The 54,745-nt window shown below is 63.5% G+C and carries 56 protein-coding genes and 2 pseudogenes (1 of these 58 cut by a window edge); 28 read left to right on the top strand and 30 right to left on the bottom strand.

All coding sequences use genetic code 11. From position 1 onward, the window contains the following. The 3 genes from NR187_RS34195 to NR187_RS34185 form a co-directional block, all read right to left on the bottom strand. Positions 1–88, bottom strand: partial view of a hypothetical protein gene (locus tag NR187_RS34195; protein WP_211384876.1) — the 5' portion only. The gene continues 56 nt to the left of window position 1, outside the view; 88 of the gene's 144 nt are visible here — the first part of the coding sequence; the start codon lies at positions 86–88; its stop codon lies off the left edge, out of view. A gap of 400 nt (positions 89–488) precedes the next feature. Then, on the bottom strand, positions 489–662 hold the full coding sequence (locus NR187_RS34190) for a hypothetical protein (protein ID WP_256809417.1): 174 nt from the start codon (positions 660–662) through the stop codon (positions 489–491). Between the two features lie 154 nt (positions 663–816). Then, complete coding sequence (locus NR187_RS34185; protein ID WP_211384875.1) at positions 817–1,212, bottom strand: response regulator; 396 nt, start codon at positions 1,210–1,212, stop codon at positions 817–819. A gap of 301 nt (positions 1,213–1,513) precedes the next feature. Between NR187_RS34185 and NR187_RS34180 the strand changes: the two genes are divergently transcribed. Continuing rightward, positions 1,514–1,699, top strand: coding sequence for a hypothetical protein (locus NR187_RS34180; RefSeq protein WP_211384874.1), 186 nt, complete (start codon positions 1,514–1,516; stop codon positions 1,697–1,699). A 14-nt stretch (positions 1,700–1,713) separates the two neighbouring features. Here NR187_RS34180 and NR187_RS34175 read toward each other — a convergent pair whose 3' ends face one another. Both NR187_RS34175 and NR187_RS34170 read right to left on the bottom strand, forming a co-directional pair. Next, positions 1,714–2,427: a phytanoyl-CoA dioxygenase family protein gene (locus NR187_RS34175; RefSeq protein WP_256809415.1), complete on the bottom strand. Its 714-nt coding sequence runs from the start codon at positions 2,425–2,427 to the stop codon at positions 1,714–1,716. Between the two features lie 265 nt (positions 2,428–2,692). After that, positions 2,693–4,126, bottom strand: coding sequence for a sensor histidine kinase (locus NR187_RS34170; RefSeq protein WP_211384872.1), 1,434 nt, complete (start codon positions 4,124–4,126; stop codon positions 2,693–2,695). Between the two features lie 299 nt (positions 4,127–4,425). Here NR187_RS34170 and NR187_RS34165 point away from each other — a divergent pair, with 299 nt between their 5' ends. Further along, on the top strand, positions 4,426–5,715 hold the full coding sequence (locus NR187_RS34165; protein ID WP_256809414.1) for an NRAMP family divalent metal transporter: 1,290 nt from the start codon (positions 4,426–4,428) through the stop codon (positions 5,713–5,715). A gap of 43 nt (positions 5,716–5,758) precedes the next feature. Here NR187_RS34165 and NR187_RS34160 read toward each other — a convergent pair whose 3' ends face one another. After that, positions 5,759–6,028, bottom strand: a complete 270-nt coding sequence (locus NR187_RS34160; RefSeq protein ID WP_249129181.1) for a hypothetical protein — start codon at positions 6,026–6,028, stop codon at positions 5,759–5,761. A 91-nt stretch (positions 6,029–6,119) separates the two neighbouring features. On the opposite strand from NR187_RS34160, the gene NR187_RS34155 reads away from it, so the two are divergent. Next, positions 6,120–7,334 (top strand): mandelate racemase/muconate lactonizing enzyme family protein, encoded by a 1,215-nt coding sequence (locus NR187_RS34155; protein WP_211384870.1) that lies wholly within the window; start codon positions 6,120–6,122, stop codon positions 7,332–7,334. Positions 7,335–7,357: 23 nt separating this feature from the next. Here the strand turns inward: NR187_RS34155 and NR187_RS34150 are convergent, their stop codons facing one another. The 4 genes and pseudogenes from NR187_RS34150 to rocF form a co-directional block, all read right to left on the bottom strand. Beyond that, positions 7,358–7,642 carry a hypothetical protein gene (locus NR187_RS34150; RefSeq protein ID WP_256809411.1) on the bottom strand — a complete coding sequence of 95 codons (285 nt, stop codon included), beginning with the start codon at positions 7,640–7,642 and terminating at the stop codon, positions 7,358–7,360. A 115-nt stretch (positions 7,643–7,757) separates the two neighbouring features. Beyond that, positions 7,758–8,300 carry a c-type cytochrome gene (locus NR187_RS34145; RefSeq protein ID WP_256809409.1) on the bottom strand — a complete coding sequence of 181 codons (543 nt, stop codon included), beginning with the start codon at positions 8,298–8,300 and terminating at the stop codon, positions 7,758–7,760. Next, positions 8,287–9,282, bottom strand: a pseudogene (soxC, locus tag NR187_RS34140) (sulfite dehydrogenase); the annotation flags it as partial. The gene NR187_RS34145 and the pseudogene soxC, both read right to left, overlap by 14 nt. 72 nt (positions 9,283–9,354) lie before the next feature. After that, positions 9,355–10,332 carry an arginase gene (gene rocF / locus NR187_RS34135; RefSeq protein ID WP_211384869.1) on the bottom strand — a complete coding sequence of 326 codons (978 nt, stop codon included), beginning with the start codon at positions 10,330–10,332 and terminating at the stop codon, positions 9,355–9,357. A gap of 265 nt (positions 10,333–10,597) precedes the next feature. On the opposite strand from rocF, the gene NR187_RS34130 reads away from it, so the two are divergent. Then, entirely contained in the window at positions 10,598–10,858 is a 261-nt protein-coding gene (locus NR187_RS34130) for a hypothetical protein (protein WP_211384868.1), read from the top strand. Positions 10,859–10,956: 98 nt separating this feature from the next. Here NR187_RS34130 and NR187_RS34125 read toward each other — a convergent pair whose 3' ends face one another. Both NR187_RS34125 and NR187_RS34120 read right to left on the bottom strand, forming a co-directional pair. Further along, complete coding sequence (locus NR187_RS34125; protein ID WP_211384867.1) at positions 10,957–12,360, bottom strand: FAD/NAD(P)-binding protein; 1,404 nt, start codon at positions 12,358–12,360, stop codon at positions 10,957–10,959. A 219-nt stretch (positions 12,361–12,579) separates the two neighbouring features. Further along, positions 12,580–12,987 carry a GFA family protein gene (locus NR187_RS34120; protein ID WP_211384866.1) on the bottom strand — a complete coding sequence of 136 codons (408 nt, stop codon included), beginning with the start codon at positions 12,985–12,987 and terminating at the stop codon, positions 12,580–12,582. A 122-nt stretch (positions 12,988–13,109) separates the two neighbouring features. Here NR187_RS34120 and NR187_RS34115 point away from each other — a divergent pair. From NR187_RS34115 to NR187_RS34105, 3 genes and pseudogenes are all read left to right on the top strand, one after another. Beyond that, a pseudogene (locus tag NR187_RS34115) lies at positions 13,110–13,733 on the top strand (ShlB/FhaC/HecB family hemolysin secretion/activation protein); the annotation flags it as partial. 155 nt (positions 13,734–13,888) lie between these two features. Continuing rightward, positions 13,889–14,719, top strand: coding sequence for an alpha/beta hydrolase (locus NR187_RS34110; RefSeq protein WP_256809408.1), 831 nt, complete (start codon positions 13,889–13,891; stop codon positions 14,717–14,719). Between the two features lie 278 nt (positions 14,720–14,997). Beyond that, on the top strand, positions 14,998–15,318 hold the full coding sequence (locus NR187_RS34105) for a cytochrome c (RefSeq protein WP_256809407.1): 321 nt from the start codon (positions 14,998–15,000) through the stop codon (positions 15,316–15,318). 163 nt (positions 15,319–15,481) lie between these two features. On the opposite strand, the gene NR187_RS34100 is transcribed toward NR187_RS34105, so the two are convergent. From NR187_RS34100 to NR187_RS34090, 3 genes are all read right to left on the bottom strand, one after another. After that, a complete protein-coding gene (locus tag NR187_RS34100; RefSeq protein WP_094972645.1) occupies positions 15,482–15,823 on the bottom strand; it encodes a phasin in 342 nt (113 codons plus the stop codon). A 143-nt stretch (positions 15,824–15,966) separates the two neighbouring features. Further along, complete coding sequence (locus tag NR187_RS34095; RefSeq protein ID WP_211384863.1) at positions 15,967–16,152, bottom strand: hypothetical protein; 186 nt, start codon at positions 16,150–16,152, stop codon at positions 15,967–15,969. A gap of 392 nt (positions 16,153–16,544) precedes the next feature. After that, positions 16,545–17,009, bottom strand: a complete 465-nt coding sequence (locus NR187_RS34090; RefSeq protein WP_256809406.1) for a hypothetical protein — start codon at positions 17,007–17,009, stop codon at positions 16,545–16,547. A 195-nt stretch (positions 17,010–17,204) separates the two neighbouring features. Between NR187_RS34090 and NR187_RS34085 the strand changes: the two genes are divergently transcribed. Continuing rightward, positions 17,205–17,561, top strand: a complete 357-nt coding sequence (locus tag NR187_RS34085) for a hypothetical protein (RefSeq protein WP_211384861.1) — start codon at positions 17,205–17,207, stop codon at positions 17,559–17,561. A 46-nt stretch (positions 17,562–17,607) separates the two neighbouring features. On the opposite strand, the gene NR187_RS34080 is transcribed toward NR187_RS34085, so the two are convergent. Both NR187_RS34080 and NR187_RS34075 read right to left on the bottom strand, forming a co-directional pair. Next, on the bottom strand, positions 17,608–18,183 hold the full coding sequence (locus NR187_RS34080; protein ID WP_211384860.1) for a hypothetical protein: 576 nt from the start codon (positions 18,181–18,183) through the stop codon (positions 17,608–17,610). 46 nt (positions 18,184–18,229) lie between these two features. Beyond that, complete coding sequence (locus tag NR187_RS34075; RefSeq protein ID WP_256809401.1) at positions 18,230–18,760, bottom strand: GcrA family cell cycle regulator; 531 nt, start codon at positions 18,758–18,760, stop codon at positions 18,230–18,232. A gap of 167 nt (positions 18,761–18,927) precedes the next feature. On the opposite strand from NR187_RS34075, the gene NR187_RS34070 reads away from it, so the two are divergent. Beyond that, complete coding sequence (locus NR187_RS34070) at positions 18,928–19,536, top strand: S24 family peptidase (protein WP_211384858.1); 609 nt, start codon at positions 18,928–18,930, stop codon at positions 19,534–19,536. A gap of 107 nt (positions 19,537–19,643) precedes the next feature. Continuing rightward, on the top strand, positions 19,644–19,919 hold the full coding sequence (locus NR187_RS34065; protein WP_211384857.1) for a hypothetical protein: 276 nt from the start codon (positions 19,644–19,646) through the stop codon (positions 19,917–19,919). 40 nt (positions 19,920–19,959) lie between these two features. Here NR187_RS34065 and NR187_RS34060 read toward each other — a convergent pair whose 3' ends face one another. Beyond that, positions 19,960–20,934 (bottom strand): quinone oxidoreductase, encoded by a 975-nt coding sequence (locus NR187_RS34060; RefSeq protein ID WP_256809399.1) that lies wholly within the window; start codon positions 20,932–20,934, stop codon positions 19,960–19,962. Between the two features lie 203 nt (positions 20,935–21,137). Here NR187_RS34060 and NR187_RS34055 point away from each other — a divergent pair, with 203 nt between their 5' ends. The 3 genes from NR187_RS34055 to NR187_RS34045 all read left to right on the top strand — a co-directional run bounded on the left by NR187_RS34055 (position 21,138) and on the right by NR187_RS34045 (position 23,815). Beyond that, positions 21,138–21,338, top strand: coding sequence for a hypothetical protein (locus tag NR187_RS34055; protein WP_211384855.1), 201 nt, complete (start codon positions 21,138–21,140; stop codon positions 21,336–21,338). A 147-nt stretch (positions 21,339–21,485) separates the two neighbouring features. Continuing rightward, entirely contained in the window at positions 21,486–22,433 is a 948-nt protein-coding gene (locus tag NR187_RS34050; protein ID WP_211384854.1) for a MoxR family ATPase, read from the top strand. 5 nt (positions 22,434–22,438) lie between these two features. Next, positions 22,439–23,815 carry a VWA domain-containing protein gene (locus NR187_RS34045; protein WP_256809398.1) on the top strand — a complete coding sequence of 459 codons (1,377 nt, stop codon included), beginning with the start codon at positions 22,439–22,441 and terminating at the stop codon, positions 23,813–23,815. 21 nt (positions 23,816–23,836) lie between these two features. On the opposite strand, the gene NR187_RS34040 is transcribed toward NR187_RS34045, so the two are convergent. Beyond that, on the bottom strand, positions 23,837–24,019 hold the full coding sequence (locus NR187_RS34040) for a hypothetical protein (RefSeq protein ID WP_256809397.1): 183 nt from the start codon (positions 24,017–24,019) through the stop codon (positions 23,837–23,839). 351 nt (positions 24,020–24,370) lie between these two features. On the opposite strand from NR187_RS34040, the gene NR187_RS34035 reads away from it, so the two are divergent. Next, complete coding sequence (locus NR187_RS34035; protein WP_211384851.1) at positions 24,371–24,592, top strand: hypothetical protein; 222 nt, start codon at positions 24,371–24,373, stop codon at positions 24,590–24,592. A 21-nt stretch (positions 24,593–24,613) separates the two neighbouring features. On the opposite strand, the gene NR187_RS34030 is transcribed toward NR187_RS34035, so the two are convergent. Genes NR187_RS34030 through NR187_RS34020 form a run of 3 tightly spaced genes read right to left on the bottom strand, consistent with a single transcriptional unit; the run spans position 24,614 to position 28,560 of the window. Next, positions 24,614–26,005, bottom strand: coding sequence for an NCS2 family permease (locus tag NR187_RS34030; RefSeq protein ID WP_211384850.1), 1,392 nt, complete (start codon positions 26,003–26,005; stop codon positions 24,614–24,616). A gap of 13 nt (positions 26,006–26,018) precedes the next feature. Beyond that, positions 26,019–27,896, bottom strand: a complete 1,878-nt coding sequence (locus NR187_RS34025; RefSeq protein ID WP_256809396.1) for an adenine deaminase — start codon at positions 27,894–27,896, stop codon at positions 26,019–26,021. Between the two features lies 1 nt (position 27,897). Then, positions 27,898–28,560, bottom strand: coding sequence for a TetR/AcrR family transcriptional regulator (locus NR187_RS34020; protein ID WP_256809392.1), 663 nt, complete (start codon positions 28,558–28,560; stop codon positions 27,898–27,900). A gap of 225 nt (positions 28,561–28,785) precedes the next feature. Here NR187_RS34020 and NR187_RS34015 point away from each other — a divergent pair, with 225 nt between their 5' ends. Then, positions 28,786–29,799, top strand: coding sequence for a formamidase (locus NR187_RS34015; protein WP_256809391.1), 1,014 nt, complete (start codon positions 28,786–28,788; stop codon positions 29,797–29,799). An 84-nt stretch (positions 29,800–29,883) separates the two neighbouring features. After that, positions 29,884–31,203 (top strand): dicarboxylate/amino acid:cation symporter, encoded by a 1,320-nt coding sequence (locus NR187_RS34010; protein ID WP_256809390.1) that lies wholly within the window; start codon positions 29,884–29,886, stop codon positions 31,201–31,203. Between the two features lie 11 nt (positions 31,204–31,214). Here the strand turns inward: NR187_RS34010 and NR187_RS34005 are convergent, their stop codons facing one another. Together NR187_RS34005 and NR187_RS34000 are read right to left on the bottom strand one after the other, a co-directional pair. Continuing rightward, a complete protein-coding gene (locus tag NR187_RS34005; protein ID WP_256809389.1) occupies positions 31,215–32,588 on the bottom strand; it encodes a hypothetical protein in 1,374 nt (457 codons plus the stop codon). A 98-nt stretch (positions 32,589–32,686) separates the two neighbouring features. Further along, positions 32,687–33,946 (bottom strand): allantoate amidohydrolase, encoded by a 1,260-nt coding sequence (locus tag NR187_RS34000; RefSeq protein WP_211384844.1) that lies wholly within the window; start codon positions 33,944–33,946, stop codon positions 32,687–32,689. Positions 33,947–34,354: 408 nt separating this feature from the next. Between NR187_RS34000 and NR187_RS33995 the strand changes: the two genes are divergently transcribed. Genes NR187_RS33995 through NR187_RS33970 form a run of 6 tightly spaced genes read left to right on the top strand, consistent with a single transcriptional unit; the run spans position 34,355 to position 40,222 of the window. After that, the gene (locus NR187_RS33995) at positions 34,355–35,467 is read left to right on the top strand and encodes a BMP family ABC transporter substrate-binding protein (RefSeq protein WP_211384843.1); all 1,113 of its coding nucleotides are present in this window, start codon (positions 34,355–34,357) and stop codon (positions 35,465–35,467) included. Further along, entirely contained in the window at positions 35,464–36,576 is a 1,113-nt protein-coding gene (locus tag NR187_RS33990; RefSeq protein WP_256809388.1) for an ABC transporter permease, read from the top strand. The genes NR187_RS33995 and NR187_RS33990 overlap by 4 nt, the downstream gene beginning before the upstream one ends. Further along, positions 36,576–37,502 carry an ABC transporter permease gene (locus NR187_RS33985; RefSeq protein ID WP_256809382.1) on the top strand — a complete coding sequence of 309 codons (927 nt, stop codon included), beginning with the start codon at positions 36,576–36,578 and terminating at the stop codon, positions 37,500–37,502. Before NR187_RS33990 ends, NR187_RS33985 begins: the two co-directional genes overlap by 1 nt. An 11-nt stretch (positions 37,503–37,513) precedes the next feature. Next, positions 37,514–38,197: a cysteine hydrolase family protein gene (locus NR187_RS33980; protein WP_256809380.1), complete on the top strand. Its 684-nt coding sequence runs from the start codon at positions 37,514–37,516 to the stop codon at positions 38,195–38,197. Continuing rightward, a complete protein-coding gene (locus NR187_RS33975; protein ID WP_372703292.1) occupies positions 38,194–39,726 on the top strand; it encodes an ABC transporter ATP-binding protein in 1,533 nt (510 codons plus the stop codon). Before NR187_RS33980 ends, NR187_RS33975 begins: the two co-directional genes overlap by 4 nt. A gap of 10 nt (positions 39,727–39,736) precedes the next feature. Beyond that, on the top strand, positions 39,737–40,222 hold the full coding sequence (locus NR187_RS33970; protein WP_256809379.1) for a nucleoside deaminase: 486 nt from the start codon (positions 39,737–39,739) through the stop codon (positions 40,220–40,222). A 132-nt stretch (positions 40,223–40,354) separates the two neighbouring features. Here NR187_RS33970 and NR187_RS33965 read toward each other — a convergent pair whose 3' ends face one another. Continuing rightward, on the bottom strand, positions 40,355–41,464 hold the full coding sequence (locus NR187_RS33965) for a hypothetical protein (RefSeq protein ID WP_211384838.1): 1,110 nt from the start codon (positions 41,462–41,464) through the stop codon (positions 40,355–40,357). A 582-nt stretch (positions 41,465–42,046) separates the two neighbouring features. On the opposite strand from NR187_RS33965, the gene NR187_RS33960 reads away from it, so the two are divergent. The 4 genes from NR187_RS33960 to NR187_RS33945 all read left to right on the top strand — a co-directional run bounded on the left by NR187_RS33960 (position 42,047) and on the right by NR187_RS33945 (position 46,751). Next, positions 42,047–43,618 carry an ABC transporter ATP-binding protein gene (locus NR187_RS33960; RefSeq protein WP_256809378.1) on the top strand — a complete coding sequence of 524 codons (1,572 nt, stop codon included), beginning with the start codon at positions 42,047–42,049 and terminating at the stop codon, positions 43,616–43,618. Beyond that, complete coding sequence (locus tag NR187_RS33955; protein WP_256809377.1) at positions 43,602–44,693, top strand: ABC transporter permease; 1,092 nt, start codon at positions 43,602–43,604, stop codon at positions 44,691–44,693. The genes NR187_RS33960 and NR187_RS33955 overlap by 17 nt, the downstream gene beginning before the upstream one ends. Continuing rightward, positions 44,680–45,597, top strand: a complete 918-nt coding sequence (locus tag NR187_RS33950) for an ABC transporter permease (protein ID WP_211384835.1) — start codon at positions 44,680–44,682, stop codon at positions 45,595–45,597. Before NR187_RS33955 ends, NR187_RS33950 begins: the two co-directional genes overlap by 14 nt. 77 nt (positions 45,598–45,674) lie before the next feature. Continuing rightward, a complete protein-coding gene (locus tag NR187_RS33945) occupies positions 45,675–46,751 on the top strand; it encodes a BMP family ABC transporter substrate-binding protein (protein WP_256809375.1) in 1,077 nt (358 codons plus the stop codon). Positions 46,752–46,863: 112 nt separating this feature from the next. Here NR187_RS33945 and NR187_RS33940 read toward each other — a convergent pair whose 3' ends face one another. Beyond that, positions 46,864–48,213 carry an 8-oxoguanine deaminase gene (locus NR187_RS33940; RefSeq protein WP_211384833.1) on the bottom strand — a complete coding sequence of 450 codons (1,350 nt, stop codon included), beginning with the start codon at positions 48,211–48,213 and terminating at the stop codon, positions 46,864–46,866. Positions 48,214–48,362: 149 nt separating this feature from the next. Here NR187_RS33940 and NR187_RS33935 point away from each other — a divergent pair, with 149 nt between their 5' ends. After that, positions 48,363–49,190, top strand: a complete 828-nt coding sequence (locus tag NR187_RS33935) for an FAD binding domain-containing protein (RefSeq protein ID WP_211384832.1) — start codon at positions 48,363–48,365, stop codon at positions 49,188–49,190. Beyond that, complete coding sequence (locus NR187_RS33930; RefSeq protein ID WP_211384831.1) at positions 49,187–51,913, top strand: molybdopterin cofactor-binding domain-containing protein; 2,727 nt, start codon at positions 49,187–49,189, stop codon at positions 51,911–51,913. Before NR187_RS33935 ends, NR187_RS33930 begins: the two co-directional genes overlap by 4 nt. Here the strand turns inward: NR187_RS33930 and uraD are convergent. From uraD to NR187_RS33910, 4 genes are all read right to left on the bottom strand, one after another. Next, positions 51,910–52,797 (bottom strand): 2-oxo-4-hydroxy-4-carboxy-5-ureidoimidazoline decarboxylase, encoded by an 888-nt coding sequence (gene uraD / locus NR187_RS33925; RefSeq protein WP_256809374.1) that lies wholly within the window; start codon positions 52,795–52,797, stop codon positions 51,910–51,912. The two genes, NR187_RS33930 and uraD, sit on opposite strands and share 4 nt — an antisense overlap. Positions 52,798–52,803: 6 nt before the next feature. Next, positions 52,804–53,739 (bottom strand): allantoinase PuuE, encoded by a 936-nt coding sequence (gene puuE, locus NR187_RS33920; RefSeq protein WP_256809372.1) that lies wholly within the window; start codon positions 53,737–53,739, stop codon positions 52,804–52,806. Beyond that, a complete protein-coding gene (locus NR187_RS33915) occupies positions 53,740–54,153 on the bottom strand; it encodes a DUF3830 family protein (protein WP_211384828.1) in 414 nt (137 codons plus the stop codon). Between the two features lie 89 nt (positions 54,154–54,242). After that, positions 54,243–54,521, bottom strand: coding sequence for a hypothetical protein (locus NR187_RS33910; protein WP_372703294.1), 279 nt, complete (start codon positions 54,519–54,521; stop codon positions 54,243–54,245). Between the last annotated feature and the right edge of the window lie 224 nt (positions 54,522–54,745).

The following is a 54,745-nucleotide window of genomic DNA, read 5'->3' as shown; positions in this document are numbered from 1 at the left end:
CAAGTGTATCGTGCAGGATCTCGCTATGGGGCTCGGCGAGGCGCTTCCTGAACAGAGCCAGGTTCTCCTTGTGAATGTAGTTCTCCATAGCGTCCTCCTTTCAGGGGGTCGCCTAGCAGGTGCCAAAGGTCGAGACGGCAACGCAATCTACATGGAACAGTTTGAAGCTCAGCCGCTGCGCAAAATTGCTCACTTCCAAATCCGTGCCGCTCTGCGACAACTTGAAGTGGCCCCCACTGCCCAGTGGTATCCCGTTGGTCAATTTCCTTCTGAATGGCGATGGCGCTTCGTTCGGTCTCTTTTCCCATAGGGGGATCAGCGCGGCCGTCATTACTGCATCGGCCTCAATTGCCAGCCTTCTGCGAAGGCAGCCTAGCTTCTCCATGTTGACGGGGTGGTACAAATTGGAAGGCCGCCGCTCGACATGCAACCGCGCGCTCCGCCGGGGGCGTTGTCGCGGACCACGCACGATCCAATGTGCGGCGCTCTCAATTCCAGATTTCTTCCCGGCACCGGTCGCAGCGATAGATCTGCACCGGCCTGTCGTTCTTCAGGTCAAGGATCGAGGTCGTGAAGCGCGAGGGCGCCTGGCACTTCGGACAGGATGGTCCCCATTGCGAAGGCCGCGGCGACAACGGCTCAGCTTCCCTGGTCTCGGACATGACTCACCTCGCATGATGCGAGTTCCTAAGCGCCAAAGTGGACATAAGTTCCGCCGTCCTGTGTTGGCAAGATCCACGCTGCGCGAAGTGGGCCTATCTTGTGCGGGTCAAAACCGGCATCAGCCAACAACAAGGTCGTGCCGCCAGCGCCAGTCTATTCCGTCGCCGTGTTGGGCGGTGCCGCGTTGAGAAGATGCGATACGGCGGTGACGAGCTGCGCCGGCGCGAACGGCTTGTTGAGGAGGACGCTGTTGGGCACGCCCTTCGACGCCCATTCGTCGGCCGCAGCGCCGGTCATGTAGACGACGGGAATGTTGGCGTTGATCTCCCGCGCCGCGCGCGCAACGTCCCAGCCGTCGAGCTTGCCTCCCAGATGGATGTCGGTGACCAGCGCGCGAAACCGGTCGGCGTCGGCCGTCAAGAGTGCAATCGCTTCTTCGCCGGTCGTCGCCGTGGCCGTTTCGAAACCGCCCTCGGCCAACGCTTCCTCGACGATACCCTGCACGAGCTGGTCATCTTCCGTGACCAGGACCACCGGTAAACCCTGCACGCCCTGGCTCCCCTGTCATCGCCGCGCCGCTGCGAGCCGGGGACTACGCGGCAGGGGAACTTTGGTTCCAGGCGAATGTATAAAAGTGAACTGAAGAACGAGCCAGCCGGCGCACCCGCAGGCGCCAGTGGGATGCTTGCGATGACCCGTCGAGGTTTATCTAAAATGCAGCGGACCCGATTTGGCGGAATGAAAGTTCCTTGTGCCACGCTGGCCGCGTACCCCTTCGCCGGTGCTTCGGCCGCCCTGTGCGGCGGCGCCAGGCGAAGCCGTTTTTGGCAAATCCGAGGAGTGACCGTCGATGTATTACGTCGCCGCTGCATTGCTGGTGCTGTCGGGACTGTTCTATTCCGCGAGCAATCACGAGATCGGCTCGTTCGGTGTCACCATGTGCACCTATGGCGGGGCGTTCTGCGACAACCCGCTGATCGTCTTCTCCGGTGCGGCGCTGGCCGGCGCCTGGGGCATGTTCGTCAGCATCAAGTAGCGCCGAGCGCCCGCTCAGGGGATGAACCTTTCGCTGGTGTCCATGCGCACGTTGCGGATGGCGCGACAGGCGTCCATGGCTGCGCGATCACGCTCCGGCATGAAGCTCAGCAGCAGCGAACGGCGCAGCGCGCCGGAGCGGTTGCAGGTCGCCCCATGCGGCAGATCGGCGTCGAACACCAAAATGTCCCCCGCCTCGCCCGCGATCTTCAGGGCCAGGGTCTCGTCCGGCAGGGCCTGATTGGCGAGGCCTCGATCGACAAGGGGCTGGCCGACAAAGCCTGGATCGAGATGGCGCGGAACGAGCCGCGTCCCGCCATTGTCCGGCCCGTATGCGTCGAGGAAGACCAGGGCGGCAACGGCCTTCGTGCCTGCACCGTCGCGATGCAGGGGCTGATGGCCGCCGCCTTGCAGCGGCTCGCGGCCCTCGACCTGGGCAAGAAAGAAGGGACCGCCGAGCACCTGTGCTCCCGCAGCCAGCAGCAAAGGCAGGCGGCAAGTCTGCTGCACCACCGGATCCAGATCGACGAGAGCGTGGCGCCAGCCGGCGCCGCGCGGCGCGGACCATTGGTCGCCGGCGCCCACGCCGCACTCGAAGGCAGCGCGCAAGCCGTCGCGCCAGGCTTCGGGCACCGCACTGCGCAACAGCAGATAGCCGTCGCGGTCGAGGCCGGCAGCCTGCTCCGCGTCCAGCCGACCGACCTTCGTGGCCGTCAGACAATCGCTCATGCAATCGTTCATGCAATCGTTCATGGCGCTCCCTACAACCTCAACGCGAGGTGTGCAAGGGTCAGCCATCATCGCGCCGGGACTTGGAGGGAGCAGGACGCGGTCCAAGACAAACCGCGACGGGCGCCGCCATGAGCCTCGGACCTGTTGCGATGATGACCTTATACAGGTGTTTTGCCCGACGGGTCAAATTGATTTCATAAAATCCGAATCGTGAAATCGGATTGTCGGGGGTGGGCGAGCTCGGCAGACCTGCCGCGATGGCTCAGGCGGATGCCCGCAGTCCCTCCTCGCTTGGGGCGAGCGCGGCCGAAATCCAGCATCGAACGCCCGCCGGATCGAAATCCAGCCGGAAGCGCCCGGCGATGTCGCGGCTTGCGTGCTCGATGAGGCGGCTGCCGAACCCGCGGCGGCTCGGAGGCGCAACCGGAGGGCCGCCACTTTCGCGCCAGCTCAGGTTGACCTCGCCCTCCTGCACGGACCAGCAAATCTCGACCCGGCCTTCGGGACGGGACAGCGCGCCATACTTGGCCGCGTTGGTGGCAAGCTCGTGCAGGGCCAGCGAGAGCGCCAGGGCCTGTGTCGGCAAGACCACCAGCGAAGGTCCATCGAGCACCATCTGGCCCGCCGGGAACGGCGCAATTGTGCGCGCCACGAGGTCGGCAATGTCGGCGCCCGCCCAGGCCCGCGCGGTCAGCAGATCATGAGCTCCGGCCAGCGCAAGCAGACGCGCATTGACCGTCTTGCGCGCGGCGTCAACCTCCACAGCGCCCCGAAGCGTCTGGTTGACGATCGACTGCACGGTGGCAAGCGTGTTCTTGACCCGATGATTGAGCTCGTTGGTGAGCAGGCGCTGCAGCTCTTCAGACTGCTTCAGCTCGGAGAGATCGCGGCTGGCGCCGGCGATCGCGACCGGCTTGCGCCCGGCGCCTTCGCCCTCGAACTCCACGAGGCCCCAGGCGCTCAGCCACCGCCAGCTGCCGTCGCGTTGCCTGACGCGGTATTCGACCTCGTAGCGGCCATCGCCTTGCGGATCGAGCGCCCTGGCCACGCGGGCCCACATCAGATCCATGTCGGCGGGGTGGAATTTGGCTTCGACGCCGTCCTTGTCGTGGAGGAAGCGCGCCTCGGTCAGGCCATAGAGCCGCTGAGCGTTGTGATCATAGATGCAGATGTTGTCGGCCAAAGTGTAGCGCCACGTCCCCATATTGGAGGCGATCATTGCGAGGTCGAAGGTGCGCTGCTGCCGCTCCAGCGCAACCCGCATCTGGTGCTCGTGGGTCACATCCTGGAAACAATTGATGCCGCCCACGACCGCGCCGTCGTCGTCGCGCAGGGGTGCGACATTGACGCGCGCGACCCATCGTTTTCCATCGGGATTGTGGACGACCGCCTCCACGCCCTCAAAGCTCTTGCCGGTCAGCACGGCAAGCGCCATCGGCGTCTCGCCGGGCGGGATGAAATCGCCGTCAAGGCTTTCGACGCGGAACGAGCCGCAGAACTTCTGCTCGGGATCGCGCAGTTTCGGCGCCCGGCCCCAGAGCTCGACAGCGCGCTGGTTGACGCGAACGATCCGCCCCTCGACATCGCATGCGTAAACGCCGATCGGCAGCGCATCGAGGATGGCCTGGTCGAGCGCCAGAAAGGACGCGAACAGGGCCGGCGTCGGGACCGAACGGTCGAATTTCAGCAGGGACATTCGGCACGGTAACCGGAAACCGCGTATTCGACAACGCGGTCGCCCGCGAGTTTATTTTCGAAAAGCGACCGGAACTTTTTTCGCGATGCTGCATTCGCGCGGCTCGCAGCCGCGAGTCTTCGACCATCCGCGCCCAAGATCCGTCCGCAAGATCCGTGCCCATGGGGGACTCCAGAAAACGGCGCTTCACGGGCGCTTAGCATAATCGGAAATGGCAAGGAGCCAACCGCCTGTCAGGAACCTTTGTTCCCTCGCTGGCATTTGCTTTCAACCGCCGCACCGATCGAGGTTCTTCTTCCATGAGCGACAGCGCCCTCACGCCGACGAAATCCGCGCCGACGCTGTTGCAGAGACTGGGGCCGGGCCTCGTCACCGGGGCCGCCGACGACGATCCGTCGGGCATCGCCACCTATTCGCAGGCCGGCGCGCAATTCGGCTACGGACTGCTGTGGACGGTTTTTCTGACCACCCCGTTCATGATCGCCATTCAGCTCGTCAGCGCACAGATCGGCCGGGTCACCGGCAAGGGACTCGCCGCCAACGTCATGCGCATCGCGCCGCGCTGGGCGGTGCTGGCGCTCGTCGCCATGCTCGTGGCCGCGAACACCTTCAACATCGCCGCCGACATCGCGGCGATGGCCGAGGCGCTTTCGCTCGTGATCGGCGGCCTCAACCACGAGCACGCGCTGATCTTCGCGGCAGGATCGACCATCCTCCAGGTGTTCCTGCCCTATCGCCGCTATTCGCCGGTGCTGAAATTCCTCACCTTGGCGCTGTTCGCCTATGTCGCAACCGCCTTCACCGTGAAGATCCCCTGGAGCACGGCGCTGCTCGCGGCAGTGTGGCCGAAGGCGAATGTCAGCCCCGACTATTTCATGATGGTCGTCGCCGTGCTCGGCACCACGATCAGCCCGTATCTGTTCTTCTGGCAGGCCTCGCAGGAGGTCGAGGAGATGAACCAGGGCAAGCGTGACAAGCCGCTGCGCGAGGAAACGCAGCGCAAGGGCGATCCGGAGCTGGCGCGCATCCGGGCCGATACCATCGCCGGCATGCTGCTCTCCAACGGCATCGCCTTCTTCATCATCCTCACCACCGCCTCGGTACTGCACGCCAACGGCGTCACCAACATCGGTTCGGCGACGCAAGCCGCCGAAGCACTGCGCCCGCTCGCCGGCGACTTCACCTTCGCCCTGTTCGCGCTCGGCATCATCGGCACGGGCCTGCTGGCGATCCCGGTGCTGGCGGGCTCGGCCGCCTACGGCGTCGCGGAGATCTTCGGCTGGCGCGCGACGCTGGAGGCGAAGCCGGACGAGGCGGTCGGCTTCTACACCATCATCGCCGCGGCAACCATCATCGGCTTCGGACTCGGTTTCACCGGGATCGATTCGATACATATGCTGGTGTGGAGCGCCGTGCTCAACGGCATCGTCGCCGTTCCGATCATGGCGATGATGATGCTGATCGTCTCGAGCAAGGCAATCATGGGCCGCTTCAGGGCCCGGTCATGGTTGATCGCGCTGGGCTGGCTCGGCACCGCGCTGATGGCGCTGGCCGTGCTCGCGCTGCTGGCCTCGTCCGCGATCGGCTGATCAGCCTTGCCCCCAAGGACAAAATGAGCCTTGGCCCGCCGCGCTATTCCACCCCTTGCGCGACGTGCTGGTCGGCCGTCAGAAACTGATCGGAAATCGCGCCCCCGCCCATCGTGAGCAGCGCCAGAATCGAAATCACGGCCAAGAATTTCATGGCGGCAGGATCGGTCGCGATTGTGGCCAAATAAGCCTGAGCTTGGCGCAATTTCGGGACGACCCCGGAAAAGATCATGGCGATCCCCACCGGATTCCACAGAATTTTCCAGCTCAAAGGGCCGAATGGCGTGTCCTGACGCGACTTGGCGGGCTTCACGACGGCCGATCGTTAGCTTAACAATTGAGGCTGGGCTCGTGCTTGCAAAGTCACAAGAAAAACAAGGCCCGGCCGGGCGACAGGGAGCGACATGACCAAATCATCAAGAGCAACAAGTCTGGAAATTCTTGCCTGCGATGCCGGCTGGAGAAACTACCACTTCGTCAAGCTGACCACCGAAGACGGGATTGTCGGCTGGAGCGAGTTCGACGAGGGCTTTGGCTCGCCCGGCGTCGGCGCTGCGATCCAGCGCCTGTCCGCCCGTGTTATCGGGCAGAACGTTTTCCAGCACGAGCGCATCTACGCCGAGCTGTTCGCGGCCACACGTCCCGCCGCCGGCGGCGTGGTGGCGCAGGCACTTGGCGCGACCGAGAATGCGCTGCTCGACGCCAAGGCAAAGTGTCTCGGCGTGCCCTGCTACGAGCTGCTCGGCGGCAAGATCCGCGATCGTATCAGGGTCTACTGGTCGCATTGCGCCACATGGCGGATCAACCACCCCGCCTGGTACAAGCCTCCGATCGAGAACCTCGACGGCGTCAAGGCGATGGGCCGCGAGGTACGCGAGCAGAAATTCACCGCGCTCAAGACCAACATCTTTTCCTATGATGATGGCAAGCCGACCGGTTGGCGGCCCGGCTTCGGCTCTCCGTTCGCCCCAGAGATCAACGTCGACCGCAAGATCCTGCGCGACCTGCGCATGCATCTGGAAGCGATCCGCGACGGTGCAGGCCCCGACGTCGACATCCTGCTTGACTGCAACTTCAACGCCAAGACCGAGGGCTATCTGAAGATCCTGCGCACCATCGCGGACCTCGACATGTTCTGGATCGAGATCGACAGTTTCAATCCGGAAGCGCTCGGTTACATCCGCCGGCAAAGCCCGCATCCCATCTCGTCCTGCGAGACTCTTTTGGGCTTGCGGGAATTCCTGCCCTATTTCAAGGAGCAAGCCATGGACGTCGCGATCATCGACACGCCCTGGAACGGCGTCTGGCAGTCGATGAAAATCGCGGCCGCCGCGGAAGCGTTCGAAGTCAACGTAGCTCCCCACAATTTCTACGGCCATCTCTGTTCGATGATGAACGCGCATTTCTGCGCCGCGGTGCCGAACCTGCGCATCATGGAGATCGACATCGATCGCCTGGCGTGGGACCGCGAGCTATTCACGCATGAGCCCGAGATTGCGAACGGCCATCTGGTCATTCCGGACCGGCCCGGCTGGGGCACCGATCCGAACGAGGAAGCCCTTCGCGCGCATCCGCCCAAGGCCAGCGGCGGACTTCTCAACTACGGTCGCAAGAGCTGAGGCCTATCAAGAGTTGAGGCGTATCACGGCGTCACGGGATTGACGGTCGGGGACGTTTTCGGCCCCGGCCGTTCCGGCTCGACCGGCGATTTTGGTTGGGTCGGAAGCACCTTGGCGCCAGCAGCGTGCGCGGCCTCACCGGTGGTATGATACATCGCGACATGCGCCGGTTGCGTCTTGGCCCGGTTCCACGGCCCGTGGTCGACGATCAGCATCGCAGCAATCGTCAAGGCGGCCACGATCAACGCGATCACGCCGGGATGGCGCAGCGCCGAGGACATGGAGTTTGCGAAGCGATCAGTTGCCATCGAAGGACCCATACTGTTTTCCTCTCGCGGGTTAACGCAAGCGCGTCCCGCGAGTTCCGCCCTTCGCTTAAGCAAGTCCCGCGCCACCGCGCGGAACTCGCTCATCACGATACGTTCACTTTTTCACGTCGGGGCGTGCATCGCCGAGGAACCTGTCGCGGTTCGGCATTTTGACCGCTGCAAGCGATTTGGCATCGAGCGTCGCATTCGCTCCCACCAGTCCATTCAGGTTCAAGATGTACGCAGACACTGCATAAACGTCCTCCTCGCTCAGCGATTGCGGCGCGTTCTGCGGCATCGCACGGCGGATGTAATCGAACAGCGTCGGCGCATAGGGCCAATAGCTGCCGACGGTTCGAATGGGCTTTGGCGTTCCGATCGTGTCCTGCCCACCGACAAGCCGATCACCCAGCCCACCCTCGCCCTTGTCGCCATGGCATGATGCACATTGCTGGGCGAACACCTCGCGTTCATGGCTGACCGAGCCACTTCCCTTCGGCAGATTGCTGCCATCGCGCCCGATATCGATGTTCCAGCCCGCGATCTCAGCTGCCGTTGCAAGCCGCCCGATGCCGTAGGAAGTTTGCGCCCGCGCTTCACTTGCCCAAGTGCTGAACAGGATCGCGAAGGCAATGCCGAAAATCTCATGCCAGCGCATTGGTCACCTCGCCGCCGGCCGCAACGCGCCAGGGCCAGATCGCGTTGTTGTGGTAGAAATAGTTCTCGCCGCGAACCGCGAGCAGCTCGGCAAGCGTCGGCTGCACATAACCGGTCTCGTCGATCGCGCGGCTCTGGATCACGGCAGGCTTGCCGTCCCATCGCCAGGGCAATCGAAAGCGCGCGAGGGCCCGCGTCAGCACCGGATCCTGCAATTGCGCGTCCTGCCACCTCATGCCGTCATCGACGGACACCTCGACCCGCGCGATCTTGCCATGCCCGCTCCAGGCAATGCCGGTGATCTCGTGGAAGCCGGGCGCGTTCAGACGCTGGCCGCCGGACGAACGCGTGATGATCGACTTCGCCTCCATGTAAAACGAAAATTCGCGCGCCGTCCCGTCCGGCAGGAGGTCGGTGTATTTCGAGGTCTCCTCGCGCGAATAAACCGGCTCCGCAGTCACATGCAGGCGCCGCAGCCACTTCACGCTCATATTGCCTTCGAACCCCGGCAGGAAGAGCCGTAGCGGATAACCCTGCTGCGGGCGGAGCCGTTCGCCATTCTGGCTGTAGACCAGAACGGCGTCCTCGAGGCATTTCTCGATCGGGATGCTGAGGGTCAGCGCGGCCGCGTCGGCGCCCTCGGCGACGACCCATTTGGCCTCCGGCTTCAATCCAGCCTCCTGCAGCACCAGCTTGAGGCTCACCCCGGTCCATTCCGCACGACGCACCAGACCGACAAGGTCCGATGCCGTCTTGCCGTAAGGCTTGCTGTAGCCGGGATTCCCGGAACATTCGATAAAGTGGATGCGCGATTCCGATGGGAAACGCCTGAGATCGTCCATCGTGAAGATCAGGGGGCGCTCGACCAGCCCGTGCAGCATCAGCCGGTGCTGGGCCGGATCGATGGTCGGCACGCCGCCATGATGCCGCTCGTAGAAGAGTCCGTTCGGCGTGATGATGCCATCGAGCTCCTGCAATGGCGTCCATCTGGGCTGATCTAACTCCGCTGGCCGTGACAGCGGTTCTCTTCTTTGCACGCACAAAGGGCCCGCGTTTCATTCGCCCGGCGCGATCGCGTTGCTGGGGGTCGGCCGGTCGGCGATCTGCTGGCCGAACAGGCTGCCGATCAGTTCGACCGCGGTGCGCGCGGTGCGGCCGCGCTCGTCGAGGAACGGATTGAGCTCGACGATATCGACCGATCCCACCACGCCGGAATCGTGCAGAAGTTCCATGATCAGATGCGCCTCACGATAGGTCGCGCCGCCCGGCACCGTCGTGCCAACGCCTGGCGCGACGCAGGGATCGAGAAAATCGACGTCAAAGCTGACATGCAGCACGCCATCCCTCGCCTTGACGCGTTCGATGACGCGGCGGATCAGCACGGCGACGCCGAACTCGTCGATCTGGCGCATGTCGACAACCCGGATTCGGCGCGTGCGCATCAGCTCCTTTTCGAGCTTGTCGATCGAACGCGCGCCGAACAGGTCGAGCCTGTCCGGATCGATCGAGGCGCGCGGATCATTGCCGAGCAGTCCGTCGAGGCCGGGTTCGCCGCACAGGAACGCCGCCGACATGCCATGCATGTTGGCGGTAATCGTCGTCTCCGGCGTGTTGTAGTCGGCATGGGCATCCAGCCACAGCACGAACAGTTCGCGTCCGCGCTCCCGCGAGTGACGGGCCATGGCATTCACCGATCCCATCGACAACGTGTGGTCGCCGCCAAGAAAGATCGGCAGCGCACCGGTTTTCGCGATCTCGTAGCCTCTCAGGCTCAGCACGCGCGTCCAGCGCTGGATCTCACGGTAGTGATTGGCTTTTTCGGGGGGCGTGTCTGCGAGATCCCGAAGCTCGGCGACCGAGAGATCGCCGTAATCGACGACTTCGAAATCCAGGCTTTCGAGCAGTGTCGCAAGGCCCGCGGTGCGGAGCGCAGCAGGCCCCATCAGGGTGCCGCGTTGCGAAGCTCCCATGTCGATGGGGGCACCGAGCAAGGCGATGCGCCGGGCTCGATCCGTCGTGGTCCGATCGGTCACAGCAGCCTCCTGAGATCGGCAAGGTTAAGCCAGCCTAACAGAGATTCGCATCCGTCGTTTCACGGGGAAGGCCACGCTCGGGCGGATCATCCCGGAACAAAATCCCGCGCCCCGCATTGCTTATTCAAGGCCGGTACCCGCCGTAAGAAACACGGCGCCTGTCGCGGATAGCCAAAGGTCATGCGACCCGCTGTTCAAAACGAGCGCTCGCGCGGATAGCCAAAGGTACCGGCCTCCGTCACACGATCAGCCCGGAGTCGCACGCTTGAGCACCGAGATCCCGCAGTCCGATTCCAAACCCGGCATGGCCGAGCGCGCCATCGATGCAGCGACGGACGTCTCCCGCACGGTGGGTGAAGTCGCTGGTGGGCTGCATGCAGCTGTCGACCGCCTGGGCTCTGCAATCGAGGAAGCGCGAAAGCCCGGCCGGCCCCTCTCCACGGTTGCGGCGATCACGCGCGAAGCGCCGCTTGCCAGCCTGTTCGTCGCCTTCCTGTTCGGCGTCGCGGTTGCGCGTCGGCGCTAGGGCGTGTGCTCACCAAGCGGCAGGCCGCCTGATGTCCGGAGAGCGGAAGGCCTCCGAAGTCGCAGGTCGGCCAGAAGCTGACCTCGCGAGTGCACCGGTCACGAAGCCTGGTGCGTCGAATCGAGTTCGGCGATAATGCGCGCCAGGTTTGCCGCAGCTCGTGGACGCGCTTCTCGCAGACGCTCAAGAATGCGTGTCCCTTTAGGACTCGACGCTACGCCGGTGTCCGGGAAGCCGGTGCCAGATAGCCTGTGCTCGTCGATCCAACGACGCAGCTCCTTTTCGGTCGTCCATCGTCGCTCATTTCGCAAAGTCGCGATCATGGTGCTGAGAAAGTCTTCGGCGACCTCAACTGACGGAATTGGCGCACACAAATCGTTCTTGATCGCGTCATCGTTATAGGATGCTTCCACATGTGCAATGAAGGCCGCGCTAAAACTGAGACGTCCGGGACGTACTTGCTGTAGCGTGATCTGATCCGCATTGAAGATCGGAACCGCAGGGCGTTTTCTGAATCCTTTCGCGGTACAATCGACATAGAGATCGTCCGGCGCGGCATCGACATTGCCTCTGTCAAGGACAATGGAGTCGCGCTCGATCCGCCTAACACGCCCCTTGCGCACCACGTCCTTGATGGTGCCCAACGCTTCCGCTTCGAGTATCGAAAGCGTAGCTCCGCGAAAAGCCGTCGGCCAGATCGTCCGATCGATGCGCAGTATCTGACCTCGTTTTTCCAGACGCTCGAAGAGATCGGCGACCGAAGTGGCCTCGGCCGCTGCCTCAAACAGATCGGCCGTTCCGCCAACAGTACGCTCGAAAAATGCATCTCCGGGCTGCATCATATCGCGATTTCGTACCCAGGAATCTTGTGGCACGATCCATCGGATACTTTCTGGCCGGGCGCCCATCTGCTGTAACCAGATACAGACATCCATCGCTGTTTTGCCACCTCCGAGGATAACGCGTCGTTCGTGTCCGGGCGCATACATGGGCAGCAGGTTAGGCGTTGTAAGCTCGACACCTTCGGCAACTTGAAAAGATGGAGTGTGCGTCGAGGGCACCTGTGTGTCCTGGAACGTGGCGTTCACGAGCCTCTTGCCAAATGCGACCTGTTGCATTGTGCCTGAGAGGCGAGAAATAAACCGTCCGTGCCCCAGGTACTCACACATCGGAAAATACTGGACACGGCCGGATGGAAGAAATCTCTCTTGCATCAACTTGTCGAAATAACTGACGATCTCCGCACCCGAGGCCAATTCATAATAACCCCTGTTTAGGCCGGATACGTCGATGCAGTCGTTGCCGAGGCGTCGTGAGCCCACGCCATAAAATGCAGATGGCGCGTGCAGGCGGACAAACGAATAGGCGTCGTTCCAATGGCCACCAGGCAGGTGATGTCTATCAACGATGACAATGCTTGCATTGGTTTCGGTCAACAACTGATCTGCGAAGCTCATGCCCGCGGCACCGCTGCCGATGATCAAATAGTCGGTCGTCAGCATTTGCTAAATGCTCCTGGTGCCTACCCCAGACGCCGCATCTCGGCTTGCCGCCTCGGCGTGATGTCTGCCGTCGGCGAAAATATGTCTTAATTGTCAGAGAATGGAAACGGGCGCGAGCGAAAATCGCAGGCACTTTGGGCTGAATGTCCAGTTCAGGTCAATCGCAGACCGATCGCTGCGGCCAACGGCCATCAGGTCAAGATTGCCGGTCTGGTCGATCTAAGGCTGCTTCTCGAACGTTCGCATCGAATCGACATGTTTAAGCCAGGGCTGAGCGGAGCGAGACCACCACTGCGTATGGGGGACGATCTGGTCGCGTTGACGAATGGATCCCACGCGGATGGCGAAGACCTTGGGGCCTGCTCCGAGCGCCGTAGCGTAGATATGCGTTCCACATTCCGGGCAAAACGCCTGTGGCCTCTTGTTGCCGCTTTCGGCGGTCTTGACGTAAATTTTCGGTTCGCCCGAGAGCAACCTGAAATCGTCTTCCTCCGCGAAGGCATGCACGCGAAATGCCGAGCCGGAGAACGTCTGGCAGTCGGTGCAATTGCACAGCAGGGTCTTGTCCGGCTCGATCTTGGCTTCAAAGGTGATGTATCCACAGTGACAACGCCCGTCGATTTTCATCCCAATCCTCCGCAGCGCGTTTCATGCGAGAGCCCGTGCAAACGTGCGCATGAGGCTCAGCATGCATTTTTGCGCAGAGACTTTAGCATCAAATAAGCCAGCCAGCACGTCTGGTTTGGGTCGCCGACTACCGGCTCCAGGATCGTTTCGGCGGCATCAACTTCGCGACGTTGACCTACCGCCAGGGCCTCGACATCTTCGGTGCCTCCCATTTCGACGACGATCTGTTGTCGCGGGATGGCGCATCATCGAACTTCTCGGTGCTGAACCTCTGGTTCACGCGCTACCAGACACTCAACGACGCCTGGTCGCTCAAGCTCTCCGCGGCGAGCCACACGGCGTCGCGGCCGCTGTTCACCTCGCAGCAATTCTATCTCGGCGGCGCGGCCTTCGGCCGGGGCTACGGTGCAGTCGAGATCAGCGGCGACAACGGTCTTGCCGGCTCGCTCGAACCGCGCTTCGACCAGAAGCTCAATTTCCGCTACTGGACGGGCTATCAGCTCTACGCCTTCGGCGACGCCGGGGCAGTCTGGAACGACGGCTATCGCCCGAGCGACGGCCTCTCTCTGACATCGGCCGGAGCAGGCGTGCGCTTCTTCCTGCCAGACGATCTCCAGGCCGACCTCGCCGTGGCCGTCCCCCTAAGCTATCGGGCGCCCGACAACGAACGCCGCAGTCCGCGCTTGCTGTTTACGCTGTCGAGCGCGTTCCGGCTCTGCCCGGAACGCGGCAAGGGCGGCTGCCTTTTGTCCAACGTCCATCGCGCGGCCCCCCGGATGCAGCCCCTTTTGGGGCATTGCTCACAGACTTGCCTAAATTTAATCCCGTAACCTTCTCACGATCGCTCGACCCGGGCGGTCACAATGGCCATGTTCAGTCAAACGTGATTTGAGACGAGACCATGAAAAGGGTGTTTGCAATTCTGGCGCTTCTCTGCGTCCTCGGCGTCGGCCAGTATTTCGTCGTCAGCCGGTTCGCGATCCGCCATGAGCTTTTGACCCTGTTCGACGCCGCGCGCCAGCGGCCGATCTCGGTCGAAATTGCGGTGCGGCGTGACTACGAGACCAAGGCCAATCTCGGCCTCTGGAAGCTCCCGCTCGCCATCATCAGCAACGGCAACACCGTGAAGGCCACCGAGTATTCCTTCCTCGCCAACGTGCTCGCCGCACGCGGCTATCTCGTTGCCAGCATCCAGCAGGACTTGCCGAGCGATCCGCCGCTGATGACCCAGGTCGGCCAGCCATATGTCGGACGGCGCGAGGTCTATATCCGCTGCGAGGCCAACATCCTCTTTGCCCTGGGTGAGCTGAAGAGGCGGCAGGAGAACGCCGACTACGACCACATCACGCTCGTCGGGCATTCCAACGGCGGCGACGTTTCGATGTATGTCGCCCACCAGCACCCGGAGCTGGTGTCGAAAGTGATCACGCTCGACAATCTGCGGGTGCCTTTCGTGCTCAGCGACAACATGAAGATCCTGTCCTTCCGATCGAAGGATCCGCATTTCGTCACCGATCCCGGCGTGCTGCCAACGCCGGAAGAGGCCAAGGCGCGCGGCATCGACATTGTCCACACTGGCGCTCAGCATACCGAGATGAGCGATCGCGGGCCCGATGCGGTCAAGGAGAAGATCCAGGCGACGCTCGACCGATTCCTGCGCGACAGCGCCAGCAGCGCGCTCGCGCCGGCCGATACGAAGAGCCCGATGATCATGAACCCCGGCGACTATTAGCCGGGGGACGCCTTGCGGCAGATCAAGGCGCCTCCGGACCAGCCACGATACAGAGAGCCTCACAATCTCGGAGAGGCACGTGTCGCAGTCCATCGAAAGCCTTGATACGAAACGTTTGGGCTTGCGCGCGACAAGGACACCTGGATTCGCGCGGCATCTCTATCGTTCGGTCCGCAGGCTGCTGCGGTCGATCGTCGCCCGCATCGATCTCTCCCAGTTTCCGGGATCGTGCTGCGGATGAGCACAGTGGCCGCAAGCGAACGCATGAAGGTTGCCCGATGCACCAGCATTTGAGACGAATCTGCCTGTTGCTTGCCGTGGCCGCGGGCTTCAGCACGTCGACCGCTCTAGCCGCCGATGCCGGTCACGGTGCCGACCTGGCCAAGCGCTGGTGCGCAAGTTGCCATGTCGTGGCGGAGGGCCAGGCCCAGGCAAGCGCAGACGTCCCCTCCTTCGCGTCCGTTGCGCGCCGGCCGGACTTCAGTCCGGAGAAGCTCGCCTTCTTCCTGCTCGACCCACATCCGAAGATGCCGAGCTTTCCCTTGAGCAGGACCGAAGCCGGCGACATCGCGGCCTATATCGGATCGCTGCGTCCGTAGAGCGCCAGCCAAGCGCGACACCTGTCACAAAATGCAAATCCCTGCCGGAGGACCGGCAGGGATTAGCAGATAAGGATGATGGACGGCGCATGAGCTCGAGTCGGCGGCCCATCATGGAGTTGCGCCAGCATCGAGCTGCGGATTCCATGCCGCCCAGGATCAATCAGGACTTGCCCTTGCCAGGTTGCATGAGGCTGCCGGTCATCTGGCGCATGTGGTCTCCGGCGCTGGTGAACTGGCTGCGCAGGAAATCGGATTGGATTCGCATCGCTTCCTGCAGGTCGGTGGCATGAACGAGCTTGCGTGCATGCTCAAACGCCGACTTCATGTTCTGCTCGGTGAAAACGAGGGCCTGCTTCGACACTTCCGTCCCCGCGCCCGGAACGGACGACATCGATTTGGTGGCGGCTTCGAAAAACATGCCGAACGCCTTTTCGGCCTGGTCAATCGTCTTCTCGGCCAGGTCGCGCAGTTCGGCCGGAACTTCGAGCTTCGGTTCGATCATGATCGCACTCCTCCCTTTTTCTTAACTGAATACCACACTTGCCGGATTGCCTACCAGCGGCCAGCCGGGGGCAAACGTCGCCCTGCGGCCCGCTTCAGCGAGGAAAACGCGGGACAAGGCGTGAGGCCGGCGCGTGGCCTGGCTCAGGACAGGGGGTGCTCGGGGAGGGATTCGTCGGTGGCAAGGTCTTCAACGAGCTTGATGACCTCAAAACGCTGCCGGGGTGCGAGCTTCAAAAACGCGCGGAGCAGGCGCAGGCTTTCGACGGTGCTGCCCGCAGGCGCGCCGAGCTTGAGGTGCAGCTCAGCCGCGAAATTGAGGTTTTTCATCTCGCACCTATGACAAGCATCGGCCTTCGTGATCCGACGTCGAGGGTCCCACTCGATAACCGAACGCCATAACCGGATGGCATGGCGACGGCGAACTCTCGGCCGGGAAACCCGGCGGGTTAGCACGCTGAACGACAATATCCCGAACCGACGGGCTCGACCGAACAGGTTGCAATTATGCCAAGCAACAACCCTTCCGGCAAGTCCAACGGTCGGCATAGCGATGCTTTGTCTGCATCGCAGCACGGCAATTCCGGATAACAGGAATATGAAGCGCCGTCACCCACCTGCGTCAAGAAGCGTCATTCATACCGCACACGAACCCGCCTGCAGTCAAATCGGCGGTGCATTTCGCTCTGTTTCGGATGTGAATGGACATTGGCGAGTGCGAATTAGTGCTTCTTCAGCGTATACACGTAATTGTTGAGTCCGATCTCTGCGGTTGTATCGTCGACGAAATGAATGTCGATCTCACACCCGGTCTCCAGCGTCCGGATCCGCGCAGCGGTGAAGCCGAGCGAGGTGGCAAGCGCCTTGGGATCGACCTTCCTGTCGGCGCGCCGCATCTCGTCGAATGCCCCCTGGAAGACCATGTCGGGGCCGTAATACGTGACCTTGTATTGCGGATTTTCACAGGCAAAGGAACGGGGTCCTGATATCTCTCTCGCCTTGAAGACAACCGCTTTTCCGATCAGCCGCGCCTGCTCGGTGCCATCAGGCTTGTGTTGAGGATCGGCCCATGGCGCGACCACGGCGGCCGTGAATGTCCAGCTGCCGATGTAGAACGGATCGGCTGCCGCCGCAGAGCCTGCCGCACCAAGAGATGTGAGAAGGCAGACCATGCCGGTGAATTTCATCTGCTCCGTCGCCTTGCGCCGTTGGAATTGGACGCAACTCTTCGCATCGGGGTTCATCGGTCGCCGAATATGTTTCCGCCCGTGAACCGTTGTTGCAGAGAGCACGACAGAGCGGTTGCGGAACAGTCACTCAAATCAAGCGCGCCATGGCCGATGGACGAATCCATTCGGGCGCCGCCACCAAAGGACGACGGCATGCTTTCTCGCTGCGATCTCATCAAGGGCGCCGCAGTCGCGCTTCTCACCCTTTCGATACCAGGCACATGGGCGCAGGAGACCAAGATGAACCTGTTCAAGATCGTCACCATCAAGGACGAAATCGTCGTCGGATTGTCGGCGGAGGAGCTTCACGCGCTCGGCGGCATTGATGCTAGCGCGGTTGCACACGCTCTGGCGCAGAAGGGCGATCTCACCGTCTGGCAATACAACGTGCATCGCGGTCCGAACGGGGAATTGCAGCAGGCGCCGACTGCCAGGATCGGGCTTTTGGCGAACGCCTCGCTGCGCGTCGAGCCTTATACCACGCCCTACCAGATCCTGCCGCATCCCTGAGCAGCAGGTTGGCACGCCGGCGGTCGCCATGGCAGGCGTGCCGTTGTCATCTGCGCTGCCCTGCACGCTGTTTCCCCGCATCCGTCGCAAAGCCATAGATCAGTGCCAGCCGATCCAGGCATTCACGAAAACGCCTCGCAAAATAGTCGTTCCAGCGCTGCGTCCGGACGGCGCGACGCTGCCCGATCTGGTCCATGGTCAGGCCGAGCACCAGCACGTCATGCACCAGCGCAGCGCCGTCGGTGCCGAGTTCACGCTCGATCCGGTTGAGCCGGAGCACCGCCTGGCGCTGGCTTTCGGTGACAGGCTCGCGCGTGCGCGCGCCATCGACATATTCTCGGGTCGGGTCCATCGCCTGAGGGCCTCGCTCCGCCATCTCCCAATCGCTCTGGAAGGCACGTCCACTGCGGTATTGTGCCTCATCGATCTGATGGTGCGCGTGCAACCGGCCGAGCGGATCGCCGCGGATCGACCGCACGGCCACAATCTTCTCTCCGGGGTCGAGCGCCAGCGGATTGTCGATCTCGACCTCGGCCACTTCGGCATTGAACGGCACCTCGCGCGAGCGGCGGTCGTGGATATTCGCCAATTTGTAGGACTTGTTGCGTCGGACGCGAGCCACTTGGATACTCCTTGTGAAATTGACGATCGAGCGGGTGACTACGAGGTCAGGCAGCGGAGACCAGCCTCAGCATCACGGGACCGGCGATGCGGGCGGCCTCGGCTCCAGAACGGCACGTCAGGCGCGCATGCGGCGTGCAATAGCTCGAGCCCGGCTGGCGCGGGTGCCCGCAGAAGGCAATCTCCTCCCCCTCCCTGTCGCCGCCATAGGGATAGCGGCAATCGCCGCGCGCGAGTTCGACCAACGGGATCAGGCGCGGCTGGACCCCGACGCAGCGCAACTTGGCCCGCGCAGGCTTCATTGCGGATTTCGGCGGTAAGTTGAGGTTCGGCAACGCCGGACGGGGCGGCGCGATAGGGCGGGCTCCTGACGGCAAAGATGGCACGATCGATGGACCCCTCATCCGCGTCGGTGCGGCGAGCCCAAGCCGCTTGGCGCGGCCAGCCACCGCGTTGCGCGTGTAAGCCGTTCCAAACCTTGCATTAATCTGCCTTCCGATCTCCGCATAAGACATGCCCTTGAGAAAATAGTCGCGAAGCGCGTCGGAGTGCTCCGACGGCCAATGGCCCGGTTCCATGCTGCTGTCCTGTGATGCGCCTCCTCCGATCGCACGATCGCGAGGCGAAACGCACATTCCGGTATTCCGAAACCGAAGTCAAGCAATAATTCTGATATTCATAATTGCATCAATTCCGAATTTCGGATTACAAGAGGGTGAGACGGCGCGCAATCAAGGGAATCAGCATGTTGGACGTTGCAATGATCGAGCGGGGCCTGGAAAAGACAGGCAAGAGCAAGGGCGGCTTGGCGGCGGCCATGGGCGTGCGACCCGGCGCGGTTTCGGAGATCCTCGGCGGCGAACGCCTGGTAAAGGCGTCGGAAATCATTCCGATCATGGAATACCTCGAGCTCAACCTCGCGCCGATCATGGGCCGCGTCGGCGCCGGCGCTGTGATCGAGCCGGACTACGAACAGGTTCCCCCGGAAGGCCTCGGCGATATCGCGCTGCCCTTCCCGATCATGGAAGAGACCGTCGCATTCGAGATCGTGGGCGATTCGATGCTGCCAAAATACGAGAGCGGCGACGTGATCGTGGTCTACAAGGATCAGCGCCATCCGCTGTCGAGTTTCTACGGCGAAGAGGCTGTGGTCCGGCTCAAGACCGGCGAGCGCTACCTGAAGACCATCGAGCGGGGCAAAACCCCTTCCGTCGTCAATCTCAACAGCTTCAACGCTAAGCCGATCGTCGGCGTGAAACTCGAGTGGGTGGGAGAAATCTGCCTGTCGATGCCCAAGGGCCAGCTCGAGCGGCTGCGCGCCAAGTCTGCGCGCCCCCGCAAAAAGGGCAAGTAGGAGGCCAGTCAAGATTTCCGATTTTCGAAAATCACCCTTGACTTAATTCCGTTTTTCGGAAATACTCCTGCCGCGCTCCCGGTCACGGGGCGCGGCAGGATTGTTTCATGCAGTATTTCGTCGTGATGATCGACTATGGGCGACGCGGCCGCGAGGCGGTGGTCGATCCCGAGATCACAAGGCGCGAGGTCATCTCCCGCGTCACTTCGGGTGAATATCAGAACATCTCGTTCATCCACGAAATCGTGGAGAACTCGGTCGAGGACGTCACCGAGGCGATAATGAACGAGGCCGCCCTCCCCCAGATTCCTCCTGAAGATGTCGACCTTCAGGCGATCCGCCTCGATCACGCCCGCGACCTGCGCAAGCACGAACGGACGTGACGCAGGCCCGGGCGGCCTGCGTCAGCGCCCGTTCGGCAGATCACACGGTGAGAACGGTCGATCCCGTGGTCTTGCGCGCGGCAAGATCCGCATGCGCCTTGGCGGCATCCTTCAGCGGATAGGTCTGGTGCACCTCGATCTTGACCGCGCCGGACTTCACGACGTCGAACAGTTCGTTAGCCATCGCGACCAGGTTCTCGCGCTTGGCGGCGTAGGTGAATAGCGTCGGCCGGGTGACGTAGAGCGAGCCTTTCTGGGCGAGCAAACCGAGATTGAGCGGCTCGACGGCACCGGAGGACGCCCCGAACAACGCCGCGACGCCGAGCGGCGCGAGACAGTCCAGCGACTTCAGGAACGTATCCTTGCCAACGGAGTCATAAACAACCGGCACTTTCTTGCCCCCGGTGATCTCGTCGACGCGCTTCACGAAATCCTCGCGCGTGTAGATGATGACATGATCGCAACCATGCGCCTTGGCGAGCTTTGCCTTCTCGTCATTGCTGACGGTGCCGATCACGGTCGCGCCGAGATGCTTGGCCCACTGGCTCAGGATCAGTCCGACGCCGCCGGCGGCGGCATGCAGCAGGATGGTGTCGCCGGCCTTCACGCGATAGGTCTGCCGGATCAGATATTGGGTCGTGAGCCCTTTCAGCATCATCGCCGCTGCGGTCTTGTCGTCGACGCCATCCGGCAGCTTCAATAGCCGGTCGGCGGGAATCAGCCGCGCCTCGGAATAGGCGCCGAGCGGCGAGGCGCCATACGCGACGCGATCACCGGGCTTCAGGTCGGTGACACCGGGCCCGACTTCCTCCACGGTTCCGGCCGCTTCGCTGCCAAGACCGCTCGGCAATTCCACTGGATACACACCCGAGCGATTGTAGATGTCGACGAAGTTGAGACCGACAGCTGTGTGGCGAATTCGCGCCTCGCCCGGCCCAGGCTTGCCAACACTGACCTCCTCCCAGACCAGGACTTCCGGACCGCCGGTATTGCGAAAGCGAATGGCATGCGTCATGGGTTGCTCCCTTGGAAAGCGGATCACCCTGTGAAATAGGCATTTGGTCCGCCCCTTACAGTACAGCGACGTAACAAGAATGTCACAGCGAACGACAAACGCCCATCGTTCCGCCTCTGTTCGAAAGAGTTGATCTCAGGCTTGGGCCGACCGGCAGTAGCCTTTGTGCGGGGTTTGGTGGTCGCCTGCGAAGGAGAGCCGAGATGCCAGCTTATGTACAGCATCATCAGGATATCGAGATCGCGCCTGTGATTTGCCCGTCCTGCATGGGATTCCTGCCGATGTATGTGCGGGAGGTCGAACCGCATTGGAGCCTTGCCAAGATCGACTTCGTCTATGAATGCGCCGATTGCGGCGCCGAGGTCAGACAGACCATCCGCAAGCCGGAACTGCTGCGGCACTGATCGCGCGGCCGGTCGGTCGCCCCCGAATTTGCGTTGAGCGGAAAAAGCGCCGTCCGTGCGGGTCTGATGTCTCCCAAACGAGGCTTGTTCTTTGCCGGGAACGCAGGCAGAACAAGCCCCAAGCAAGACCTTTGGGAGCGCTCTTTCGTGGCTGAACAGAAGCCCTCGATCGCGATCGAGGCAGTCGAGAGCGGCCTCGCCGCGCAAGGCTATATCGCGAGCCGGCAGATCGCTACGGCCGTCTATTTGTCGCAACAGATCGAGAAGCCGATTCTGGTCGAGGGCCCCGCGGGCGTCGGCAAGACCGAGCTCGCCAAGGCGATCGCCGCCTGGCGCGGCATGAAAATGATCCGCCTGCAATGCTATGAGGGCCTCGACGAGGCCAAGGCGCTCTACGAGTGGAAGTACGCAAAACAGCTTCTCTACACGCAGATCCTCAAGGACAAGCTTGGCGAAGTTCTCGGCGGCGCGCAGACGCTGCACGCCGCACTGGCGCAGCTCCACGATTTCGGCGACGTGTTCTTCTCCAAGGAGTTCGTCGAACCACGACCGCTGCTCCAGGCCCTGGAACAGCCGGGCGGCTGCGTGCTCCTGATCGACGAGATCGACAAGTCGGATGCGGAATTCGAATCCCTCCTGCTGGAAATCCTCTCCGACTTCCAGGTCACGATCCCCGAGCTCGGCACCGTCTCGGCGATCACGCCGCCGACGGTGATCCTCACCTCCAACAGCGAACGGGATCTCGGCGACGCCCTGAAGCGGCGCTGCCTGCATCTGCATATCGGCTTCCCCGAGCAGCGGCTCGAAGAGCGCATCGTCGAGAGCCGCGTGCCCGGCATCTCGCAGACGCTAAGGCGGCAGATGGTCGGCTTCATCCACGAGATCCGCTCGCTCGACCTCAAGAAGCTGCCCTCGGTCAGTGAGACCATCGACTGGGCGCGCGTGCTGGTGCTGCTCCAGGCTTCCGAGCTCGACACGGACATCGTCAAGGACACGCTCAACGTGCTCCTGAAATACGAGGCCGACATAGAGGCGGCCCAGCCTCAGATTACGACCTTCATTGCCAAGGCAGCACGATCCAACGTCTTCGGTTGACGCCGATGCGCGAAAACATCCATCGTTTCTTCCGCGCGGCGCGGGGCGCCGGCGTCCATGTCTCGCCCGCCGAAAGCATCGATGCGATGCGCGCGGTTGCGCAGGTCGGCATGTCCGACCGCGCCATCCTGCGCGACACCCTTCTGTTGACCCTCGCCAAGTCGCAGGACGAGAAGCTCGCGCTCGGGGATTGTTTCGATCTGTTCTTCAGCCAGCCGGAGCCGCGGCAGGATCAGCCCGAGGCCGACAGCAACGCCGCCTCGCAGGATGCGGATCAGTCGCCCTCGTCCAGCTCGGCCAGCGAAGCGGGCGAAGGACAGCCTCCCGAAGGCTTGGGCCCGCTTGCCCGGATGCTGCTGTCGCAAGATCGCAATGCGGTCGCCGCCGCCATCGCCAGCGCTTCCGGGGCAGCCTCCCTGTCCGACATCCGCTACTCCACGCAGCGCGGCATCTTCTCCAGCCGCATCCTCGACGCCATGGGCCTCCAGCGCCTGCGCGACGATCTCGACGAGCTGACCGCGTCCAACCCGGCACTGGCCGAGCGGCTTCGGGCCGCGCTCGATGCCTTGCGGGAAGCCGTGCGCGATACCGTTGCGCAGGGGCTTGCACTCTATGCCCGCGAGGAGGCTGAAAACCTCCGCAACGAGATCCTGCGCAATGCACCGCTGGCCCGCATCGAGCGGCGCCAGATCGCCGAGATGCGTGCCCTGATCCGCCAGATCGCGCGGCGCCTGCGCGAGCGCTATTCGAAACCGCGCAAGCGTCAGCGCCGCGGCCATCTCGACGTTCGCCGCACACTGCGCCGCAACGCGGCCTGGGGCGGTGTGCCGTTCCTCACCGCCTGGAAGCGCAAGCACCGCGACCGGCCGAAGATCGTCGCGCTGTGCGACGTCTCCGGCTCGGTCGCGCAGGTCTCGGATTTCTTCCTGCTCCTGATCCACTCGCTGCACGAGGCGGTCGACGACGTCCACTCCTTCGCTTTCTCCTCGCATCTGATCGAGGTCAGCGAGATCCTGGAGAAGAAGTCGCCGGAAGAGGCGATGGCCGAGATCATGTCCAAGGTCGGCTTCGGATCGTCCGACTACGGATCCTCGCTGGTCGATTTCGAGAAGGACTTCATGAGCACGCTCACGCCGCAGACCACGGTGATCGTGCTCGGCGATGCCCGCAGCAACAATCTGGACCCGCGCGCCGACATCCTGCGCCGCGTCTCCGAACGCTCGAAGCGCCTGGTCTGGCTCAATCCCGAGGGGCGGCTCGCCTGGGGCTTTGGCGATTCGGAAATGCCGCGCTACGCGACCTTTTGCAGCATCGTCCGCCAATGCGCCACCGCGCAGCAGCTCGAGCGCGCGGTGTCCGATATCGTGGCGACCTATCAGTAAGTCTTCACGTCACTGCCGACGTCAGTTTCGCGCAAGCTCCGTCCGAGCCACATTGCACTCTCGGAAGTGATAGGCGATCTCGTCAAGCGCGCGCTGCTCCCATTCCTGGGCTTGCGCGAGCCAGAAGATCCGGCGCTCAGAATCGAGCGCGGCGCGCTCCCGGCACAGGGATTCCTGACTGCGAATTTCCACCAGCCTGTTCATGCACTCCACTCCTGCTGTGTGAAGCCATTCCCCGCGAATCAGCGTAACAGAGTCCCGCAACCTTCGTCTCATGGTTTCTGTGCGTATTGCGACGCGGAATGGGACAGCAGCGCTTCCCGTGCAGCGCGGTAGCTCGCGGCGCAATATCAAGTCTTCATCATCAATGTGTGATCGCGGCGCGGGACGAAATTCGCGCCCGACCGATCTTAACTGTTGTGGCGCAATGAAGTGCGGCAATTCGTGAAGAGGCGTTCTAGACAGATCACCGAATTCCCGACTCATTGTCGTCGCACGGTCTTCACGCAGCGCCGCTAACAGGGGCGCACGAACGGTACTATCGCTTGAGGCAACATGAGCAACGACGTCGACTTCGATCTTTCGCCGGAGCAATGGGAAGCCTTGCGCGCACTTCGCAAGCCGGCGTCAAGCAGTCGCCTCTCGAAGGCCTATCTCATCGAGAGCCTCGTCAAGCTTGGTCTTGTCGTCGTCAGCGACGGCGTACCTGCAATGACGCCGAATGGCCGCAAGGTGCTGGTACGCGGATCGTGTCGCCTACTGGATCTCGCGGCATAGGCTTCCGCGACGTCGATGCATCTAGAATATCTGCGCGATCACGATCGCGTAGGCAACGAACACCACACCAAGGCCCCAGACCATCGCGGGAATCTGCGATCTCCGGCCCATCGTGACCTCCAGCGCGATATGGCTCAACGTGCCCAGGGCCATGCCGTTGATCAGATTGTTGGTCAGTACGGTAACGAGCAACGTCAGCACGATCGGCACCGCATTGACGAGATCGGTCATGTCGATGCGGGCGAGCCCCTGCATCATCAAGACGCCGACGAGCACGAGTGCCGGCGCGGTGGCTTGCGGCGGGATGATGACGAAGACCGGCCAGAAGAACAGCGCGAAGCAGAAGAACGCTGCGACCGTCAGCGAGGTCAGGCCGGTGCGACCGCCGGCCTGCACGCCGGTGATGGATTCGATATAGGCCGTGACGACAGAGGTACCGAGCAGCGGCCCCACGATTGACGCCGTCGCATCCGTCGCAAATGCGGCGGTGGCGTTCGGGATCGAACCATCGGGCCGGCGCAGATTGGCGGCGCCCGTCACGCCGATCAGTGTGCCGAGGGTCGAGAAGAATTCGGCGCAAAGGAAGTAGAACAGGAGCGGCAACGCCACGATGAAATGGCTGAAGAGATAGCCGAAATCGAGCGCCATGAAGGTGCTCGTAGGCCAGCGCGGCCACGACATGATGGCCGAGGGCACTGACGTGACCATCTTGCCGTTCGCGCCGGGAACGAAAAGGCCGATCAGCGTCAGCACCGCAATCGACAGGATCAGCGCGGCTGGTACCCGGCGCACCACCAGTACCGGTGTGAGCAAGAGACCGAACAGGGTCAACAGCACCGATGGGCTGCGCAGCGATCCCATCGCAATATAGGTCGAGGGATTCTGCACCACGAAACCGGCGCCGCGAAGCGCGATGAAAACAATGAGCGTGCCAACGGCCGCCTGGATGCCGATCTTCAACGCCTCTGGAACATCCCTGGCAACGCGCTCGCGCAGCTTCGACAGGCTGAGGATCAGGAACAGGACGCCGGTGAAAGCAACCATGGCAAGTGCGCCTTGCCATGGCATGCCCATCTGCTTGACGATCACATAGGTGAAGATGACGTTCGAGCCCATGGCCGGGGCAACGGCGAGCGGCAGATTGGCCCAAAGTCCCATCATCGCCGAACCGAAGATGGCGGCAAGTGCGGTGGCGCTGACGAGATCGGCTCGATCCATTCCGGCGTTGGACATGATCGCAGGGTTCACCGCGATGATATAGGCCATCGCGGCGAACGTGGTCGCGCCCGCCATCACTTCCCGGCCAACGCTGGTGTCGCGCTCGGTAAGGCGGAAGATGCGGTCGAGCGAACCACGGGCCGGGTTCGACGTCGGCTCCGCGGAAGCCGGTTGCGGTTGCGTCATCTCGTTCATCGCAGTCGCTCCTCTACCAGACCACCGGGTGCGCTTCGCCGGTCTGCACGTTGATAAATCCGAGCGGCGCCTGCTCGCAGGGCGCGACCAGAACCCAGCTCCAGGGCGCGCAGGTCAGCGTCGCGAACATCAGGCGCTCGGGAAATCCGGGATACCAGCGCGGACGGAAGGTCGGCTCGTACATCCAGTCCACCTTGCGGCCCTCCGCGTAGAGTGCCTGCATCTCCGCATCGAGCGCCTGCGCCGAGCGACAGCTCATCAATCCGCCGACCTCGAACCGCACGGTGGCGACGAGCTCGCCTTCGCGCACCAGCGCCCATCCGCCTTGACGTTCGACCAGCGCGTTCACGGCCTTGGCCATCGCAGCGTCGGACGAGCCGACCACCCAGATGTTGTGCTTGTCGTGCGCGACCGAGCAGGCAACCGCGGTATCCGGCGTGCGCGGTCCGCAGCCGCGCCAGAACATTTTTGCAACCCGGCCGTCGCCGGAGAAGCGATCGACGATCGCAAACTTGGTGATGGCCTCGCTCTCATCGCGCTGCACGGCGCCGTCACGCACCGGCAAATCGAGGGTGTAGAACTCCGGATGCCAGTGGAACGGGCGGATCACGGCGGCTTTCATCGTGGCGCGGCCGGGTTCAGCCGGCAGCTCGAAGTCCTTCGGCTCAATCGTACGCTTGATATTCACCGTCCTGGTCGCCCAATCGGGCCAGGAGATTTCGGGGACCCTGCCCAGATAGCGCTTGCCTTCGGACACCTGCGCGCCGTCGGCCCAGACCTCGGTGATGGTCAGCTTGGCGACATCCGATAGCAGCACAACATCGCCAAATCGCCCCGGCGCGAGACTGCCGACGAACGGCGTGATGCGCATGTGACGCGCGGGATTGATGGTAAGACACTGGATCGCGACTTCCGGCGCGAGACCGGCCTCGATCGCCACCCGCGCGTTGTGATCGCTGGCGCCGAGCTCGAGCGTATGGCTGGCGCTGCGGTCGTCGGTGGTGAAGGCGATCTGCGACCAGTCCTGCAGACCCTTGGCGAGCAGCCAGGCGACGATCTCGGACATGGCGTAGACGCGCAACTCGATGAAGAGGCCGCGGGTGAGCTTGTCCCAGGTCTCCTCCGGCGTCTGCACTTCATGATCGGAGGCGAGGCCGGCCGCGGCGAAGGCGTTGATGGATGGCAGGTCCCGCAGACCGGAGGCGTGGCCTTCGACGACGCCGCGGGCCGCGAACGTGGCCTCGATCATGCCCCATAACCGTTTGTAGGACGGGTTTTCCGGATTCCAGACCGCGGGCCAGTCCATCACCTCGTCAAGTCCGGTGACCATCAGGCTCTCCGCCATGAAGCGCGCCTGCTCGTCGTGGCCATACCAGCCGCCGCCCCACTCATACGCCGTGGGCGGCACCGCCGATCCCGGTTGCGGAAAGATCTTCAGCGGCGATCCGCGACGACGTGCCTCGAACCAGAATTCGAGATTACGTGCGCCGTTGACATTGGAGAATTCATGGCTCGCCTCGCACGTCCAGGTGTTGCCATGGGGCAGCACCAGCGCCGCTTCCCATTCCGGCGTCAGATGCGAGCTTTCGATATGCTTATGGACTTCGCCGAAGCCGGGAACTGCTGCGAGGTCGGGACGATGCACGCGCTCCCGGACCTCGCCCGGATAACTGCCGGCCGGCCCGACCCATGCGATCCGTCGGCCCTTGAACACGATTTCCTGATCATCGCTCCAGGTGCGGCTGTGCACGTCGAGCAGCCGGCCGACCCGCAAGGAGCGATCTGCCGGACGGCGGCCGAGCGCCGTCAGCACCAGATCCTGGCGGATGCGAATCTCATCAGGCGCGTTGATCAGGAGGTCGTCGGGTATCGCATTCATGGCTCGCCTCATTCTACGCCGGCACCTTCGACGTTGCGGTTCGCTTGCGGGGCGATTTGCCGGCCTTGCCGCTCCGTGCCGCAGCGGCATCGCGCTGACGGACATCGTTCAACAGGGTCCTGAGCGCCCACTCGATCGCATCGGCGATCTCCGCGCTGGACATGCCAAAGTCCTCGCGCATCGCATTCCAGGCCAGCACGTTGTTGAGATAGGACGCGAGCGCCTCCGCCTTGCGGACCTCCTTCGCGGGGAGATGTCGCACCAGGGGCGCCATCGCCCTGCGATGCTGATCGATCAGGTGCCGCCGGAATCCGGCGCGCACGCGGCGGCCCGCCCGCGTCACCGCAATGGCGCGCGCCAGATGCGGATGACGATCGAACCGCTTGCAAAGCTTCCGGAAAATATCAGGCAGCTCGTCGGGCGAAGTGAAGGGAATGTAGCTGAAGACGTTGTCCTCGATCCATTCGCCGGCCGCTGCAAACAGCTCCGCGCGGGTCTTGAAGTGCCGATAGATGGTTCGCTCGGCCACCTTCGCGCGCTTGGCCACCGCGGCCATGGAGATGTCGTCAGCCGCCTCATCCTCCAGCGTCTCGACAAAAGCCGCAACGATGCGCTGCCGCGTCATCTCGGCATACTCGTCACGAAGGCTGGCGATGTGTCGCTTTGCTGTACTCATGTCATAAGTCTGACATTGAGCGGATTGGAGGGTCAAGCCGAGACTTGAGGCACGCCCCGCCGCAACAATGGGGCGTCAGCCGCCTGAGGGGAGCGCCCACGCGCCCTCGCGCGACCGACTTTCGCACGTCGCCTGAAAAATAGACTTTTGCGCCTCACCAAAATCGGATTTGCTCTGCCGAGAACTGCGCGCAGAGGCGCCGCGCGGACGGCAAGGGAGCTAAATATGAACGGGCTTGGCGGGCTGAACAAATCTCCCAACGGCGTCGTCATCGGGCTGGTGCAGTTGCAGTTGCCGAATGTCGTGACCCGCGCCGACCTGGCGAAGCAGACCGAGCGCATCGTCTGGATGGTCGGCAAGGCCCGCCGCAATCTCTCCACCATGGATCTGGTGGTCTTCCCCGAATATTCGCTGCACGGGCTCTCGATGGACATCAATCCCGAGATCATGTGCCGGCTCGACGGACCTGAGGTCGCGGCTTTCAAGAAGGCCTGCATCGACAACCGGATCTGGGGCTGCTTCTCCATCATGGAGTTCAACCCGCACGGCAACCCCTACAATTCCGGCCTGATCATCGATGACCACGGCGAGATCAAGCTCTATTATCGCAAGCTCCATCCCTGGATTCCAGTCGAGCCGTGGGAGCCCGGCGACGTCGGCATTCCCGTGATCGAGGGCCCCAACGGCGCAAAGATCGCACTGATCATTTGCCATGACGGCATGTTCCCGGAGATGGCGCGCGAATGCGCCTACAAGGGCGCGGAGATCATGATCCGCACCGCCGGCTATACCGCACCGATCCGCGAAGCCTGGCGCTTCACCAACCAGGCCAATTCTTTCCAGAACCTGATGGTCACAGCGAATGTCTGCATGTGTGGCTCCGACGGCTCGTTCGATTCCATGGGTGAAGGCATGATCGTGAATTTCGACGGCAGCGTGCTGGCGCATGGCACCACCGGGCGCGCCGACGAGATCATCACCGCCGAGATACGTCCCGATCTGGTGCGCGAGGCCCGCATCAATTGGGGCGTCGAGAACAACATCTACCAGCTCTGGCACCGCGGCTACGTCGCGGTGAAGGGCGGCGCGATGGACTGTCCCTACACCTTCATGCAGGACATGGTCGCGGGCACCTATCGCCTGCCCTGGGAGGATCAGGTCAAGGTCACCGACGGCAGCTCCTGCGGCTTCGCAGCGCCGACTCGGATGTTCGGCAAGGCCGCGAAGGCGGCCGAATAGGCATTTCCAGCCAAGACCGCGACAATCTGGCACGGTAGTTGCTCCTTTTGACGATCGAGACGTCGTCAAAACGGGGGAATCACCATGTCGACCATTGCTGCGGTCCCGACCGCCGAGCGCAAGCCGCTCTACACCTCGCTGTTCGTCCAGGTCCTCGCGGCGCTGGCGGTCGGCATCATCCTCGGCGTGGCCGCGCCGGAATTCGCCATCTCGCTCAAGATCCTCAGCGACGCTTTCCTCAAGCTGATCTCGATGATCGTGGCGCCGATCGTTTTCTGCGTCGTCGTGCACGGCATTGCCGGCGCCGGCGACCTCAAGAAAGTCGGCCGGGTCGGCGTCAAGGCACTGGTCTATTTCGAGGTGATGACCACTGTCGCCCTCGTGGTCGGGCTCATCCTGGCCTATCTGTTCGGCCCGGGCCATGGCATGAACATCGATCCCTCGACGCTGGATGCCAAGGCGCTCAACGCCTACGCCGACAACGCCCACAAGCTTCAGGGCGGCGGTATCGGCTCCTTCCTGCTCAACGTGATTCCGACCACCTCCTTCGACGCGTTGTCGCGCAACGACGTGCTCCAGGTACTGTTTTTCGCGGTGCTTTTCGGCGTCGGCCTGGCACTGGTCGGCGGCGAGAAAGGCAAACTCGTCACCTCGATGATCGACGCCGCCTCCACCGTGCTATTCCGCGTCATGGGGCTTATCGTCCGCGTTGCTCCACTTGGCGTGCTCGGCGCGGTCGCCTACACCGTCGGCAAATACGGCGTCGGTTCACTCAGGCAGCTCGTCTCCCTGGTGGCACTGTTCTACGTGTCGGTCGGCATCTTCGTGCTGGGCGTACTCGGCGGCGTGATGGCACTCGCCGGAAGCAACATCCTTAAATTCCTCGCTTACCTGCGCGAGGAACTGACCATCGTGCTCGCGACCGCCTCGTCCGATGCGGTGCTGCCGCAAATCATGAAGAAGCTGGAGCGGATGGGCGTGAAAGATTCCGTCGTCGGACTCGTGATCCCGACCGGCTATTCGTTCAACCTCGATGCCTTCTCGATCTACCTCACGCTCGCCGTCGTCTTCATCGCGCAGGCGACCAATACGCCGCTGTCCTTCGGCGATCTCCTGCTGGTGCTCGGCGTCTCACTGATCACGTCGAAAGGTGCTCATGGCGTGCCGGGCTCGGCGATCGTGATCCTGGCCGCAACACTCAACGCGGTGCCGAGCATCCCTGCCATCGGCCTCGTGCTGGTGTTGTCGGTGGACTGGTTCATCGGCATGGCCCGCGCGGTCGGCAACCTCATCGGCAATTGCGTGGCGACGGTCGTCGTCGCGGCCTGGGAAGGTGACCTCGACCGCGCCAAGGCGGCCAAGGTTCTCGACGGCGGCGAGTTGGTGGACGTGACGGCGGGATAGCGCCCGACGGATCAATCATTCCAATGGAGGAGCGGCGTTCCATATGCCCTCCTCCAGACGGACAGGAATCGCGGAAACCAGGAGTGAGCAACCGCGCCCTTGTAGGCCCAGGTGCGATATTTGAGACCCTGTTCCGAGATCAGCTCCTGATAACCGCCGTGGACCTCGGTTGCAGTCCGAATGTCCCTCAATATTCCCTGGGCGCAGGCACGGTAAGTGTCGCGACCTGAAAATTCGTCGTAGTCGAGCATGCGATCGGCAAATTCGACGTTGAACGTCGGCCAGGAGGAACGTCCCTGGTAGGCGGGAGCCGCGATCTTGTGGATCATCTTGTTCCGCGGATTATCCGCGGACACCAGGAAGTGGAACGTGCTGGGGATGCGAAAGCGCGGCTCCGCAATGATCAGATCCGCCGTGGCCGCGAACAACGCGCGCTCGCTCGCATCGTTCATATCCCAGAAGCCGCGATGCACACTGACGAAATCCAGGGCCACTGAAGAGACCGGCGAGCTTGCCGGGCCGTCAAGGGAATGCCTGATATAACCGCTCTTGCCGAAAAGCTGGAGCAGGTCCCTCTTGTACTGCGCGAGGTCGCGCCCGAGCAGCCGCTTCAACTCGTTCTCGTCGATGACTCCGAGCTGTACGCCCCACATGAATGTCGTGTAGACGCAGGCATTAGTGACAAACCGCCGGCGCTCCGCGCGGGTGTCGGTTGCCGCAGAGCGCGGGGCGCGTGCATCGCACAGCAAATACCGGATGCCGTCATGATCGAACGGCTCCAATTCGCTTGCGAGTTGGAGGATCGCGCGCTTCAGATCGCCGCCGTATTCGGCCAGCAGCAGGCGGCCGGCATGCGCACATTGCGACATCGCCAGATAGGGTGACGCCCTCCCCTCTGCGCTCATCATCTGCTGCAGGCCGGCAAGAACGCCGAGCAGCGTATCCGAGGGGCGCGAGAAATAGTTCACGCCGAGATACCGGGCGCGCCCCGCCGGGACGATGGTCGTCGTGACCACGTCGGCGCGAACCGCCTCCAGCAGCAGGCGGACGCTCTTGTCGAGCAGCCGAACCCGACGGACCGCGTCCTGCGAATCCATGATGGTTTCGGGGTCGAGAACATCAGGATAGAACCAGGCGAAGTCGCGTGGGTAGCAAGCGGAAGCGTGCGGCGCGCCGGTGACGAGAAACGACTCGGACACCGAAAAGGCGCTGTCCATCGAATGCCGGTAAAGGTCCTCGATGGCCGTGAACGAATGATGCGACCTCCTCAGGAATCGATCGCCCAGAAAATTCACCGCCTGAAGGGCGTTGGCGACGAAGGTCGCCGCCAGCCCCCGATAGAACCGGTTTTCGCGATGCGATGGAAAAGTGATGTCGCTGTTCATATGCGTCAATCGGCTGGTGTCTCGTGATCCCGGCAATGGCAGTCGCCATTCCAATGGTGCCTGATTCGTATCTCCATCCGGTGACTTGCGGGCTCGACTTAGCCTTCCCGCGGCCGAAAATTCTCGATCACCCGCAGCAGCACCCGCGCGCCGGCGTCGGCGTCGGCGAACTCCACATGCTCGTCCGGGTGATGGCTGATGCCGCCGCGGCAGCGGACGAAGATCATGCCGACATCGGCGATGTCGATCATCGCCATGCCGTCATGCCCCGCCCCGCTCGGCAGCTCGAACCCGGAAAAACCTTCCGCCTTGATCGCCTGCGCGATCTGCTCCTTGAGCCATGGCGCGCAAGGCGCGGTACGGTTTTCGTGGGTGACGTCGAGCTGAAGCGCCAGTTGACGGCGCTTTGCGATCGCCTCGATCTGCCTGACGACATCCGCGACCGCGCGCTTGCGATGCATGTCGGTCGGCGCGCGCATGTCGATGGTGAAGGACACCTCGCCCGGAATGACGTTGGTCGCGCCGGGCCTCGCCTGGATGTAACCAACGGTGCCGACGAGGCCGCTCGCGTCGGTCCGGCAGAACTGCTCGATCGCGCCGATGCATTCGGCCGCACCGGCGAGCGCATCACGGCGCAGCGCCATCGGCACCGTGCCGGCGTGACCGGCCATGCCGGTCAGCCGCGCGGCAAGGCGCGTGGCGCCTGCGATCGCGGTAACGACGCCGACGGGAAGATTCTGGGCTTCCAGCACAGGCCCCTGCTCGATGTGCAGCTCGAGGTAGGCGAGCAGCTCGCGCCGGGTCCGCGCGGCCGCGCCGATGTGATCGGGGTCGAGCCCGAACTGCACGAGCGCATCGCGCATGGACACGCCATCACGATCACGCGTGTTCAGAACGCTCTCGTCAAAAGTGCCGGCCAGCGCGCGGCTGCCCAGCAAGGTCGAGGCGAAGCGCACCCCCTCCTCATCCGCAAAACCGACGATTTCGATCGCGAACGGCAGGCGCTTGCCGCGGCGGTTGAGATCGGCGACGCAGGCAATGGCGGTCACCACGCCCAGCGGTCCGTCCCATTTACCGGCATCGCGCACGGTGTCGTAGTGCGAACCAAGCATCAGGCAAGGCGCCCCCGGCCGCTCGCCTTCGTAGCGCCCGCAGACATTGCCGATCGCGTCGAGATGCGCACTCATGCCGGCATCGCGCATCCAGCTCAGGATGAGGTCGGCAGCCGTGCGCAGCTCTCTTGTGAGATAGATGCGGGTGAGCTTGTCGCCTTCTTCCGAGATCGCACCAAGCTCGTTGATGCGACGCACGATCTCTTCGCCGAGCGATGCAGTCTGAACGGCGTTACCAGCACCCATCTCGGCGAGCTTCCCATCTCATGGGACCGCGGCAGCGGCGGTCCTGGCGGCAAATCGATACAAGTTCGGTGCCAGCGAAATCACGCTGCCGACGCCGTTCCGGTCAGCGCGTGGTTAGCATGAATGCGGGTCGGCGGCAGACCGCCCGGCTCTTGTCATGCACCCGTCCAGACCTGTTAACATTGCTTAACTCCCTTGCATACAATCATAAATTCCTGCCTAAAATTTCATCTGGTGATTTCCTGATCAGGGATCGGAGCAGAGACTATAATATATATATTTCAATTACTTGTATGATCTCGCTCACTTCCCGGCCTCTGGCACGAAGCTTGCGACAACCTATCCGGGCTCCGCCAGACCGGCGCAGCCGCGAGATTGGGGCGGTTCATCCGCCAAGGGGAGCGAGCAATGGATTTTGGCAGGATTTCACGACGTCATTTGTTGCAAGGTAGCGCGGCCCTCACCCTCGGGGCGGCGGCCGGCGCCCGCCCGGCCTTCGCGGCCGATACCACCATCGGCTTCATCTATGTCGGATCGCGCGATGACTACGGCTACAATCAGGCGCATGCGCAGGGCGCGGCAGCGCTGAAGAAAATTCCCGGTCTCAAGGTCGTGGAAGAAGAGAAAGTGCCGGAGACCGACGCGGTCGAGAAGACGATCGAGTCCATGATCAATCTCGACGGAGCCACCCTGCTCTTCCCGACCTCGTTCGGTTACTACAATCCTCACATGATCAAGATGGCCAACAAGTTTCCGAAGCTTCGCTTCGAGCACTGCGGCGGGCTCTGGTCGGACAAGGATCCTAAGAACGCCGGCAGCTATTTCGGTTATATCGACGAGGCCCAGTACATCTCCGGCATCGTCGCCGGCTACACTTCCAAGAGCGGCAAGCTCGGCTTCGTCGCGGCTAAGCCGATTCCGCAGGTGCTGCGCAACATCAACGCCTTCGCACTCGGCGCCCGGCTTGCCAATCCCAAGGCCACGACGCAGGTGATCTTCACCGGCGACTGGTCGATGCCGGTCAAGGAAGCCGAGGCCACGAACAGCCTGATCGACCAGGGCGTGGACGTGCTCACCTGCCACGTCGACGGCCCGAAGACGATGGTCGAGAACGCCGCGCGCCGCGGTGCCATGGTATGCGGCTATCACGTCAACCAGTCTCCGCTCGCGCCGAAGGCCTATCTCACCGGCGCCGAGTGGAATTGGGAAGCGCTCTATCCGAAGTTCGTCAAGATGATCGCCGCCGGCGAGAGCATCCCGAACTTTTACCGCGGCGGCCTCAAGGAAGAGATCGTCAAGACCTCGCCCTACGGCGAAGCGGTGTCTGCCGAGGCGCGCAAGCATGCGGACGAGGTCAAGGCCAAGTTCCTGTCCGCCGAAGGCTACGCCATCTTCAAGGGCGGGCTGGTCGATAACAAGGGCAAGACGGTGATCCCGGCCGGCACTGATCGCGGCCAAAAGGATCCTGAACTCGAGAAAATGGACTACCTGGTCGAGGGCGTGCTCGGAGCGACTTCGTGACGACGGAAGCGGTGGATTCCACTGAAGCGGTCGGGACTGTTGCCCCGGCCGCCGATGCAGGATTCCTCCAACGTCACGGCGGCACGATCGAATATGTCCTGATCCCGGGCGCGGCGCTTGCCGGCGCGCTCGTGGTCTTCGGCATCTTCGTCGCAATGTTCGGCAAGAACCCGCTCGACCTTTATTTCTACATGTATTACGGCGCCTTCGGCACCTGGTTCTCCTGGCAGAACACGCTGACGCGCGCGGCGCCGCTGATCCTTACCGCGCTCTGCACGGCGCTGCCCGCGCAGCTCGGCATGGTCATCATCGGCGGCGAAGGCGCGCTCCTGATCGGCGCGCTGTCGGCAACCAGCGCCGCGCTGGCGCTGCAAGGCCTGCCCCCGCTCATCGTGCAGATCGCCATGGTCGTTGCCGGCGTGATCGGCGGCGGCCTGTGGGTCATGCTCTCGGGCGCGCTGCGGCAATATCGCGGCGTCAACGAAACGATCTCGAGTCTGCTGCTCGTCTACATCGCGCTTGCGGTCCTCAATCATCTCGTCGAAGGCGCCATGCGCGATCCCGCCAGCCTCAACAAGCCTTCGACGCGCGAGATCGGCGCGGCCAACATGATCGGCACCATCCCCGGCACCGACGTGCATTGGGGCCTCGTGTTCGGACTGATCGCCGCCATCGCCGCCTACATCCTGATCTATCATACCGTATTCGGCTTCGCCGCGCGTGTTGCCGGCGGCAACATCCGCGCCGCAAAGATCGTCGGCCTCGGCGTCAGCAAGCTGATCCTGACCATCTGTTTCCTCGCCGGCGGCGCCGCGGGCCTTGCCGGCATGGTCGAGGTCGCGGCCGTGCAGGGGCGCACCAACGCCAACCTCGCGGCCGGCTACGGCTTCACCGGCATCCTCGTCGCGTTCCTGGCGCGGCAAAATCCGCTCGCCATCATCCCCGTCGCGATCCTGCTCGGAGGAATTAGCGCCAGCGGCGGCTTGCTCCAACGCCGCCTCGGATTGCCGGATGCATCCGTGCTGGTGCTGCAGGGCATCATCTTCGTCTTCGTGCTGGCCAGCGACGCGCTCTATGGCCGCATCGGATTCCTGAAAGGCAAGTCCTGATGGCAGATGGCTCGATCGGACTCTGGACCGTCCCGCTCGCCGTGCTCGGCGGCGCAATTCGCGTCTCCACGCCGTTCCTGTTCGTGAGCTTGGGCGAATGCATCACCGAGCGCTCCGGCCGCATCAATCTCGGCCTCGAAGGCACGCTGGTGATGGGCGCGATGAGCGCATACAGCATCTCCTATCTCTCGGGATCGCCATGGTTGGGCGTGCTCGCCGCCGGCATCACCGGAGCACTGTTGGGCGCCCTTCACGCCGGCATCTGCTCGTTGCCGCGCGTCAACGACGTCGCCGTCGGTATCGCGCTGATGCTGTTCGGCACCGGGCTTGCCTTCTACCTCGGCAAACCGCTGATCGAGCCCACCGCGCCGCGCCTGCCCGCGATCGATTTCGGCTGGTGGAGCGACATCCCGCAGGTCCGCGCCGCCTTGCGCGTCAATGTGCTCTTCCTGATCGGTGTCGCCCTCGCGCCGATCCTCCATTGGGCGTTCCGCACCACGCGCTGGGGCCTCCTGATCCGCACCGCCGGCGAGAGTTCGGACGCGGCCCGTGCGATGGGCCATTCCGTGCTGCTGATCCGCTTGCGCGCCACGATGGTGGGCGGCTTCCTCGCCGGCATCGGCGGCTCGTTCCTGTCGTTGTTCTATCCCGGAAGCTGGAACGAGGGCCTGTCGTCCGGCCAGGGCATCACGGCGGTGGCGCTCGTGATCTTCGCGCGCTGGGATCCGCTGCTGTGCCTGTGGGCCTCGCTCGCTTTCGGCGGCGCCGCGGCGCTTGGACCGGCGCTACAATCGGTCGGCGTCACGTCCGGCTATCATCTGTTCAACGCCGCGCCCTACATCCTGACGCTGGCGATCATGATCATCACCTGCTCGCCGAAACGCACGTTGACCGGAGCCCCGGCCGAATTGTCGATCACACGCTAGAGAGCGAAATCATGCCCGAGCGCACCATCAAGTCCGAGCCCTACGCCTGGCCTTATAACGGCGATCTGCGCCCCGAGAACACCGCGCTCATCATCATCGACATGCAGACCGATTTCTGCGGTGTCGGCGGCTATGTCGACAAGATGGGCTACGACCTCTCGCTGACGCGGGCACCGATCGAACCGATCAGGAAGCTGCTCGCGGCGATGCGTGCCCAAGGCTTTCACATCATCCATACGCGCGAAGGCCACCGCCCCGATCTGTCCGATCTCCCCGCCAACAAGCGCTGGCGTTCGCGGCAGATCGGCGCCGGCATTGGCGATCCCGGCCCGTGCGGGCGCATCCTGGTGCGCGGCGAGCCCGGCTGGGACATCATCCCGGAGCTGGCGCCGCTGCCGGGCGAACCTGTTATCGACAAGCCCGGCAAGGGCTCGTTCTGCGCCACCGATCTCGAACTGATCCTGCGCGTGCGTGGCATCGCGAACATCGTGCTGACGGGCATCACCACCGATGTCTGCGTCCACACCACCATGCGTGAGGCCAACGACCGCGGCTTCGAATGCGTGCTGTTGCACGATTGCTGCGGCGCGACCGACAAGAGCAACCATGAGCACGCGTTGAAGATGATCAAGATGCAGGGCGGCGTGTTCGGCGCGGTCTCGACCTCCGACGCGTTCATCGGAGCGATTTCGTGATCATCGGCGAAATGCCTCCGCCGTCGGGCGCCTTCGGCGTCGATGCCATCGCCATGACCATGCGCTTCGGCGACTTCGTGGCGCTCGACAATGTCGAGCTGAAGGTGCGGCCGGGCTCGTTCCATGCCCTGCTCGGCGAGAACGGCGCCGGCAAGTCGACCCTGGTCAAATGCATCATGGGCTACTACCACGCCACCGAGGGCGACATCCTGGTCGGCGGGCGCGAGCAGGCGATCGGCAATCCGAAGGACGCCCACGCACTCGGCCTCGGCATGGTCTACCAGCACTTTACGCTGGTGCCGGCCATGACGGTCGCTGAAAATCTCGTGCTGGCGCGCGACGACGTTCCGGCAGTGGTGAACTGGTCCAGCGAGATGAAGGACCTTGAGGCCTTTCTGGCGCGGATGCCGTTCAAGGTGCCGCTCTCGGCAAGGGTCTCCGACATCTCCGCCGGCGAGCGCCAGAAATGCGAGATCCTCAAGCAGCTCTATCTGAAGCGCCGCTTCCTGATCCTGGACGAGCCGACCTCGGTGCTGACGCCGGCGGAGGCCGACGAGGTGCTCGGCATGCTACGCGACATGGTGGTCAAGGGCGAGCTGACCATTTTGATGATCACGCACAAATTTCGCGAGGTCATGGCCTTCGCGGACGACGTCACGATCCTGCGCCGCGGCAAGCTCGCCGGAGCCGGCAGGGTCACCGAGCTGACGCCCGATGCGATGGCGCGCACCATGATCGGCGCCGAGGAATTGACGGTGCAGCCGCCGCGCACCGGCGAGGCCGGCACTGCCAGACTGGAACTCGAAAGGGTCCGTGCGCTTGACGATGCCGGCGCCATCGCCGTGCACAATGTCTCGCTCACGGTCCGCGCCGGCGAGATCGTCGGCATTGCCGGCGTCTCCGGCAACGGCCAGCGCCAGTTGGTCGAGGTTTTAGCCGGCCAGCGCGAGGCGGAGGGCGGAGAAATCCGCGTCGCCGGCGATCCCTACCATGCCAGCCGCGAGGAGATGCGACGGCACAAGATGTCGCTCCTTCCCGAGGAGCCGCTGAAGAATGCCTGCGTCGGCGGCATGAGCGTTGCCGACAACATCGCCTTCCGCGAGTTCGACCGCGCACCCTTTGCAAGTGGCGGCTGGTGGCTCAACCGTGGTGCCTTCCGCGACGACGCGAAGAAGAAGATCGCCCAGTACAAGATCAAGACCCGCACGCCCGATACGCCGATCTCGGCACTGTCTGGCGGCAACGTCCAGCGTGCCGTGCTCGCCCGCGAGCTCGGCGGCGACGTCGAGGTGCTGATTGCCGCCAATCCCTGCTTCGGCCTCGACTTCGCAGCCGTGGCGCAGATCCACGCCGAGATCATGGCGGCACGCAACCGCGGCGCCGCCGTGCTGCTCGTCAGCGAGGATCTCGACGAGCTGCTCGAACTCTCCGACCGGCTGGTGGTGATGTTCCACGGCGAATTCGTGTATGAAGCACGGACCAGCGAAGCCGACCTCACCGTCGTCGGCCGGCACATGGCGGGCCATTGAGCGCACCCTGATGGACGGCGGAACCGAACGCGACGAACACTTCCTTCGGCTGTCCTTCGCGGTCGCCCGCCGTTCCCTCACCCATGGCAACCACCCCTTCGGCTGCATCGTCGTCGACGCGGACGGCAAGGTGCTGATCGAGACCGAGAACGGTTACATGCCGGACCACGACGGCACCGCGCATGCCGAGCGCTTGGCGGCCACGCAAACCTGCCGCACATCGAGCCGCGAGGCGCTGGCGAAGGCTACGCTCTATTCCTCCGCCGAGCCCTGCGCGATGTGCGCCGGCGCGATCTACTGGGCCGGCATCGGTCGCGTCGTCTACGGCCTCAGCGAGGAGCGTCTGCGTGGGATCACCGGCAATCATCCCGAGAATCCGACGCTCGATCTGCCCTGCCGTGATGTTTTCGCCAGCGGGCAGCGACCGACCGAGGTCGTTGGGCCGCTGCTCGAAGACGAGGCCGAAGCGCTGCACGACGGCGTGTGGACGAAGTAGCCGCTTGCCGAGCGAGCCTTGCTCCCGCTCTCGCGGAAGGCCCGGGCGACGGCACCAGCGCATCCCACACATGAAGATGACGCCGCGGAGGTTGACGCGGCGTCATCGTCGTTCACCTGACGCGTCAGGTGGTTAGAACTTCACGGTGATACCGGAGTACAGCGAGGATTCGGTGCAGGAGCCGGTGCTCACCTTCGTGCCACCGACGAAAGTGGTGCAAGCAAAGGCGTTGTTGTGATCGAGGCCGAACTTGTTCTGCCAGTAGCGATAGGCGACCCAAACGTCGACGAAGTGCGAGTACTTCTCACCCCAGACCGCCTTCGAGGCATCGAGCGTCAGGCGGATCGGTTCCGAGTTGAACTCGACCTTGGTGGGATAGACGTTGTTGGCAACGCTGGCCGGAAGCGGCTCCGTGTCCGTTCCCTTCTTGCCGTACCAGCCGGCGCGGCCGCTGATCGAGAAGTACTGCATGTTCGCCGGCAGGAAACCGAGGTCCATATAGTAGTTGGTTTCGACCGCCCAGGTCGGCTTGAACGACGTGTTGCCGTCGGCGATGCACGGGGCCGACCAACCGGCGCCGCACTGCGAGAAGGAGTTGTGGTTGGCGAACTCCCAATACACCAGCGGCGCTACGTTGAAGTAGCCCTTGTAGGGAAGATCGAAGGCGAACTGCAGACCGGCGACGACGTCGCGCTTGGCGGCGCCGAAGTACCGGTTCTCCGTGTTGGCATCCATGCCAACCTCGAACGAGATGTTATGCAGCGGGCCTTGCGTGAAGGCCTTGGTGTTGAAGATCTCGTTCCAGCCGAAGGTCGAGCGGAACAGGCCATAGATTTCGGTTGCGCCGGCGCAGTTTGCGGGCGTCGCTGCGAAGCCTGCAGCCGGCGACACGATCACGCCGGTAGCGGTGCAGGGACCTGCCGGGTCGTTGTGGTCCGACTTGAACAGCGAGATGGTGAAGAAGTTGGTGCCGTAAGCCCAGGCGTCGAAATGGGTGAAGGAGTAGACCTGCTTCGTCGTCTTGGCGTTGATCACCCCGTTAGTGTTGGTGAACGCGCCCGGCTGCGAGGCGTCGAAGATGTAGGAGAAGGTGACGCGGTCGTCGATCACCAGGAAGAACGGGAGGTCGGCCGCCTTCTTGGCGGCCTTGACCGGCAAGTCCGCGGCCTGAGCAAGGCCACTTGTGGCGAGCGTGGCAAGTGACAGCGCCGCTGCTGCAATTGCCCTGAAACGAAACGACATCCTGAATACCCCCAAGTTTGGACACGTAAAAATGAACGTCCCTTGGGTGCGACACTTGCGCCGATCTCCCGGGGTGAGAAGCCCCAACTTCTTTCAAGCCATGCCGCACGTTTCAGCAGCAAGCGGCGCCTCTCAGCGAAATTCAGAAGATTTTTTTTGCTTCGCTGTCACGTGCGCCAGGTCGCGCGATGGCCGTCCTTGCCGGACATTCCCGATTGATTTCGTTTGTCTTTTGCGTCGAGCGGACGGTGTCGACAAAATTGGCCACGGCGATTGTCCTCACGATCGGGAATTGCATACGCGCACTGGCGGAGTTTTGCTCAACTTCGCATCAAGCCTGCACAGCAGGTTCCGATTTGGCTTGAACCGTCACAAATTTGCAACAGACGCCATAAGCAGGAGGCGGCAGCAACAGTTCTCCAGAGGCGGCCGGAGGCGACCATCCGCTGACGAGCGCCGCGACTTGCCGACGCGTCTGCCTGCCAAAGCGTTGAGCAAGGGATGACGCTTTTTCACACCTTACGCAGCCGTTTAAACTAGCCCACTATTGAGGCACTTCACCCCAAGCAAGCGCATCAGCGAATGTTGGATCCCACGGCTAACGGCCTGCATTCCGGCGAGTCTCCGCTCCTCAGGACGATCGGGCTCACCAAGCGCTATGGCGATTTGCTCGCCAACGATTCCATCGACATCGATATCTGGCCAACGGAAATCCACGCGCTGCTCGGTGAAAACGGCGCCGGCAAGTCGACGCTGGTCAAGGCGATCTACGGGCTGATCCAGCCCAGCGCCGGCCAGATTTGCTGGCAGGGCCTGCCGATCGTGTTGGCCGGTCCCTCGGAAGCGCGCGACCGCGGCATCGGCATGGTGTTCCAGCATTTCTCGCTGTTCGACAATCTCACCGTCGCCGAGAACGTCGCGCTCGGCCTTGACGGCAAGGAATCCTTCAAGGACATGTCGGCGCGACTGGAGCAGGTGTCGAAGACGTATGGACTGCCGCTCGATCCCAAACGCGAGGTCTGGCAATTGTCGGTCGGCGAGCGCCAGCGCATCGAGATCGTCCGCGCGCTGATGCAGAATCCGAAATTCCTGATCCTGGACGAGCCCACGGCGGTGCTGACGCCGCAGGAAGCCGACCAGCTCTTCATCGTGCTGGAGCGGCTGAAGGCCGAAGGCCGCGCCATCCTCTACATCAGCCACAAGCTGGAGGAGGTGAAGCGCCTCTGCGACACCGCAACGATCCTGCGCGGCGGCAAGAAGATCCAGACCTGCAATCCCGGGCTCGAGACCGCAGCTTCGCTCGCGCGCATGATGGTCGGTGGCGAAATCAAGCAAGTGAAGGCTGCCGCCGGCCGGACGACCACCGTACCTCGGCTCGTCGTCAACGATCTTTCGCTGGCCCCTAGCGAGGCGCACGGCGTGCGACTGGAGCACATCTCGTTCGAGTTGAAGGGCGGCGAAATCCTGGGCATCGCCGGCGTCGCCGGCAACGGCCAGGACGAGCTATTCGCCGCGCTGTCCGGCGAGCGCCTGTCCAAGGATCCCGGTACGGTGGTGATCGAAGGCATCGCCGCAGGCCATCTCTCGATCACGCAGCGGCGCAAGCTGGGTGCGGCTTTCGTTCCCGAAGAGCGGCTCGGCCACGGCACCGCGCCGCGCATGAGGCTGTCGGAGAACGCGCTGCTCACCGGCCATGCCGCGAGCGGTATGGTCAATCATGGCTTTATCGACACCGCGGCCACGCTCAAGACCGTCGACCGCGCAACCGAGACGTTCGACGTCCGCAAGGCCAAGCGCGATCCGGAAGCCGCATCCCTCTCCGGCGGCAATCTGCAAAAGTTCATCGTGGGACGCGAGATCCTGCGCAACCCCGCCGTGCTGGTGGTGAGCCAGCCGACCTGGGGCGTCGATGCCGGCGCGGCCGCCGTCATCCGCCAGGCGCTGCTTGATCTGGCAACCGCGGGCGCCGCCGTGCTCGTCACCAGCCAGGACCTCGACGAACTGGCGGAAATCGCCGACCGCATTGCCGTCATGTTCCATGGCCGACTGTCCGCGCCGCTCGCAACAAGCGAAGCCACTCGCGAAAAGCTCGGCCTCCTCATGGGCGGCAGCAGCCTGGAGCCGAAGGAGGCCGCGCATGCAGTTGGTGCTTGAGAAGCGCGCCGAGCGTTCCAACACGATCGCGCTGGTCTCGCCGCTGATCGCAATCGGCCTGACGATCGTCACCATGGTCATCCTGTTCGCGATCCTCGGCAAGAATCCGCTCCTTGCCCTGCACGCCTATTTCATCGCGCCTCTGACCGACAGTTATTCGCTGCAGGAGATCGCGGTGAAAGCGACACCGCTGGTGATGATCGCGATCGGGCTGTCGCTTTGCTATCTCGCCAATGCCTGGAACATCGGCGCCGAGGGGCAATTTCTGATCGGCGCTGTCGCCGGAAGCTGGATCGCCGTGAAGACGCAAGGCACCGACGCCGGCGCCTGGGTACTGCCGGTCATGTTCGTGCTCGCCGCCGCGGCAGGCGCGCTCTATGCGCTGATCCCGGCAATCTGCAAGGTGAGGTTCGGCGCCAGCGAAATCCTGACCAGCCTGATGCTGGTTTATGTCGCCGATCTCTTCCTCGACTATCTGGTGCGCGGCCCCTGGCGCGATCCGAACGGCTTCAACTTTCCGACCACGGCCGAATTCGATCCGGTCGCAACCGTTCCGCTGCTGATCGAAGGCGGCCGGCTGCATCTCGGCTCGATCATCGCCTTGCTTGTCGTCGCGGCGGTGGCGATCCTGCTCGGACGCACCATCAAGGGATTCGAGATCCGCGTGGTGGGCGCAGCCCCCCGCGCCGCGCGGTTCGGCGGATTCAATTCGAACCAGTTGATCCTCCTGACCTTCGCCGTCTCGGGTGCACTCGCGGGCCTTGCCGGCATCATCGAGGTCGCAGGTCCCGTCGGACACCTCCAGCCCGGCATCTCCCCCGGCTACGGCTTTACCGCGATCATCGTTGCCTTCCTCGGTCGGCTGAACCCGCTTGGAATTTTAATTGCAGGCCTTTTTCTCGCATTGACCTTTATCGGCGGCGAGCAGGCGCAGATCGCGATGAAGATCCCGTTAGACGTCACCAAGGTCTTTCAAGGCATCCTGCTGTTCTACGTGCTCGCCTGCGATTCCCTCATTCTCTACCGCTTCAAGCTGGTCTTCCCGAACCGACAGGTGGCTCGTGGAGCTAATTGAAGCCATCATCCTCGCAGTGCTCGCCGCCTCGACGCCGCTCCTGATCGCGGCGACCGGCGAGCTCGTGACCGAACGATCCGGCGTGCTCAATCTCGGCGTCGAGGGCATGATGATCGTCGGGGCGGCCTGCGGCTTTGCCGGCGCCTGGCTGACCGGTTCGATCTTCATCGGCGCGCTGTTCGGCATCGTTGCGGGCACATTGATGTCGCTGGTCTTCGCTCTGATGACGCTCGGGCTCGCGGTCAACCAGGTTGCGACAGGCCTTGCTCTGACCATTCTCGGCATCGGACTGTCCGGCCTGATCGGCGCCGGATTTGTCGGTGAGCGCATCACGCCGGCGGTTCATCTCCACATCCCCGGTCTCACGGACATTCCGCTGATCGGCCGCGTGCTGTTCGGCGAAGACGCCTTCGTCTATTTCTCGCTGGCGCTGATCGTCGGCGTCTGGTGGTTTCTATACCGTACCCGGCCGGGCCTGATCCTGCGCGCCTGCGGCGACAACCACGTCTCCGCCCATGCGCTCGGCTATCCCGTGCTGCGCATCCGAACCTTCGCCGTGATGTTCGGCGGCGCCTGCGCCGGACTTGCCGGCGCTTACTTGCCGCTCGCCTATACGCCGTTCTTCATTCCCGGCATGACCGCAGGCCGCGGCTGGATCGCGCTGGCGCTGGTCGTGTTCTCGTCCTGGCGACCCGGACGGCTCGTGGTCGGCGCCTACCTGTTCGGCGCGGTGACGATCCTGCAGCTGCACGCGCAGGGCTGGGGCGTCGGCGTTCCCTCGCAGCTCATGTCGGCGCTGCCTTACCTTGCGACCGTCATCGTCCTGGTCCTGCTCTCCCGCGCGCGCACGGGCGGATCGACCGCGCCGGCTGCGCTGGGCACCGTGTTCGTGCCTGACCGCTGAGTTTCATTTCCGCACCATGCGCGATGGGGCGCGCACGGTGCGGATCGTGGCTTTCCCCTGATGTTTGGAGATTGATGATGAGGAAAACACTTCTTGCGCTGGCTGCCGGGCTTTTGCTTGCCGGAAGCGTCAGTGCAGCCTCCGCCGCCGACAAGCTCAAGGTCGGCTTCATTTACCTCGGTCCGATCGGAGACCTTGGCTGGACCTACCAGCACGACCTCGCGCGCCAGGCGCTGGTGAAGGAACTGGGCGACAAGATCGAGACCACCTATCTGGAGAATGTGCCCGAAGGTCCCGATGCCGAACGCGCCATCGAGCAGCTCGTCCGCGCCGGCAACAAGCTGATCTTCACGACCTCGTTCGGCTACATGGATCCGACGCTGAAGGTCGCCAAGAAGTATCCGAACGTGCATTTCGAGCATTCGACCGGCTACAAGCGCGACAAGAACATGTCGACCTATTCGGCCAAATGGTACCAGGGCCGCTACATCCAGGGCCTGATCGCGGCCAAGATGTCGAAGTCCGGCGTGCTCGGCTATATCGGCTCGTTCCCGATTCCGGAGGTCGTCTCCGGCATCAACGCGACGATCCTGGCGGCGCAGACCATCAACCCGAACATCAAGGTCAAGATCATCTGGGCCAACACCTGGTTCGACCCGGGCAAGGAAGCCGACGCCGCCAAGGCGCTGATCGACCAGGGCGCCGACGTGATCATGCAGCACACGGACTCGCCGGCGGCGATGCAGATCGCCAGCGAACGCGGCAAGCTCGCCTTCGGCCAGGACTCCGAGATGATCAAGTTCGGGCCGAAGACCCAGCTCACCTCGATCCTGGACACCTGGGGCCCCTATTACATCGCCCGCGTCAAAGCCGAGCTCGACGGAACCTGGAAGTCCGAGGACACCTGGGGCGGCCTCGACAGCCACATGTTCGCGATGGCGCCCTACACCAACATGCCTGACGACGTGAAGAAGATGGCCGAAGATGCCCAGGCGGCGATCACCGCGGGCAAGCTGCATCCGTTCAAGTGCCCGGTCATTGGGCAGGACGGCAAGCCGGTCGAGTGTAAAGGCGGCGATCACCTCGACGACGGCCAGATCCTCGGCATGAATTTCTACGTCAAGGGCATCGACGACAAGCTGCCGGGCAAGTAGCACGCTTCTTGCATTGCCTAGATCACCTGCTCCTCCCGGAGGAGGTTCGGAGGGGGTGGCCAGAAGCACCCGGCACTTGTGGTCGCCCCCTCTTTCTATTTTCGCCGGGATATTATCCGGCCTGCATGGCCCGCGCCGCCGCACTATGGCGGCGGATGAGGTCTGCAACGTCGAGGCCCGGGATCGCGCCATCGACTACGGCCCATTTTCCAGCCACCATCACCCGATCAGCCCGATGCGCCCCGCACAGCACCACTGCGGCCAGAGGATCGCCATGGCCGGAGAAGCGCAGCTCATCGAGCCGGAACAGCGCAAGATCGGCTGCCTTGCCGACGGCGATCTCACCGAGTTCCGGCCGGCCGACGCAGGCTGCCGAACCCTTGGTGGCCCAGCGCAGCGCATCCTTGTGGCTGACCTTCGCCACCCCGTAGCGCGCCCGCTGCAGGAGGAACGCCGCCCGCACCTCCTGCATCAGGTTCGATCCATCATTCGAGGCCGAACCGTCCACCCCGATGCCGATGCCGACGCCGGCTTCCTCCAAATCGCACACGGGACAGCAGCCGGATGCCAGGAGCTGGTTGCTGCAGGCGCAATGGCTGATGCTCGTCCCGGCGCGACCCAACCGCTTCATCTCGTCGGCATCGAAGAAGATACCATGGGCGAGCCAAGTGCGCGCATTGAGCCAGCCGCATTGCTCGAGATAGTCGAGCGGACGGCAGCCGTACATCTGCTGGCAGAACCTGTTCTCGTCCTCGGTCTCGGCGAGATGGGTATGCAGGCGTACTTCGAGCTTGTCGGCGAGCTCGGCGGTGGCACGCATCAGGGACGTCGTCACCGAGAACGGCGAGCACGGCGCGAGCGCGATCTGCACCATCGCATCCGCACCTCGCTGATGATGCTTGGCAACCACGCGCGCGCTGTCGGCGAGGATGGTGTCTTCGTCCTGCACGACGCTATCGGGCGGCAGGCCGCCATCGCGCTGCGACAGGTTCATCGAGCCGCGCGTGAGCAGCACGCGCACGCCAAGACGTTTTGCGACGTCAACCTCGATGTCGACGGATTCCTCGAGCCCCGCAGGGAACACGTAATGGTGGTCGGTCGTGGTGGTGCAGCCCGACAGCAGCAGCTCGGACATCGCCACCGTGACGCCGAGCTGCAGCCGCTCCGGCGTCAGCTTCGCCCAGACCGGATAGAGCGCCTGGAGCCAGGGAAACAGTTCGCGATCCATCGCCGCCGGCAACGCCCGCGTCAGGGTCTGGTAGAAATGATGGTGGGTGTTGATGAGGCCGGGCAGCACGACGTGTTCGCCGGCATCGAACACTGCGACATCCGCAGTTGCGGGCGCAGCGCCGACCGGCACCAGCTCGACGATCCGGCCGTCCTTCACCACGACCCCGCACTCGGCCCCGTCGGCGAGGATGGCCAGCGGATCCTTGATCCAGATCGGCTTTGCGTCGCTCATGATCCTGCTCTCCTCACATCCGCTGACGGCAGGCCTGCAAGACAGACGCCAGCCCGAACGCCATCCTGCTGCGACTTGTTGTTGCGACTTGGCTCCGGTCTTGCAAGACTCATCTGCACGATTCACCGGGCGGAAGCGTTGGCGCGGCCATGGATTTGAATACCATCACAGCGGTCACCCATCCGCAAACGCGCGCGCAGCTGCCCGTTTGGACGCCAGGTGATGCTTGGCTCGCGGGCGGCACATGGCTGTTCTCGGAGCCGCAAGTCCACCTGGCTCGGCTCATCGATCTCACCGACCTGAAGTGGCCGGCGCTGACGGTCACCGACAGTCATCTCAGCATTGCCGCCACGTGCACCATCGCGCAGCTCGATGGGCTCGCCTGTCCGTTCGGCTGGTTCGCGTCGCCGCTGATCAACCAATGCTGCCGCGCCTTCCTTGCTTCGTTCAAGATCTGGAAGACGGCGACGGTCGGCGGCAATCTCTGCATGTCGTTGCCGGCAGGACCGATGATCTCGCTCACCGCGGCGCTCGATGGCGTCTGTACCATCTGGAAGGCCGGCGGCGGTGAACAGAAGATGCAAGTCGCGGACTTCGTCACCGGCAACCAGCGCAACCTTCTGATGCCGGGGGACCTGCTCCGGCAAATCGATATTCCGATCGCCGCGTTGAAGCGCCGCACGGCCTTTCGCCAGATCTCGCTGGCACCGGTCGGCCGCTCGGCGGCGCTCCTGATCGGCAGCCTGGATGCCGACGGCACGCTGACGATCACGGTCACCGCATCGACGGTGCGGCCGATCCGATTGTCCTTTCGCAAGGCCCCGGAGGCGAGCCCGCTTCGCGACGCTATTGCTCGGCAGATCACGGACGATCTGTACCACACCGACATCCACGGCAAGCCGCTCTGGCGCAAGCACATGACACTGCGGCTTGCCGAGGAAATCCGTGACGAACTTCTGGACGCGACGCCATCATGAGCTTCGAGATCAACGGCAAGCCGTTTTCGCAGAGCCCGCGCGCCGGCCAGTGCCTGCGCACGTTTCTGCGCGAGCTCGGCCATTTCGGCGTGAAGAAGGGCTGCGACGCCGGCGATTGCGGCGCCTGCACCGTGTTGCTCGACGGCGAGCCGGTACATAGCTGCCTGATCCCGGCTTTCCGCGCCGAAGGCCGTGCCGTCACCACGATCGAAGGTCTCGGCGACGACCACGGCGCGCATCCGATGCAGCAGGCCTTCCTCGATGCGCAAGGCTTTCAATGCGGCTTCTGCACCGCCGGCATGATCCTGACCTGCGCGTCGCTGAATCAGGCGCAGCGCACCGATCTCGGCGTCGCGCTGAAGGGCAACATCTGTCGCTGCACCGGCTATCGTTCGATCGAGGATGCGCTTCTCGGCAAGATCAATGTCGAGGAGAGCGTCGAGCCCGGCGCTGCATTCGGCCGCAGCCTGCCGGCTCCGGCTGGACCCGACGTCGTGCGCGGCAAGGCGCGCTACACATTCGACACGCAGATCGACGGCCTGCTGCATATCAAGCTGCTCCGCTCGCCGCACGCGCACGCGAAGATCGTCGCGATCGACAAATCGGACGCCCTTCGCGTTCCCGGCGTGCACGCGGTGCTGACGCATGAGGATGCTCCAACGATCCTGATCTCGACCGCGCGGCATGAGAAGGACTGGATGGATCCGGAGGATACCCGAATCCTCGACGACGTCGTCCGCTTCATCGGCCAGAAGGTCGCCGCCGTCGTCGCCGAAAGCGAGGCCGCCGCCGAGGAGGCCTGCCGCCGGCTGCAGGTCAGTTACGAGCTTCTGCCTGCGCTGATCGACCCTGAGAAGGCGATGGCGCCGGGCGCGCCGATCATTCATCCCGATCGGACCAGCGAAAATCGCGTTGCCGACGCCCAGCGTAACCTCGTCGCGGAGACGCACGGCGAATTCGGCGACGTTGCGGCCGCGCTCGCGACATCCGCCGTCACCTACGAGGCCACCTTCCACAGCCATCGCGTGCAGCATGCCGCTCTGGAAACCCATGGCGGGCTCGCCTGGCTTGATGCGTCGGGCGTGCTCAATGTCCGCACCTCGACGCAGGTACCGTTCCTGACCCGGCGCGCGCTGTCGGATATCTTCGAGCTTCCCATGGACAAGGTCCGCGTGTTCTGCGAACGCGTCGGCGGCGGCTTTGGCGGCAAGCAGGAGATGTTCGTCGAGGACATCCTGGCGCTTGCCGCGCTGAAGACCGGGCGGCCGGTGAAGCTGGAGCTCACCCGCGAGGAGCAGTTCATCGCAACCTCGACGCGGCATCCGATGCGCGTCCACATCAAGGCCGGTGCAGACGCGGACGGCAAGCTCACCGCGCTCCAGCTCGAGGTGCTCTCCAACACCGGTGCTTACGGCAATCACGCCGGCCCGGTGATGTTCCACTCGCTGGCCGAGTCCATCAGCGTCTACAACTGTCCGAACAAGAAGGTCGACGGTTTCGCCGTCTACACCAACACGGTGCCGGCGGGGGCATTTCGCGGCTATGGCCTGCCGCAAACGCAGATTGCGATCGAAGCCGCGATCGACGAGCTGGCAACGCAACTCGGGATCAGCCCCTACGACATGCGCCGGCGCAACGTCGTCAAGCCCGGCGATCCCATGCTGTCGCCGCCGCCATCCGAATTTCACGACGTGCTCTATGGCTCCTACGGGCTCGACCAGTGCCTCGACCTCGTCGAGCGCGCGATGCAGGCCGATGGTCCGCAGCCGGACCTGTCGCCGGAATGGCTGGTCGGCGACGGCGTCGCGCTGACCATGATCGACACGGTGCCGCCAGCCGGCCACCTCGCCGACGCCAAGATCGCGCTCAACGACCACGGCGGCTTCGATCTCACCGTCGGCACCGCCGAGTTCGGCAACGGCACAAGCACCGTGCACCGGCAGATCGCCGCCACCGTGCTGGCGACCACCGTCGACCGCATCCATCTGCGCCAGTCCGACACCGCCCATGGCGGCCACGACACCGGCGCCTATGGCAGCGCCGGCACCTTCGTCGCCGGCAAGGCGACCCATGAGGCAGCCATGCAGCTTGCGACCGAGTTGAAGGCGGCGGCAGCCGCTGCATGGCTCTGTGAGGTCGGCGGCTGCACGCTCGAAGGCGACGCTGTCGTCAGCGGCGTGCGGCGTATGTCGTTTGCGGAATTGGCCAGGCTTGCGCGCGAACGCGGACAGCCGTTCGCAGGCACCGGCCGTTCCGGCGGCACGCCGCGTTCGGTCGGCTTCAACGTGCAGGGTTTCCGCGTCGCCGTGAACAAGGGCACCGGCGAGCTGAAGATTCTCAGGAGCGTGCAGGCGGCGGATGCCGGCGTCGTCGCCAATCCCATGCAGTGCCGCGGCCAGGTCGAGGGCGGCGTCGCGCAGGCGCTCGGTGCGGCGCTCTACGAGGAGATGGTGATCGACGCGGACGGCCGAGTCACCAATCCGAAATTCCGCGATTACCACCTGCCCTCCTTCGCCGACGTGCCGCGTACGGAAGTCTTCTTCGCCGAGACCAGCGACACGATCGGACCGCTGGGAGCGAAGTCGATGAGCGAGAGCCCGTACAATCCGGTCGCCGCCGCGCTCGGCAATGCGATCGCGGACGCCACCGGAATCCGCTTCACCGCGCCTCCCTTCAAGCCGGACCGGCTGTTTCCGGCACTGCACGAGAAATTTGGCGACTAGCTGCCACGATAGGTCGAGTAGCTCCACGGCGTGACCAGCAGCGGCACGTGGTAATGGCTTTCCGGCTCGCTGATCGCAAAGCGCAGCGGAATCACGTCGAGGAACGCCGGGTCGGTGAGCTGGACGTTGCGCTCGGCATAATATTTGGCCACGCTGAAGCGGAGCTCATAGCTGCCGATCGGCAGCGGACGACCGCCGATCAGCGGTTGATCGGTACGCCCGTCCGCATTGGTGAAGGTGCGCGCGATGACGCGGCTCTCGCCGAGAGCGGCGAGTTCGACGAGCTCCACCGGGATGCCTGGAGCGGGCTTGCCTGCGTGATTGTCGAGCACGTGGGTCGACAGCCGGCCGTGCACTTTCAGCTTATCGTCGGCAACAACGAGCTGATCGAGGCGCAACGCCGAGATGCGGCCAATCTCCTCGATCGCGCGGCGCATCTCGGTCTTGGCGATATTGCGCAACCGCGCCTCGAAGTCGCTCAGCACGGAATCCTTGGTGTGACGACGTACGCAGACGATATAGGGGATGTCGAACTTGTCGCGATAGGCCTTGTTGACGCGCTCGAACGCGGCGTATTCGGCATCAGAGAGCCGGTCGAGGCCGGCGCTGTTCTGCTCGTCGGTCGATTCCGCCGTGAGGCCCGCCGCGCGCTGGGTCTTGTTGGCGAGATCCGGATGCGCACGGATCAGCGCCAATTGCACGTCGGGTTCGGCACTCTGGATCGCCGCCATCAGCGCGGCGTGCAACTGGTTGATGCCGGCGAACGGCCGCTTCCCGGCGAGCTGCTCTGCGATCCACGGCGAATATTCTACGACATTGGCGAGCGCGGCGATGAAATCGGCTTCGCTGGCGGCATTGAGATCAGAAAGCGAGATCTGCGACATCGTCTCTCACCCGATCTCGAATGCGTCGGCCGCAAGGTGCGCGTGCTTGTCGTGCCAGTGCTGTGCGATCTGGAGCCGCGTCGGAACCCAGACACGCTCATGCTTGCCGATGTAGTCGAGGAAGCGGATCAGCCCCGCCGCGCGGCCCGGCCGGCCGGCGAGGCGGCAGTGCAGTCCCACCGACATCATCTTCGGCGCGGTCTCACCTTCGGCGTAGAGAACATCGAAGGCATCCTTCAAATAGGTGAAGAATTGCTCGCCTTCCGCAAATCCCTGCGGGTTGATGAAGCGCATGTCGTTGGCGTCAAGCGTATAGGGGATGACCAGCTGCTTGCCGCTGGCGCCCTTGACCCAATAGGGCAGATCGTCGGCGTAGGAGTCACAGAGATAAAGGAAGCCGCCCTCCTCCATCAGGAGACGGTTGGTGTTGATCGAGGAGCGCCCGGTGTACCAGCCAAGCGGCCGCGATCCGGTCGCCTCAAGATGGACGCGGATCGCTTCGGCGATTTCCGCACGCTCCTGCGCCTCGGTCATGTCCTTGTGCTCGATCCACTTCAGGCTATGGCTCGCGATGTCCCAGCCCGCCTCCTTCATCGCCGCGACGATCTCCGGATTGCGCTTCAACGCGGTGGCGACGCCGAACACGGTGGTCGGCCATTTGCGTTCGCTGAACATCCGACACAGCCGCCAGAAGCCGGCGCGCGAGCCGTACTCGAACATCGATTCGATATTGGCATGGCGCTGGCCCGGCCAGGGCTGCGCGCCGAGCACGTCGGACAGGAACGCTTCCGAGGCGCGATCGCCGTGCAGGATGTTGTTCTCGCCGCCCTCCTCGAAATTGACCACGAACTGCACCGCGACCCGCGCATTATCAGGCCATTGCGGATGCGGCGGGTTGCGGCCGTAACCGCGGAGATCGCGCGGGTAGCGGGTCTCAGTCACTCAGACTTCCTCGAAGCGGATCGGCAGCGCGCCCTTCCACAGCACGCTCTTGCCGAGCGTTGCCAGGTTCTCCAGCCCAGAGGTCACGGTGATGAAGTGGTTGCCGGCGAGCTGGCCCATCTTGCTGGCGAAGCTCACGCCGCCATAGGCCATCAGGATCTCGGTCTCGCTGATGCCGCCGGGATAGAGGATGATCTGGCCGGGCGCGGGATAGCTGGTGTGGTTCTCGTAGCCCACGCCGAAATCGAGGTCGCCGAGCGGCATCCACACGCCCTCGCCGCTCCAGCGCACATGGATGATATGGCTTTCGAACGGCAGCGCCTTGCGGAACGCAGCGACGGTCTTGGGCGCGGCTTGCTCCTCGAAGCGGGCATCGAAGGTAAAATCGCCGGCGCGGATAACGAGTTTGCTCATCTCATCTCTCTGGATCGGGGGCGCTGCCCCCACGGGGAATCTTCAAGCAAAGAGCATTCCAGACAGGTTCGCGCAAGTGGGAGGCCACATCACCTGCGGTCGTAGGACCAGCCGAAAACGCCGCTCCGACGCACCTCCGGCTCCGGCTCGGCGGCAGGCAGCGGCGCCTCCTTCAGTTCCGCCTGCGGCGGCGGCGCGGGCGGCGCCGGCAGGTTCTCGCATTTCATGGAGTAGACCAGCTTGCCGTCCGCGGTTCGCCCGATCGGCGCGCAGGGGTCCGGATGCGCCGCCGTGGTCTTTGGGGTCAGCTTGATCTGCGCCATGGCCGGCGAGGCGATCAGCAGAATAACCAGCAGATATTTCGACATCATTGTCGCTCGATAGACCCTCATTCGCCGCATTGAACCGGATTGCGCCAATCAAGTCCATCGGCGGTGCGGGCACGATTGCCGAATATTTAGCTTCGCTGCGATCGCAATGACGGAGTATGAGGCGACGGCTCCGCTCTTCGAATTGTGTCGCAGGCACGCCTTCGCATCCTCGCGGCGCAATTCGCCCGAGCTTTGCTTGGTCGCTCCACCCTCTTTAAGCC

Origin of the sequence: Bradyrhizobium sp. Bra64 (assembly GCF_024519875.1) — a bacterium.
Lineage (GTDB): Bacteria > Pseudomonadota > Alphaproteobacteria > Rhizobiales > Xanthobacteraceae > Bradyrhizobium > Bradyrhizobium japonicum_G.
The sequence above is the reverse complement of the archived record's forward strand: the minus strand, read 5'-3'. Positions and strand labels throughout refer to the sequence as shown.

Bases quoted from the DNA above. Each gene is read 5' to 3' on its own strand.
- NR187_RS34190 (WP_256809417.1), bottom strand. From the start codon at position 662: ATGTCCGAGACCAGGGAAGCTGAGCCGTTGTCGCCGCGGCCTTCGCAA.
- NR187_RS34180 (WP_211384874.1), top strand. From the start codon at position 1,514: ATGTATTACGTCGCCGCTGCATTGCTGGTGCTGTCGGGACTGTTCTAT.
- NR187_RS34175 (WP_256809415.1), bottom strand. From the start codon at position 2,427: ATGAGCGATTGTCTGACGGCCACGAAGGTCGGTCGGCTGGACGCGGAG.
- NR187_RS34170 (WP_211384872.1), bottom strand. From the start codon at position 4,126: ATGTCCCTGCTGAAATTCGACCGTTCGGTCCCGACGCCGGCCCTGTTC.
- NR187_RS34165 (WP_256809414.1), top strand. From the start codon at position 4,426: ATGAGCGACAGCGCCCTCACGCCGACGAAATCCGCGCCGACGCTGTTG.
- NR187_RS34155 (WP_211384870.1), top strand. From the start codon at position 6,120: ATGACCAAATCATCAAGAGCAACAAGTCTGGAAATTCTTGCCTGCGAT.
- NR187_RS34150 (WP_256809411.1), bottom strand. From the start codon at position 7,642: ATGGCAACTGATCGCTTCGCAAACTCCATGTCCTCGGCGCTGCGCCAT.
- NR187_RS34145 (WP_256809409.1), bottom strand. From the start codon at position 8,300: ATGCGCTGGCATGAGATTTTCGGCATTGCCTTCGCGATCCTGTTCAGC.
- NR187_RS34125 (WP_211384867.1), bottom strand. From the start codon at position 12,360: ATGCTGACGACCGACTATTTGATCATCGGCAGCGGTGCCGCGGGCATG.
- NR187_RS34120 (WP_211384866.1), bottom strand. From the start codon at position 12,987: ATGAAAATCGACGGGCGTTGTCACTGTGGATACATCACCTTTGAAGCC.
- NR187_RS34110 (WP_256809408.1), top strand. From the start codon at position 13,889: ATGAAAAGGGTGTTTGCAATTCTGGCGCTTCTCTGCGTCCTCGGCGTC.
- NR187_RS34105 (WP_256809407.1), top strand. From the start codon at position 14,998: ATGCACCAGCATTTGAGACGAATCTGCCTGTTGCTTGCCGTGGCCGCG.
- NR187_RS34100 (WP_094972645.1), bottom strand. From the start codon at position 15,823: ATGATCGAACCGAAGCTCGAAGTTCCGGCCGAACTGCGCGACCTGGCC.
- NR187_RS34095 (WP_211384863.1), bottom strand. From the start codon at position 16,152: ATGAAAAACCTCAATTTCGCGGCTGAGCTGCACCTCAAGCTCGGCGCG.
- NR187_RS34090 (WP_256809406.1), bottom strand. From the start codon at position 17,009: ATGAAATTCACCGGCATGGTCTGCCTTCTCACATCTCTTGGTGCGGCA.
- NR187_RS34085 (WP_211384861.1), top strand. From the start codon at position 17,205: ATGCTTTCTCGCTGCGATCTCATCAAGGGCGCCGCAGTCGCGCTTCTC.
- NR187_RS34075 (WP_256809401.1), bottom strand. From the start codon at position 18,760: ATGGAACCGGGCCATTGGCCGTCGGAGCACTCCGACGCGCTTCGCGAC.
- NR187_RS34070 (WP_211384858.1), top strand. From the start codon at position 18,928: ATGTTGGACGTTGCAATGATCGAGCGGGGCCTGGAAAAGACAGGCAAG.
- NR187_RS34065 (WP_211384857.1), top strand. From the start codon at position 19,644: ATGCAGTATTTCGTCGTGATGATCGACTATGGGCGACGCGGCCGCGAG.
- NR187_RS34060 (WP_256809399.1), bottom strand. From the start codon at position 20,934: ATGACGCATGCCATTCGCTTTCGCAATACCGGCGGTCCGGAAGTCCTG.
- NR187_RS34055 (WP_211384855.1), top strand. From the start codon at position 21,138: ATGCCAGCTTATGTACAGCATCATCAGGATATCGAGATCGCGCCTGTG.
- NR187_RS34045 (WP_256809398.1), top strand. From the start codon at position 22,439: ATGCGCGAAAACATCCATCGTTTCTTCCGCGCGGCGCGGGGCGCCGGC.
- NR187_RS34040 (WP_256809397.1), bottom strand. From the start codon at position 24,019: ATGAACAGGCTGGTGGAAATTCGCAGTCAGGAATCCCTGTGCCGGGAG.
- NR187_RS34035 (WP_211384851.1), top strand. From the start codon at position 24,371: ATGAGCAACGACGTCGACTTCGATCTTTCGCCGGAGCAATGGGAAGCC.
- NR187_RS34030 (WP_211384850.1), bottom strand. From the start codon at position 26,005: ATGAACGAGATGACGCAACCGCAACCGGCTTCCGCGGAGCCGACGTCG.
- NR187_RS34025 (WP_256809396.1), bottom strand. From the start codon at position 27,896: ATGAGGCGAGCCATGAATGCGATACCCGACGACCTCCTGATCAACGCG.
- NR187_RS34020 (WP_256809392.1), bottom strand. From the start codon at position 28,560: ATGAGTACAGCAAAGCGACACATCGCCAGCCTTCGTGACGAGTATGCC.
- NR187_RS34015 (WP_256809391.1), top strand. From the start codon at position 28,786: ATGAACGGGCTTGGCGGGCTGAACAAATCTCCCAACGGCGTCGTCATC.
- NR187_RS34010 (WP_256809390.1), top strand. From the start codon at position 29,884: ATGTCGACCATTGCTGCGGTCCCGACCGCCGAGCGCAAGCCGCTCTAC.
- NR187_RS34005 (WP_256809389.1), bottom strand. From the start codon at position 32,588: ATGAACAGCGACATCACTTTTCCATCGCATCGCGAAAACCGGTTCTAT.
- NR187_RS34000 (WP_211384844.1), bottom strand. From the start codon at position 33,946: ATGGGTGCTGGTAACGCCGTTCAGACTGCATCGCTCGGCGAAGAGATC.
- NR187_RS33995 (WP_211384843.1), top strand. From the start codon at position 34,355: ATGGATTTTGGCAGGATTTCACGACGTCATTTGTTGCAAGGTAGCGCG.
- NR187_RS33985 (WP_256809382.1), top strand. From the start codon at position 36,576: ATGGCAGATGGCTCGATCGGACTCTGGACCGTCCCGCTCGCCGTGCTC.
- NR187_RS33980 (WP_256809380.1), top strand. From the start codon at position 37,514: ATGCCCGAGCGCACCATCAAGTCCGAGCCCTACGCCTGGCCTTATAAC.
- NR187_RS33970 (WP_256809379.1), top strand. From the start codon at position 39,737: ATGGACGGCGGAACCGAACGCGACGAACACTTCCTTCGGCTGTCCTTC.
- NR187_RS33965 (WP_211384838.1), bottom strand. From the start codon at position 41,464: ATGTCGTTTCGTTTCAGGGCAATTGCAGCAGCGGCGCTGTCACTTGCC.
- NR187_RS33960 (WP_256809378.1), top strand. From the start codon at position 42,047: ATGTTGGATCCCACGGCTAACGGCCTGCATTCCGGCGAGTCTCCGCTC.
- NR187_RS33955 (WP_256809377.1), top strand. From the start codon at position 43,602: ATGCAGTTGGTGCTTGAGAAGCGCGCCGAGCGTTCCAACACGATCGCG.
- NR187_RS33945 (WP_256809375.1), top strand. From the start codon at position 45,675: ATGAGGAAAACACTTCTTGCGCTGGCTGCCGGGCTTTTGCTTGCCGGA.
- NR187_RS33940 (WP_211384833.1), bottom strand. From the start codon at position 48,213: ATGAGCGACGCAAAGCCGATCTGGATCAAGGATCCGCTGGCCATCCTC.
- NR187_RS33935 (WP_211384832.1), top strand. From the start codon at position 48,363: ATGGATTTGAATACCATCACAGCGGTCACCCATCCGCAAACGCGCGCG.
- NR187_RS33930 (WP_211384831.1), top strand. From the start codon at position 49,187: ATGAGCTTCGAGATCAACGGCAAGCCGTTTTCGCAGAGCCCGCGCGCC.
- uraD (WP_256809374.1), bottom strand. From the start codon at position 52,797: ATGTCGCAGATCTCGCTTTCTGATCTCAATGCCGCCAGCGAAGCCGAT.
- NR187_RS33915 (WP_211384828.1), bottom strand. From the start codon at position 54,153: ATGAGCAAACTCGTTATCCGCGCCGGCGATTTTACCTTCGATGCCCGC.
- NR187_RS33910 (WP_372703294.1), bottom strand. From the start codon at position 54,521: ATGTCGAAATATCTGCTGGTTATTCTGCTGATCGCCTCGCCGGCCATG.